At 45.9% G+C, this 57,671-nt stretch carries 57 protein-coding genes, 1 pseudogene, 1 riboswitch and 1 other annotated feature (1 of these 60 running past the window's edge); of the genes and pseudogenes, 17 read left to right on the top strand and 41 right to left on the bottom strand.

From position 1 onward, the window contains the following. Positions 1 to 19, top strand: the 3' end of a protein-coding gene (locus tag FE296_RS19520; protein WP_150366051.1) for an NAD(P)/FAD-dependent oxidoreductase. Its footprint begins 1,043 nt before the window's first position; only the last 19 of its 1,062 coding nucleotides appear in the window; its start codon lies beyond the left edge, outside the window; it ends in the stop codon at positions 17 to 19. On the opposite strand, the gene FE296_RS19515 is transcribed toward FE296_RS19520, so the two are convergent. Next, complete coding sequence (locus FE296_RS19515) at positions 16 to 270, bottom strand: YuzB family protein (protein WP_105601302.1); 255 nt, start codon at positions 268 to 270, stop codon at positions 16 to 18. The two genes, FE296_RS19520 and FE296_RS19515, sit on opposite strands and share 4 nt — an antisense overlap. Positions 271 to 350: 80 nt before the next feature. Here FE296_RS19515 and FE296_RS19510 point away from each other — a divergent pair, with 80 nt between their 5' ends. Continuing rightward, positions 351 to 596, top strand: a complete 246-nt coding sequence (locus FE296_RS19510) for a NifU family protein (RefSeq protein ID WP_053783253.1) — start codon at positions 351 to 353, stop codon at positions 594 to 596. A gap of 138 nt (positions 597 to 734) precedes the next feature. Here the strand turns inward: FE296_RS19510 and FE296_RS19505 are convergent, their stop codons facing one another. After that, positions 735 to 1,514 (bottom strand): SDR family oxidoreductase, encoded by a 780-nt coding sequence (locus FE296_RS19505; protein WP_076319815.1) that lies wholly within the window; start codon positions 1,512 to 1,514, stop codon positions 735 to 737. Positions 1,515 to 1,726: 212 nt separating this feature from the next. On the opposite strand from FE296_RS19505, the gene FE296_RS19500 reads away from it, so the two are divergent. Further along, a complete protein-coding gene (locus FE296_RS19500; RefSeq protein ID WP_190945374.1) occupies positions 1,727 to 2,686 on the top strand; it encodes a DUF2167 domain-containing protein in 960 nt (319 codons plus the stop codon). Positions 2,687 to 2,809: 123 nt separating this feature from the next. Here FE296_RS19500 and FE296_RS19495 read toward each other — a convergent pair whose 3' ends face one another. The 6 genes from FE296_RS19495 to FE296_RS19470 form a co-directional block, all read right to left on the bottom strand. Then, positions 2,810 to 3,649, bottom strand: a complete 840-nt coding sequence (locus tag FE296_RS19495) for a MetQ/NlpA family ABC transporter substrate-binding protein (protein ID WP_091037894.1) — start codon at positions 3,647 to 3,649, stop codon at positions 2,810 to 2,812. 75 nt (positions 3,650 to 3,724) lie between these two features. Next, complete coding sequence (locus FE296_RS19490; RefSeq protein ID WP_047841298.1) at positions 3,725 to 4,384, bottom strand: methionine ABC transporter permease; 660 nt, start codon at positions 4,382 to 4,384, stop codon at positions 3,725 to 3,727. Further along, a complete protein-coding gene (locus FE296_RS19485; protein ID WP_150366049.1) occupies positions 4,385 to 5,419 on the bottom strand; it encodes a methionine ABC transporter ATP-binding protein in 1,035 nt (344 codons plus the stop codon). It abuts the gene before it with no gap. Between the two features lie 125 nt (positions 5,420 to 5,544). Continuing rightward, positions 5,545 to 5,686, bottom strand: a riboswitch (SAM riboswitch). A gap of 129 nt (positions 5,687 to 5,815) precedes the next feature. Continuing rightward, a complete protein-coding gene (locus FE296_RS19480; RefSeq protein ID WP_150366048.1) occupies positions 5,816 to 6,532 on the bottom strand; it encodes a Cthe_2314 family HEPN domain-containing protein in 717 nt (238 codons plus the stop codon). A gap of 204 nt (positions 6,533 to 6,736) precedes the next feature. After that, positions 6,737 to 7,624: a COX15/CtaA family protein gene (locus FE296_RS19475; protein WP_411860591.1), complete on the bottom strand. Its 888-nt coding sequence runs from the start codon at positions 7,622 to 7,624 to the stop codon at positions 6,737 to 6,739. A 554-nt stretch (positions 7,625 to 8,178) separates the two neighbouring features. Continuing rightward, complete coding sequence (locus FE296_RS19470) at positions 8,179 to 8,523, bottom strand: thioredoxin family protein (RefSeq protein WP_124117471.1); 345 nt, start codon at positions 8,521 to 8,523, stop codon at positions 8,179 to 8,181. Positions 8,524 to 8,665: 142 nt separating this feature from the next. Here FE296_RS19470 and FE296_RS19465 point away from each other — a divergent pair, with 142 nt between their 5' ends. Next, positions 8,666 to 9,952 (top strand): DUF2515 family protein, encoded by a 1,287-nt coding sequence (locus tag FE296_RS19465; RefSeq protein ID WP_150366046.1) that lies wholly within the window; start codon positions 8,666 to 8,668, stop codon positions 9,950 to 9,952. Positions 9,953 to 10,167: 215 nt separating this feature from the next. On the opposite strand, the gene FE296_RS19460 is transcribed toward FE296_RS19465, so the two are convergent. From FE296_RS19460 to FE296_RS19445, 4 genes are all read right to left on the bottom strand, one after another. Next, positions 10,168 to 11,796, bottom strand: a complete 1,629-nt coding sequence (locus FE296_RS19460; protein ID WP_150366045.1) for a putative polysaccharide biosynthesis protein — start codon at positions 11,794 to 11,796, stop codon at positions 10,168 to 10,170. Positions 11,797 to 11,857: 61 nt separating this feature from the next. After that, positions 11,858 to 12,298, bottom strand: coding sequence for a DUF456 domain-containing protein (locus FE296_RS19455; protein ID WP_047841365.1), 441 nt, complete (start codon positions 12,296 to 12,298; stop codon positions 11,858 to 11,860). A 54-nt stretch (positions 12,299 to 12,352) separates the two neighbouring features. Next, positions 12,353 to 13,102, bottom strand: a complete 750-nt coding sequence (locus FE296_RS19450) for a Cof-type HAD-IIB family hydrolase (protein WP_091020802.1) — start codon at positions 13,100 to 13,102, stop codon at positions 12,353 to 12,355. Between the two features lie 722 nt (positions 13,103 to 13,824). Further along, on the bottom strand, positions 13,825 to 14,520 hold the full coding sequence (locus FE296_RS19445; RefSeq protein WP_190945372.1) for a TetR/AcrR family transcriptional regulator: 696 nt from the start codon (positions 14,518 to 14,520) through the stop codon (positions 13,825 to 13,827). A gap of 433 nt (positions 14,521 to 14,953) precedes the next feature. Between FE296_RS19445 and FE296_RS19440 the strand changes: the two genes are divergently transcribed. Next, positions 14,954 to 16,087, top strand: a complete 1,134-nt coding sequence (locus FE296_RS19440) for an SMP-30/gluconolactonase/LRE family protein (RefSeq protein ID WP_150366044.1) — start codon at positions 14,954 to 14,956, stop codon at positions 16,085 to 16,087. A gap of 148 nt (positions 16,088 to 16,235) precedes the next feature. Here the strand turns inward: FE296_RS19440 and FE296_RS19435 are convergent, their stop codons facing one another. From FE296_RS19435 to FE296_RS19400, 8 genes are all read right to left on the bottom strand, one after another. Beyond that, positions 16,236 to 17,108: a metal ABC transporter permease gene (locus tag FE296_RS19435; protein WP_036673312.1), complete on the bottom strand. Its 873-nt coding sequence runs from the start codon at positions 17,106 to 17,108 to the stop codon at positions 16,236 to 16,238. Next, positions 17,108 to 18,067 (bottom strand): metal ABC transporter permease, encoded by a 960-nt coding sequence (locus tag FE296_RS19430; protein ID WP_150366043.1) that lies wholly within the window; start codon positions 18,065 to 18,067, stop codon positions 17,108 to 17,110. The genes FE296_RS19435 and FE296_RS19430 overlap by 1 nt, the downstream gene beginning before the upstream one ends. 3 nt (positions 18,068 to 18,070) lie before the next feature. Next, positions 18,071 to 18,892, bottom strand: a complete 822-nt coding sequence (locus tag FE296_RS19425; RefSeq protein ID WP_223868953.1) for a metal ABC transporter ATP-binding protein — start codon at positions 18,890 to 18,892, stop codon at positions 18,071 to 18,073. A gap of 31 nt (positions 18,893 to 18,923) precedes the next feature. Then, positions 18,924 to 19,859 (bottom strand): metal ABC transporter solute-binding protein, Zn/Mn family, encoded by a 936-nt coding sequence (locus FE296_RS19420; RefSeq protein WP_124117463.1) that lies wholly within the window; start codon positions 19,857 to 19,859, stop codon positions 18,924 to 18,926. Positions 19,860 to 20,104: 245 nt separating this feature from the next. After that, positions 20,105 to 22,081, bottom strand: coding sequence for a peptidoglycan D,D-transpeptidase FtsI family protein (locus tag FE296_RS19415; protein WP_124117461.1), 1,977 nt, complete (start codon positions 22,079 to 22,081; stop codon positions 20,105 to 20,107). A gap of 368 nt (positions 22,082 to 22,449) precedes the next feature. Further along, on the bottom strand, positions 22,450 to 24,486 hold the full coding sequence (locus FE296_RS19410; protein WP_124117459.1) for a peptidoglycan D,D-transpeptidase FtsI family protein: 2,037 nt from the start codon (positions 24,484 to 24,486) through the stop codon (positions 22,450 to 22,452). Positions 24,487 to 24,591: 105 nt separating this feature from the next. Then, on the bottom strand, positions 24,592 to 25,737 hold the full coding sequence (locus FE296_RS19405; protein WP_150366042.1) for a transglutaminase domain-containing protein: 1,146 nt from the start codon (positions 25,735 to 25,737) through the stop codon (positions 24,592 to 24,594). Between the two features lie 18 nt (positions 25,738 to 25,755). After that, positions 25,756 to 26,238: an ATPase gene (locus tag FE296_RS19400; RefSeq protein WP_174806458.1), complete on the bottom strand. Its 483-nt coding sequence runs from the start codon at positions 26,236 to 26,238 to the stop codon at positions 25,756 to 25,758. 190 nt (positions 26,239 to 26,428) lie between these two features. On the opposite strand from FE296_RS19400, the gene FE296_RS19395 reads away from it, so the two are divergent. Together FE296_RS19395 and FE296_RS19390 are read left to right on the top strand one after the other, a co-directional pair. Beyond that, entirely contained in the window at positions 26,429 to 27,604 is a 1,176-nt protein-coding gene (locus FE296_RS19395; protein ID WP_124117455.1) for an MFS transporter, read from the top strand. A 527-nt stretch (positions 27,605 to 28,131) separates the two neighbouring features. Further along, positions 28,132 to 28,479, top strand: coding sequence for a toprim domain-containing protein (locus FE296_RS19390; protein WP_091020792.1), 348 nt, complete (start codon positions 28,132 to 28,134; stop codon positions 28,477 to 28,479). Positions 28,480 to 28,554: 75 nt separating this feature from the next. Here the strand turns inward: FE296_RS19390 and FE296_RS19385 are convergent, their stop codons facing one another. Beyond that, complete coding sequence (locus tag FE296_RS19385; RefSeq protein WP_124117453.1) at positions 28,555 to 29,166, bottom strand: SCO family protein; 612 nt, start codon at positions 29,164 to 29,166, stop codon at positions 28,555 to 28,557. A 436-nt stretch (positions 29,167 to 29,602) separates the two neighbouring features. Between FE296_RS19385 and FE296_RS19380 the strand changes: the two genes are divergently transcribed. Continuing rightward, positions 29,603 to 30,583 (top strand): metal-dependent hydrolase, encoded by a 981-nt coding sequence (locus tag FE296_RS19380; protein WP_124117451.1) that lies wholly within the window; start codon positions 29,603 to 29,605, stop codon positions 30,581 to 30,583. Between the two features lie 114 nt (positions 30,584 to 30,697). Here FE296_RS19380 and FE296_RS19375 read toward each other — a convergent pair whose 3' ends face one another. After that, complete coding sequence (locus FE296_RS19375; RefSeq protein ID WP_024634589.1) at positions 30,698 to 30,916, bottom strand: alpha/beta-type small acid-soluble spore protein; 219 nt, start codon at positions 30,914 to 30,916, stop codon at positions 30,698 to 30,700. Between the two features lie 120 nt (positions 30,917 to 31,036). On the opposite strand from FE296_RS19375, the gene FE296_RS19370 reads away from it, so the two are divergent. Then, entirely contained in the window at positions 31,037 to 31,237 is a 201-nt protein-coding gene (locus FE296_RS19370) for a hypothetical protein (RefSeq protein WP_124117449.1), read from the top strand. A gap of 116 nt (positions 31,238 to 31,353) precedes the next feature. On the opposite strand, the gene trpS is transcribed toward FE296_RS19370, so the two are convergent. Then, positions 31,354 to 32,346, bottom strand: coding sequence for a tryptophan--tRNA ligase (trpS, locus tag FE296_RS19365; protein WP_124117447.1), 993 nt, complete (start codon positions 32,344 to 32,346; stop codon positions 31,354 to 31,356). Between the two features lie 76 nt (positions 32,347 to 32,422). Then, positions 32,423 to 32,690: a binding site (T-box leader), on the bottom strand. Between the two features lie 245 nt (positions 32,691 to 32,935). Here trpS and FE296_RS19360 point away from each other — a divergent pair. Together FE296_RS19360 and FE296_RS19355 are read left to right on the top strand one after the other, a co-directional pair. Further along, positions 32,936 to 33,910 (top strand): aldose 1-epimerase, encoded by a 975-nt coding sequence (locus FE296_RS19360; protein ID WP_150366041.1) that lies wholly within the window; start codon positions 32,936 to 32,938, stop codon positions 33,908 to 33,910. 202 nt (positions 33,911 to 34,112) lie between these two features. After that, positions 34,113 to 34,346 (top strand): alpha/beta-type small acid-soluble spore protein, encoded by a 234-nt coding sequence (locus FE296_RS19355; protein WP_105601328.1) that lies wholly within the window; start codon positions 34,113 to 34,115, stop codon positions 34,344 to 34,346. Between the two features lie 78 nt (positions 34,347 to 34,424). On the opposite strand, the gene FE296_RS19350 is transcribed toward FE296_RS19355, so the two are convergent. Together FE296_RS19350 and FE296_RS19345 are read right to left on the bottom strand one after the other, a co-directional pair. Further along, positions 34,425 to 34,835, bottom strand: a complete 411-nt coding sequence (locus FE296_RS19350) for a hypothetical protein (RefSeq protein ID WP_017692381.1) — start codon at positions 34,833 to 34,835, stop codon at positions 34,425 to 34,427. A 289-nt stretch (positions 34,836 to 35,124) separates the two neighbouring features. Beyond that, on the bottom strand, positions 35,125 to 36,924 hold the full coding sequence (locus FE296_RS19345) for a M3 family oligoendopeptidase (protein ID WP_150366040.1): 1,800 nt from the start codon (positions 36,922 to 36,924) through the stop codon (positions 35,125 to 35,127). A 339-nt stretch (positions 36,925 to 37,263) separates the two neighbouring features. On the opposite strand from FE296_RS19345, the gene FE296_RS19340 reads away from it, so the two are divergent. Both FE296_RS19340 and FE296_RS19335 read left to right on the top strand, forming a co-directional pair. After that, complete coding sequence (locus FE296_RS19340; RefSeq protein WP_017692379.1) at positions 37,264 to 37,434, top strand: YycC family protein; 171 nt, start codon at positions 37,264 to 37,266, stop codon at positions 37,432 to 37,434. Next, positions 37,431 to 37,664, top strand: a complete 234-nt coding sequence (locus tag FE296_RS19335; protein WP_017692378.1) for a hypothetical protein — start codon at positions 37,431 to 37,433, stop codon at positions 37,662 to 37,664. The genes FE296_RS19340 and FE296_RS19335 overlap by 4 nt, the downstream gene beginning before the upstream one ends. Before the next feature lie 12 nt (positions 37,665 to 37,676). Here FE296_RS19335 and FE296_RS19330 read toward each other — a convergent pair whose 3' ends face one another. The 3 genes from FE296_RS19330 to FE296_RS32885 form a co-directional block, all read right to left on the bottom strand. Next, entirely contained in the window at positions 37,677 to 38,408 is a 732-nt protein-coding gene (locus FE296_RS19330) for a DUF2225 domain-containing protein (protein ID WP_190945370.1), read from the bottom strand. A 43-nt stretch (positions 38,409 to 38,451) separates the two neighbouring features. Beyond that, positions 38,452 to 38,829, bottom strand: coding sequence for a globin domain-containing protein (locus FE296_RS19325; protein WP_036605723.1), 378 nt, complete (start codon positions 38,827 to 38,829; stop codon positions 38,452 to 38,454). 243 nt (positions 38,830 to 39,072) lie between these two features. Then, positions 39,073 to 39,237: a hypothetical protein gene (locus FE296_RS32885; protein WP_155984997.1), complete on the bottom strand. Its 165-nt coding sequence runs from the start codon at positions 39,235 to 39,237 to the stop codon at positions 39,073 to 39,075. Between the two features lie 151 nt (positions 39,238 to 39,388). Here FE296_RS32885 and ylbJ point away from each other — a divergent pair, with 151 nt between their 5' ends. After that, complete coding sequence (gene ylbJ, locus FE296_RS19320; protein WP_150366039.1) at positions 39,389 to 40,642, top strand: sporulation integral membrane protein YlbJ; 1,254 nt, start codon at positions 39,389 to 39,391, stop codon at positions 40,640 to 40,642. Between the two features lie 104 nt (positions 40,643 to 40,746). Continuing rightward, complete coding sequence (locus tag FE296_RS19315; RefSeq protein ID WP_036673293.1) at positions 40,747 to 41,550, top strand: NAD kinase; 804 nt, start codon at positions 40,747 to 40,749, stop codon at positions 41,548 to 41,550. A gap of 28 nt (positions 41,551 to 41,578) precedes the next feature. On the opposite strand, the gene FE296_RS19310 is transcribed toward FE296_RS19315, so the two are convergent. Further along, positions 41,579 to 41,998: a YutD family protein gene (locus tag FE296_RS19310; protein WP_223868952.1), complete on the bottom strand. Its 420-nt coding sequence runs from the start codon at positions 41,996 to 41,998 to the stop codon at positions 41,579 to 41,581. Positions 41,999 to 42,012: 14 nt separating this feature from the next. Then, a complete protein-coding gene (lipA, locus tag FE296_RS19305) occupies positions 42,013 to 42,912 on the bottom strand; it encodes a lipoyl synthase (protein ID WP_017692371.1) in 900 nt (299 codons plus the stop codon). Positions 42,913 to 43,152: 240 nt separating this feature from the next. Between lipA and FE296_RS19300 the strand changes: the two genes are divergently transcribed. Further along, a complete protein-coding gene (locus FE296_RS19300; RefSeq protein WP_124117437.1) occupies positions 43,153 to 44,223 on the top strand; it encodes a M23 family metallopeptidase in 1,071 nt (356 codons plus the stop codon). 88 nt (positions 44,224 to 44,311) lie between these two features. Here the strand turns inward: FE296_RS19300 and yunB are convergent, their stop codons facing one another. The 4 genes from yunB to zwf all read right to left on the bottom strand — a co-directional run bounded on the left by yunB (position 44,312) and on the right by zwf (position 49,034). Beyond that, the gene (gene yunB / locus FE296_RS19295; RefSeq protein WP_091020784.1) at positions 44,312 to 45,190 is read right to left on the bottom strand and encodes a sporulation protein YunB; all 879 of its coding nucleotides are present in this window, start codon (positions 45,188 to 45,190) and stop codon (positions 44,312 to 44,314) included. Between the two features lie 212 nt (positions 45,191 to 45,402). Continuing rightward, complete coding sequence (fsa, locus tag FE296_RS19290; RefSeq protein ID WP_036605718.1) at positions 45,403 to 46,047, bottom strand: fructose-6-phosphate aldolase; 645 nt, start codon at positions 46,045 to 46,047, stop codon at positions 45,403 to 45,405. Positions 46,048 to 46,133: 86 nt separating this feature from the next. Then, positions 46,134 to 47,027 carry a phosphogluconate dehydrogenase (NAD(+)-dependent, decarboxylating) gene (gene gnd, locus FE296_RS19285; protein ID WP_062838007.1) on the bottom strand — a complete coding sequence of 298 codons (894 nt, stop codon included), beginning with the start codon at positions 47,025 to 47,027 and terminating at the stop codon, positions 46,134 to 46,136. A gap of 552 nt (positions 47,028 to 47,579) precedes the next feature. Next, positions 47,580 to 49,034: a glucose-6-phosphate dehydrogenase gene (gene zwf / locus FE296_RS19280; RefSeq protein WP_124117433.1), complete on the bottom strand. Its 1,455-nt coding sequence runs from the start codon at positions 49,032 to 49,034 to the stop codon at positions 47,580 to 47,582. A 415-nt stretch (positions 49,035 to 49,449) separates the two neighbouring features. Between zwf and FE296_RS19275 the strand changes: the two genes are divergently transcribed. Then, complete coding sequence (locus FE296_RS19275; RefSeq protein ID WP_036605715.1) at positions 49,450 to 49,770, top strand: winged helix-turn-helix transcriptional regulator; 321 nt, start codon at positions 49,450 to 49,452, stop codon at positions 49,768 to 49,770. 480 nt (positions 49,771 to 50,250) lie between these two features. Here the strand turns inward: FE296_RS19275 and FE296_RS32880 are convergent, their stop codons facing one another. From FE296_RS32880 to FE296_RS19245, 7 genes and pseudogenes are all read right to left on the bottom strand, one after another. Further along, a complete protein-coding gene (locus tag FE296_RS32880; RefSeq protein WP_190945368.1) occupies positions 50,251 to 50,439 on the bottom strand; it encodes a hypothetical protein in 189 nt (62 codons plus the stop codon). Positions 50,440 to 50,575: 136 nt separating this feature from the next. Beyond that, a complete protein-coding gene (locus tag FE296_RS19270; RefSeq protein ID WP_017692363.1) occupies positions 50,576 to 50,851 on the bottom strand; it encodes a hypothetical protein in 276 nt (91 codons plus the stop codon). 31 nt (positions 50,852 to 50,882) lie between these two features. After that, a complete protein-coding gene (locus FE296_RS19265; protein WP_150366038.1) occupies positions 50,883 to 52,178 on the bottom strand; it encodes a Tle-like phospholipase domain-containing protein in 1,296 nt (431 codons plus the stop codon). Between the two features lie 32 nt (positions 52,179 to 52,210). Continuing rightward, a complete protein-coding gene (locus FE296_RS19260; protein ID WP_150366037.1) occupies positions 52,211 to 52,480 on the bottom strand; it encodes a hypothetical protein in 270 nt (89 codons plus the stop codon). Between the two features lie 169 nt (positions 52,481 to 52,649). Beyond that, positions 52,650 to 55,967 carry a DUF5704 domain-containing protein gene (locus FE296_RS19255; protein WP_223868951.1) on the bottom strand — a complete coding sequence of 1,106 codons (3,318 nt, stop codon included), beginning with the start codon at positions 55,965 to 55,967 and terminating at the stop codon, positions 52,650 to 52,652. A gap of 58 nt (positions 55,968 to 56,025) precedes the next feature. Continuing rightward, positions 56,026 to 57,342 carry an S-layer homology domain-containing protein gene (locus FE296_RS19250; RefSeq protein WP_190945366.1) on the bottom strand — a complete coding sequence of 439 codons (1,317 nt, stop codon included), beginning with the start codon at positions 57,340 to 57,342 and terminating at the stop codon, positions 56,026 to 56,028. Between the two features lie 93 nt (positions 57,343 to 57,435). Beyond that, positions 57,436 to 57,671 (bottom strand): annotated as a pseudogene (locus tag FE296_RS19245) (lipase family protein); the annotation flags it as partial.

Below are 57,671 nucleotides of genomic sequence, written 5' to 3'. Positions count from 1 at the left end.
CAAGCGCCATCTCGGTTAGTCGAGATCGAGATCGTCCCATGCATCGGCTTCGGCAACTTTGGCCAGAATGGCGTTATATAGGTCTTCCACTTTGTCCGTGATGACAACTTCGCCATTCACCAGTGCAAATGGAGTCATAGAACATTGGCCGCAGTTGGTGAGGCAGCCGTATTCAATCACGTCATAGTCTGGATTTTCTTCCAGTTGATCCATGACTTCATCTGTGCCAAAATGCATATTATTGGCACAAAATTCAATAATCGGTCTCATTTAAGTTCACCTGCTTTGTTTGACCATTTTAATTTGTGGCCATTTGTAATATAATATAGGAAGGAAAGGAGTTGAACAATATGAGCGAAAACGCACAAAGCACCATGTATGATGAGGTATCTGATGTGCTTGATAAACTTCGTCCGTTCCTGCAGCGCGATGGCGGTGACGTGGAACTGGTCGACGTGGAGGACGGCATCATTAAGCTGAAACTGGTCGGTGCCTGCGGCAGTTGCCCAAGCTCCACCATTACCTTAAAAGCCGGGATTGAACGTGCCCTTCTCGAAGAAGTTGAGGGTGTACAAGAAGTCGTACAAGTATTCTAATCAATCCTTCACGAAATAAACCTCAAGAGCCTTTCGCTTCGCATGAAGCGGAGGGCTCTTTTTTTGTGTGCATATGCAGAGAGTCCATGTTCACAGTCACCTTGACCCGTTTCCACGTACAATCCTTCAATTCACCTTTTAAGTATCCTCGCGCTGTATGGTTGGACGAATCGGATCAAGTCCTCCAGATACATCCATAATGTTACCTGTTATAAAATCGGAATGATCAAGGCACAGATACGTAATCACTCGTGCGATATCTTCACCGCTGCCTGGTCGCCCTCTTGGCGTTTCCTCGTCGGTGATGCCTGCCATTTCATCAATCGTTTTCTCTTTGTTCGCACCACGAATGTCACCTGGACATACCATGTTAACCGTAATTCCATACGGGGCTTCTTCAACCGCGAGTGTCTTTGTAAAAGATACCAGACCCACCTTGGCAGCCGCATATACGGCGCGATGAGGCCAAGATCTCGCTTCTCCAGCATGACTGAAGCCAAAATGGATAATGCGCCCCCATTGCTTGCGTCTCATCTCTGGCAATACACGCTGATCCAGTAACATCGGTCCCAACAGATTTCCCTGCACAAGCATCTGGACCTCAGCTTCAGAATAATCCGCAAATAATCGTCGTTCACGGACAAATGGACCTGCGTTATTCACCAAAATATCAATGCTGCCCAGGTTGCCTTCCACCTGCTCAACCAATGATGAGATATCTTCCACCTTGGATATATCAGCCTGGATGGCAATGCACCGCACACCCTTGGCTATAATCTGAGCCTTTAAAGCCTCAGCTTCTGTTCTGCTGTGTACATAGTTGAGGGCAATATGACACCCTTGATCTGCCAGACTGAGGGCCGTCATTTTACCAAGACCTTTGGCACTTCCCGTTATGAGGGCAACCTTTCCCTTCACGTTCATCCCCCTCTTCAAAGAGCAGTCACTATCCAGTATAAAAGATTTATCGTCCTCCTACAACTCGCTTATCCACAAGGGATTATCCACCTTAAATTCCAAATATATCTTGATTGAAATCAAACACCTATGGTACTGTCGAGGATATAACTCGAAAGGACTTCTACATGAATATGAAGAACAAAAGATGGATATCATTTCTTACGCTTTTAATGTTGAGTTTATTAACAGTTTCTAGTGCCTTACAGGTATCAGCGGCAAGTGAGAGCGAGCAAGCGCCTGATGAGTACGATTGGATTACTGGACCAGCATCTGTCTCTCTGGACGGTAAGGCCACCCTGGAAGTCCCTGAAAGCCATTCCTATCTGGATAAGGCCAATACCCAACGCTCGATACTTAACAGTGATGGGAAGCCTAACGGGAATGAAATCGGCAGCCTAACCAGCAATAGTGAATTCGGCTCGTGGTATGTTGTGTTTGAATACGTGAAAACAGGTCATATCCATGATGACGATCAAAATTTGAGTGCCGAAGAACTGTTAAGCAGTTATATCCGAGGCACAGAAGAAGATAACAGAGAACTTGATCCTGAATACAGAACGTACATAACGGGGTGGGAAATCGAACCGGCATATGACAGTACCAAACATCAGTTAGTCTACTCCCTTGGTTTTAAGAATGCTGATCAGCAAGCCATGGTCAATTACAATGTAAAACTCCTGACACGCGAAGGGTACATCACAGCCATTCTGGTTACAGATACGGCTAACTTTCAACAGAGCCGCCAGGCATTCGAGGAAACTGTCCTTAATCGACTTAGCATCAATGCAGGATATACCTACGAGGAGTACAATGCTTCGACTGACAAAACATCCACTATAGGGCTCAACAGTCTTCTGATGGGCGGGATCGGGTATACGGCTTCCCAGAAATTCAGTGCTCTTCTTTTGCTCAAAAAAGGATGGGCCTTGATCCTGATTGTCGTCCTTGGGTTAATCGGTTGGATCAGATACAAGATCAAAAGCTCACACGGAGAAGAAGAAACACTCTCTCCCTCCGAGAGAACGTACCTGCAAGAAGCAGATGAGCAGCAGTATGCTGATCAGAATGAATTATCATACTACCGCCAATCCGGGCATCCATCCAACGCGGAGAAACAAGATAAGCCCTAACCCTTCCCTTATTAATCCCCACGTCAGCACAGATTAAGAAACATAAAATAAGCCGTATATCTCTTCAGAAGAGATATACGGCTTATTCTTAATAGCTTCACATCATATCATACATATCGTGAATTATTCAGTTGCAGGTTCAACTGCACCTTTATAACGTTCTTTGATGAATGCTTTCACTTCTTCGGAGTGCAAGGCAGCAGCCAGTTTCTGAATTGCATCTGCATCCTTGTTGTCCTCACGGGAAACGAGGATGTTCGCGTATGGGTTACCTTGCAGATCTTCGATCAACAAAGCATCATTCGCTGGATTCAGGTTTGCTTCAAGCGCATAGTTAGCGTTGATGAATACCAGATCCGCTTCATCCAATTGACGAGGCATCATAGCTGCATCCAGCTCGATGATATCCAGGTTCTTCGGATTGGCTGTGATATCTTGAATCGTAGATGTAATATTTGTGTTGTCTTTCAGCGTAATGATACCTTCCTTCGCGAGCAACAACAGAGCACGTCCACCATTGGATGGGTCATTTGGAATTGCTACTTTTGCGCCGTCAGCCAATTCATCCAAAGACTTAATCTTTTTGGAGTATCCACCAAAAGGTTCAACATGAACAGGTGTTACAGAAACGAGGTTGAATCCACGTTCTTTATTCTCTGTGTCCAGATAAGGTTGGTGCTGGAAGAAGTTTGCATCCAATTTTTTATCAGCAAGTTGCTGGTTGGGTTGTACATAGTCATTGAACGTAACGACTTGCAAACGAATACCTTGTGCTTCCAGTTCAGGCTTGATGCTTTCCAGAATCTCTGCATGTGGTGTAGGTGAAGCTCCAACTTTCAATTCAACCGTACGTGGTGCACCTGCTGAATTATCTGCGCCGCTATCAGCGTCCTTATTGTTTCCGCAAGCTGCGAGAACCGCAATTAACATAAGACTAAGTAGAGCAAAAGACCATTTTTTCATGTGTAAAACCCCTTCTCTAATCATTTTTTTCATGTGGCGTCCGCATGAATGCATATCCATCATGTTATCTATGTGTTATTTCCTGGTGAAAAATGTAACCAAGCGATCTCCAGCCATCTGGAGAATTTGCACAAGAATGATCATCGACACTACGGATATAATCATGATTTCATTTTGATAACGATAATACCCATAGTTGATTGCCAGCGTTCCCAGACCTCCACCACCAACCATGCCCGCCATCGCCGTGTAAGAGACAAGCGTAACGATGGTAATGGTTATCCCAGCAACCAAACCAGGTAACGCTTCAGGCAGTAATACCCGTCTTACAATCTGTCCGGTCGAAGCGCCCATCGACTGTGCCGCTTCAATGACACCCCGATCAACTTCACGCAACGTCGTCTCCACCAATCGAGCAAAGTAAGGAGCTGCTGAAATAACTAAAGGTGGTATAACACCTAACACTCCTGTAGCTGTACCGACGAGTGAACGAGTGAATGGAATAAGAGCAACAATCAATATGATAAATGGGACTGAGCGCAAAATATTCACAATCAAGGACAATATAATGTACACCGTCCGTGATTTGATCGAAGCAGATCGGGCTGTCATGAACAGCAGAACTCCGAGCGGTAAACCAAAGATTACGGTGAACAAGCCTGATACACCCAAAATTTGCAGCGTCTCAATAGAGGCTTTACCAACCTCTTCCCAGCGAACTGTTGAAAAATCCATCTAACGAAGCACCTCCACATCAAGTCCCTCTGCGGTTAATTCTGATATCGTCCGATCAATCGCAATGGAATCACCCTCGAACCGAACGGTCAGCTGTCCATAAGGCACCTGTTTAATCGTAGAGATTGTACCCTGCAGGATGGCAAAATCCACACCCGTCTTACGTACCGTCCTCGACAAAATCGCTTCATACGTTTTGTTCCCCAGAAAGGATATCTTCACAAGTTTCGAAGCAACACCTGCCTGCAATTCAATGCCTGCATTCGCCAGAGCGGTCTCTTCCAGAGCCAGTCCAGCTTCATGGTCACGCATCATGAAGTCTCGTGTAATCGCATGCTGCGGCTTCAGGAACACCTCGGTTACAGGTCCCTGTTCCACAATACCACCTTGATGAATGACAGCCACCTTATCACAGATGTTTTGGATGACATGCATCTCATGTGTAATCAGCACAATGGTAAGGTTGTATTTTTCGTTAATGTCGAGCAATAACTTCAGGATTGAATTTGTCGTCTGTGGATCAAGTGCTGAAGTAGCCTCATCGCAGAGAAGTACATTCGGATCACTCGCAAGTGCTCTCGCAATCCCTACACGTTGTTTCTGTCCACCTGATAATTGAGCTGGATATTTGTTGCTATGGTTCTCCAGACCAACGAGATTGAGCATTTCCTTCACTTTGCGATCAATGGCATCCTTGGGTGTATTCACAAGCTTTAGTGGAAAAGCCACATTATCATATACCGTTGCAGAGGATAACAGATTAAAGTGTTGAAAAATCATCCCGATCTTGCGTCTCTGTTGCTGCAGTTCGGTTTTGCTCAGTTCAGTCAGGTTGATCCCATCAACCCATACTTCACCCTCCGTAGGCCGTTCCAGCAAATTAATGCAGCGAATCAATGTACTTTTGCCCGCTCCAGAATGGCCAATCACGCCGTAGATTTCGCCCTTTTGGATGCTCAAATTCAGCTCGGATAACGCTGTTGTAGATTTTGCCCCTTTGCCGTACGTTTTCGTTAAACCTTTTAATTCAATCAATCGCACTTGCCCCTTTCCAACCACCTACATGTATCTTTACCCGATCTAAAGGAAAACTCCCCTTAAAGTACAAAAAAGAGCCCTTTGCAGATACAAAGAGGGCTCTTCACGTGAAAGAATATACCTTCTCATCTGCCAAAATCGTGTCTTGCACCATTTTGTAGGAATTAGCACCTAACATCTATAACGAATGATACATGTATCATGTCGTTACAAATCGGTTGCCGGGCTTCATCGGGCCTGTCCCTCCGCCGCTCTCGATAAGAAATATGTTGTTGTAGGATTTTATAAGTTCATGTAGTTTATGCTTTATAATGTGAACGTAACTTCCGAAATATCAATTATATCCGCGTAACATTCGATTGAAATTCAGTATATTCCAAGTATTCCGATTTGTCAAAGGCAATTATTTCTTTTCCATATTTTGTTGATATAACGATAAGAGGCTGTTAATGTTTCACAGACCATATCCACGCCCTGACGCATTTCCTGCACATGCTGATTCAGATCCTCCAACTTTACTTTACCTTGCAAGGTCTGGTGTAACTGCCAAAGGTCATCGTGCATTTCTGAGTTCATGTAGTGAATTTCCATATTACGTCGTTTGCGCAGCTTGCTCATCGGCTCACGATAAGAGTCCTTGATCTGTATTAATTGCAACGCAAGATCATGATGCTCCCTTGCATAATCGAACTGCCTTAACACTGTAAAATAAGAAAAATGCGCTTTGGTATTTGAAGTATTCAACTGGAATATTTCGTTTAATACCGTGCCCACCTTATCCAGGATGGCAAAGCAACGGATAAAGCCATCTTTGTAGAAATACACATACCGTGCATACTCGGCTTTTTCAGTCGCCGTCATATCTTCCGTTGAGCCTGCAACGACCTTATTGCGAAAATGAGCAGCAGCGAAACAGCTTTGCTCCAGTTCATCCAGTGAGGAGATGAGTCCCTGAGTCCACACATACAGTTTCCGATAGTCATGCGTGGGATCATGGTCCACATGCATTTGTCGTTGAAATAACTCAAGCGTATGCGCCATTGCGTCCATCGCTGCCTTCAATTTACCTTCGTTTATACGTGGCTTTTCCCCCAACAACGTTCGCAGCATATCTAACCTCCTCTTTTCCAAATCAACAAGAATTCATCACCGTAAACGTAACACATCATCCATTCCGTGTAATTGCTGCTTGCCATAGGTTGCCCTGATCCCCCTGACATCAAACAAAGTCCACCTGTCCAATGATGTACATCAATGGATGGTGGACTTTCATATTTAGCCCAAGTACCTCTGGAAAAAGAATGGATCTATATCTTAGAAACGATTAGCCGGGCGATGCAGCTTGTACACCAGGAAACTCATATACGTTAAAACTCCGAATAATATGGCGATATCCAGCATATGAGCGAGAGCTACAAACATGTATACTTCCGGACGGTTCATTGTCACCATCATGAAAATACCAATGACTACTTGCATCAGAACAAGAACAACGGATACCACACCCAGAGTACGCATTTCCTTGTTGTCCGGATGATTACGGTACGCGAAGTGACCCAGGATCGCAATAACAATCACGAGCGACGCAGCAGCTGCACGGTGAGCAAAGGCAACTGCAACCCCACCCGAAAGCTCAGGAATAATCTGACCGTTACAAAGCGGAAATCCCGAACATCCGCCGGCAGAATCCGTGTGGCTCACAAATGCACCCGTGTATACCACGAGATATGTGTATATGGTGGAGAACCAGACCAAATTCCTGAATTTTTTGCTAACCCGAGGGTATTTATTCAGGCGCTCCAATCCGCCATCTTTGGCCTCCTGTCTTATGCCCAGCGCCATCATTAGGGAACTGGCAAAAGCAATCAGTGCAAAACCAAAATGCAGTGCCATGACTGCTGAAGATTGGGAGAAGACAACGGCAAAAGCCCCCATGATTCCCTGGACGATAACAAATACCAGAGTTAAGAAAGAAAACAATTGCAGGTCACGGCGTGACTTGCCGAACTGCAGAAAAGCAACAAACGAGGCAATGGACAACAGTCCAGCCAGTGCGCTTACAGCGCGATGGGAATATTCAATAAGTGAAGCCACAGTATGTGCCGGAACGAGTTTTCCGTTACATAAAGGCCATTCTGTTCCGCAGCCAAGGCCTGATTCCGTTTTGGTTACGATGCCTCCACCAAAAGTGGCCAGAAACATGACAAGACAGGTTAATACGGTTAACCATTTAAACAAAGTTAAGTGTTTCAATTTTTTCTCACCCGCTGTTGGTTTAAGATGGCGAAGAATATTCTCCGCTTGTTTCGGTACTTTGACACTTATTTCACAACTAAATTCATTATACCGGATAAAATGTTCATTGACGTCGCGCTTTGTGACAAAATGTTAACGTCTGGTGAAATAATGACCCACAGGTCATTGGGGTTATGTAATTGAGGGATATGCCAGTTGAATTGGGTCTTAAACAGAATCCTGAACACACAAACGCCATTTCCCTATTTCAAGAGAAATGGCGTTTCATCTAGTATACCCTTTAACAACATGAACCTGTCATACATTTATATAAGTTCAATGAAAAATTTACACAATAACGGAGAGGACAGAAATAGCCTGAAGAAGCGAAGCGTTCGCCTTTATCCCCGGATTTCCCCCTAATAAAAGGGATCAAAGAAATCTGGGGATAACAGCGATCAAAAGGTTATTCTGTCATCGGAGTGTCTGTGTGAATATTCATCATTTGAACTTGTATAACATCATTTATGGATCGTGTTGTACACTTCAACTGCGCGATCCAGGAACTGCTCAATCTCTTCTCTTGACTTGCGAAGCTTGTTCACATACCGTATGAGTTCGCGGCCATCTGAATACGCCACAAAGCTTGGAATGCCAAGAATATTCTGCTCTTCACTAACCGTTCCAACCTGATCCACGTCGACCTCAATCAAAGTCAGTTCACGTGCATATTTCTCTTCAACCTCAGGCATAAACGGATCGATGTATTTGCAGTCGCCACACCAGTCTGCCTTGAATACGGCAATCGTCAAACGTGGGGATTGGATAGCTACATCAAAAGCCGGTTTGGAAGTAATCTGTTCCATTCGGTTCATCTCCCTTTCTGTACCTTGTCTTACCCTAAGTGAAGCAAATTGGCGAGTGGAAGTCAAATAATCAGCGCATACTTAGAATAAACCACATGGTCTGTGAATTTAAACCCAGAACATCATGAAAGGATGTCACATCATGACTTCCACCAGAACCGATTCTTCCAGCGAACAGCATCACGGGTCCCTTCTGCAGATTGTCCGTTCCATTCCGGGTGCTGCCCGTGAAATCTGGCGTGGCAAACAAGCGGCATGGCAAGCTTCAGCACAGCTTCGTCACCCATTGCGTGACATCGAGTGGGATACCGATACGGCAGCTGCCTTACAGTCTGAAGTGGAGCGTTTGTTACCTGCCAGCGGCAAATCTTTTGCACGCACGGACCAGGTTCAAAGCGCACTCGTCTGCGAAGAAGATTGCATCATTCTGGAAGAGATTAAGACACTGACCCAGGAGCATAATCGGAGTAATATCACCCGCACGGCAGCCTATCTGGAATGTTATGAGCAATATCCCGAACTGCATTGGGCACTGCTGGCCCATATGGTCTCTCGCAACGGCGGATATCACATGACAGATCTTCAAAGTGACTTAATGCATAATCTACAGAATCAAAGCGATCGCGAGCATATGTATCGGCTGCTGGAGCGATGCAATGCACTCATTTTCCAAGATGCATATCCCCAGCTTTTGCTGTATATGAACAGTCGCCGGATCGGACGAAGCTGTTTCCATCTCTTGTCGCACTTTCACGTATCGGCGTTTATGACGCCGTTTTGGGAACGCTTTTGGCTGGAACGATGCAGTTCATTGCTAAGTGTGGCATTAATTATTAATGAGCAGAACTATATCGAGAGCCGGGTGGTGCAGCATCCTTATTTTCAAAAAGAAGTACTTTCCAAACCCGCATTCCATCTGCATAATCTGGCCGGTCTGAATCACATCGTCTTTCCTCTTGGACGGGGAGCAGGACTCGCAGGACGCGTTATTGAACATTTTGGCAAGTTGGATGAGCGAATCATGTTTGGCAAAGGCCTATATGCCTTGTTGTTTGGCGTGGAGCAAGTACACACACAAGTGTTAGAGTTCGCACGTTTGGTTCCCCATCGTGGCTCGCGCGCTGAATATTGGCCTGGCCTGTTTACCAATCATGAAGACGAGGCGAATGAACATACATTATACGCTCAGGCGTTACTGGATGAGGAATGGCTTCCAGAAGGGCAGCGATTATTTAGTCCGGAGCTGCTCTCCGTATGGGGAGACACCCCTTATGAACCGATCACCAGACACGACTGGCTTCAGACTCGGGATAGTCTCGGTTACCTGACGGCACCTCGCCGCCCATGGCTGTTTGAGATGAGTCACGAACACCGGTATGGCATGCTGAAAACAGCACTGGCTCATGATGCTAAAGCGATCACACACTAATGCTAAGGATCATATGGAGCAGTCAAAGACGGATGATGTGGATACCCTGATATACCGCTAATCCTTGCTTACGAGGCTAATCTCGAGCTCATTCAATCAGCTCGCTTTATCTATACAAAAAGCCCTGTCCGCTTAACAGCAGACAGAGCTTTTATCCATGAGCTTATATCCTATTTTCACAAAATATTTATGCTTGAATAATGCACTTTGTATTTTTAACCTCTTTGCCCAGCTCCACGTTGAAGACGCATAAGTGGACGAAGAATTTTTTGCAGAATACGGGGGTAACTGCCCAGCTCGTCCTTGCGCAGTACACGCAGCACAACCATGAGAACCAGATACACCACCACCACAAGCACACCAACCACAAGGCAGGTAAACAAGAAGGATACACGCGCTGGCAGGAACAGTCCAAAGATCGTATTCCCAATCCAGTTCGTTGCAAATCCTACACCTGCTGCAAGCAACACTGTAATGATAAACCCTTTCCAACGATCTCCCATGATGGAGAAATCAACGATTTTGCGAAGGACCCGCAGATTCAGGTACGTGATGACCAGGAAACAAAGGGCCGTTGCAATAATAATGCCGTAAATGCCAAAGATCGGCGCCAGAATCAGACTTGCGATCAGTTTGATCACAACACCTGCTGCGACACTGATCATTGTAATCCGTGGTTTCCCTACCCCGAGTAAAATGGAGTTGGTGGTCATCATCGTAATCTGGAAAATGGTACCGAATGTTAACAAGGCAATGATCGGCGTTCCATCCAGATTGGTAAACAGCAATCCGTTGACCGAATATGCTGCCGCACAAAGCGCAATGACAATCGGCATACCTGTCAGAATCGAAATGCGCAACGCAAGTGTAACCTGGCTCTTCAGATGCGCTTCATCCTTGCGGGCAAATGCTGCTGAAATGACAGGCACCAACGATTGACTCAAAGCGATAGCCAGAATCGGAGGAATACCCGCAATACTTTGGGCTTTCGCACCCAGGATCGCAAGTACACCTGTCGCTTCTTCGAGTCCAATCCGGCCACTAAGCAGTGGTACCACAAGGGATGAATCGATGAAGTTAATGGCTGGAACTGCAAGTGAGGACAACACAATAGGAATAGACAGCTTGAAGATATCACTGTAGATACCTCGCATCGGTAACTGCTCTGCACGCTCGTAATTCAATTGGGCCGCACGGTCGCTACGACGCAGCTTCAAGGTGAAGTACAGCATGACACCAAATGCACCCACACTTCCTAATACCCCGCCAAATGAGGCACCTGCAGCAATCGTTTGGTCATCATAATTCCATTGCAGCATGATATAAGCCACAATAATGGCTGTACCTACACGGGCGAACTGTTCAACAATCTGTGAAATACCACCCGCTGTCATGTTGCCGCGTCCCTGGAAATATCCACGCATCATCGCAATGGCCGGGAACAGCAGCAAGGCTGGAGCCAAGGCGCGAATGGGGCTGACCGACTCCGGTACTTTGGAGACATACGTGGCATAATAAGGTGCCGCGAACCATAATAAAGCAGACATGACTACCCCGGCAACAGCCGCAAAGATCAGGGCTGCACGGTAGATCTGTTGAGCTTCACCCGCGCGTCCGAGCGCATAGCGTTCCGATACCATTTTACTAAGTGTACTCGGTATGCCCGCCGTTGCTACAGTTAACAACATTAAATATACCGTATTGGAGATCGTAAACGATGCGTTACCGACATCTCCAAGGATATGCTCCAGCGGCACCCGTTGAACCAATCCGAGTACTCTTGCGATCAGCGCAGCTGCCGCCAGAATAAGCGTACCCCTAATGAATGTTTCTTTCTTAGACAAACGAATTCCCCTTCTTTCCTCCACACCGGACGTGCATCCCGTTGAAGCTAATCCTGAACGTTTAGGCGAATCTTACCACCCAGATAATAAAGAGAACAATCATGACGATTTGCAAAATAATTTTCATCACAGTACTCGTAAATAACCCCACGACCGAACCAAATCCAACTTTTGAGGCTTTGGAAGGTGAAGACCCTCCGATCAGTTCCCCGATAAAAGCACCGATAAATGGTCCCAATACCAGTCCGAATGCCGGAATGACAAATGGACCAATGATAACACCAATGGTACTCAGCGTGGTCGATAACTTGGAGCCACCGAACTTCTTCACACCCCATGCGCTGACAACATAATCAGCCACAAACAACACAACAACAATCAGAATCTGAATGATCCAGAACCACACACCAAACGGATCAAAGCTAAAGAACCAGCCGTAGACCAGAAACGCGAAGAAAATAGCTACAGCACCAGGCAGTATGGGATATACCGTTCCAGCCATCCCCACTGCAAACAGCAGCACAATTAAAATCCAGGCAATGGTTGCGAGCAAAGGTTACTCCCCCTTCAAAATATGTTCACGGATCACTTCGACGATGCCGTCTTCATTGTTACTCGCTACGATCAGATCAGCCGCTTCCTTCACCTGCTCCTGCGCATTACCCATTGCTACACCCAGACCCACGGCCTCAATGACAGCCAGATCATTCAGACTGTCTCCGACAGCAACAACTTCGGACATCTCGATACCCAGCAGTTTGCAGACTTCCGCTACACCACTAGCTTTGGATACGCCAGCAGGGTTGATCTCAATATTAACGGGTGAGGAATTTGTCATTTGCAGGCCACCCATTTGTTGCAGTTCCATCATGATCTGGTGACGCACTTCATCCACTTCGGTATTAAAGCCGAATTTCAACCATTCCAGACCTTCAATATTGTCCGTCCAGCGATCACGGTTGAACAGCTCTTCCACGGAGTATGCCCAGTACCAGCTGTTATATTTCTCACCGATCTCCTGCATTCTGCGAATCAATACCGGGTCCATCAGATGACGCATATGCAGATCATGCGGGGCTTTCCATACCTCACTGCCGTTAACGGTAACCATCGGTGTCTCCAGCCCAAGCTGCACCGCATAAGGCATCGCGTGGAATACGGCTCTTCCCGTGGATAGGCACACATGCACACCCCGACGAATGGCAATCTGAATCCACTTGGCGGTCTCCTGTGTAATTTCATGATTATCATTAAGCAATGTTCCATCCATGTCCAATGCAAGCAATTTGTATTTCAGTTCACTCATACAGTAGTTCCTCCTTGGTTGTCTCTCTCCAAGTTGAACTCATGGATATCCATCAGGGGCATTACGCGGGCAGAAAACCTTTCGAGTGGTAGTATCTTTGTTTCAGAATTACCTTTTTCTTTAGTGTATTGAGATTATACGAGGTAACCGTTACGTGTACGGATCATCTTCCGATCGCTGTTGTCTCCGAATTCTCTAGATTCTCTCTTCTTAAAGGTTAGAAATTCGGAGACAGCGTATGCTTTCGAAGCAGCTTTCTTGCAGAAAGCTTTCAGGCGAACGCTATCGCTTCTTCAGATCGATTCCGCCCCCTTCACTACATCACCTTTGTATCTAAAGCTCATAACACCTAACATCAAGAAGTAAATTCATAAACAAATATCCCTTCTCTAGGTCCTTTCTGCCCTCTCCGTACCCAATGTATCTCCAGTTCAACTTAAAGGTTCTCTTTATCTATTTTAAACATTCTTTCACAACAAGATCGCCCGGCATCCGTAAAACGGACGCTCCGGACGTCACAGCTAACGACATTTTACCACAGATCATCTGTATGCAACAAAATAACCCGCTCAGGATTACACTTCGAAGTTATTACATTTTATGTAATGTATAATTTCCTAAATAAAAAAACGATCCACCTCCTACAGGATGAACCGCTTTTAGCTTAACCTTTGTCACTCTGCCTGTTTTCCAGCCTAACCCGTAGCCAAGATTAAATACAATTATCCCCTGTCCGCTCCTCTGTCTGGTTTGGATACTGCAAACAAGGATTGGGACATCAAATTCATAGTTTGTTTATATACGTTATGGGCTGCCTTTACATCACCAAGGAACCCGCCCATATGCAGGTGGATTACACCGTGCAGCGATGCCCATATAGTACTGACAAGAGTTTCGGTCTCTTCCTGGTCCGAAATCTGTCCTTGCTTCTGGGCAGTGCTAATTAGAATCAGCAAGCGGTGTATGGCAGTCATCGTTCCCTGCATACTCTCTGCATCCGGCTTGAACTCGGCAAAAGCCCCTCCGAACATCAGCTTGTAGTAGCTGGTATAATTCTGCGCAAACTGCCAGAAGGCTTCCCCCAAATCCAGTAAATGCTGCAAGAAGTCAGAGGACGGCGGCACTTCTTCCAAACACTTGGCGAGCAATTTGCAGCCCTCCAGATACAACTGCTGGGCCAGACCCTCTTTATTAACAAACAAACTATAAATGATCTTGGTAGAGCAGCCCATCTTTTGCGATACTCTGCGTACAGTAACAGCCTCCGGCCCTTCTTCCTGCAAAATGGCTGCTGCCGCATCAACCACAAGCTTACGGAGATTTTCCGTGTTTTGCAGGCGAGCTTGCTGATATGTTTTTAATGCCCGCCCCTTGGATGGTGAGAGCTTGTCTTCGTTACTGATAAGGATCACCTTCATTTAGTTATCACGTTTCTGACCGGAAACAAAGTTTCCGACTTCTAACAGGCATTCTAACCATTTGCAGAAAAGTTGTCAATGAAGTCATCCTGCTAAAAAAATAATTTGACACAATAGTTTCCTTTTGGTTACTATGATTCTTATAAGAAACAGTGTTACCAAAAATGGTCTCATGCTCATTTTTTTTTGGAGTTAAGATAACATTGTTTCTTTAAAAAAACAACGTATCATTTAATGCTCTTTGGGTGGAAAAATCGTAACCGTGGCGTGCAATTTCTATTTCTGTGCCAGGCTCGACGGAGATAACTCTCTCAACGTGAGTGGTACAGGGGGAGAACGTCTCTGTCGATGCGAAGGACACGCCGGAACATGTAGTGGCAGTTAACTGCACGCTATGACAAAGGACAAGAGAAACACTATTAGGAGGATTAATATGTCAACAGAACAAAAACAACGCAAACGATCCACTGGTCAACAAATTCGTAGATGGAGCCTGACCCTGTTAGGGGTAATTGTGCTGGGAATCATTGTATTCCTGCTAATACCCGCCCCGGTAGAACCCGCTCTTTGGTCTGCACCTACTGCTCCTTCTTTTGAGAAGGAGGGTCCCTGGAAAGAGAACAACAAACTTAGCTCCGCTGAATTGGTTACAGACCGCGCGAAGTTCCCTGAATTTATCACTTTTGATAAAGAAGGGCGACTGTATGCGGGTGACTCCGACGGCAAAATCTACAGAGTAACCTTTGACGCCGAGGACAAGGCACAGCCAGCAGAGGTATTCGCTGATACCCACGGAACACCTAACGGCCTGAAATTTGATGCTGCCGGAAATTTGATTGTGGCGGATATTCAGAAAGGGCTCCTGTCCATTGACCCGAACGGAAACATCGAAGTACTAACCACTGAAGTAGATGGGGGGCCAATCTACCTGGCGAACGAACTGGACATCGCGCAAGACGGATCGATTTATTTCTCCGATACCTCTAACTATGGCAAAGTCATGTTCAAAGAAATTGCCGAGAATAAACCGCATGGACGATTGTTGAAATATGATCCACTGACCAAGCAGACGACCGTTCTGCTTAAGGATTTATATTTTGCCAATGGGGTCGTACTGTCTGCCGAGGAAGACTTCGTGCTAGTCGCAGAATCGTATCATTATCAGTTGACCCGGTACTGGTTAAAAGGCCCTAAACAAGGCACCTCTGATATTTTTGCGGAGAATCTGGCTGGGTTTCCGGACAATATAACCCGTGACGCACAGGGACACTTCTGGGTAGGGGTATTCACAACCCGTCTGTCTTTTGCCGATTACATGCATAGTCACCCTTGGTTAGCAGCGACGATGTCCAAAGTTCCACAGTCCTTGTTAAATGGAGCCAGTGCCCCGGTGAAACACGGTCTTGTTGCAGAATATGGACCAGAAGGAGAGCTTATTAGTAGTTGGCATGATCCGGAAGGAACATTGTATGGCATCACCACGGCCGTAAGCCAAGGGAAATATTTATATCTCGGAACCGCACCGGGAGGAAGCCAAGGGGTTCATCGGGTGCCTTTGAAACCGTAAGGATTGTTATATTCTTCTACCTCATTCCAACTTTAGGCATCCCAATAGCAGCTCACTCCAGCAGGAGGGGCTGCTATTGAATTTTTCTTCGTTTACAGTCCAATCAAAAAAACCGCCTGTAAAGCAGGCGGCTAACAATCTCTATGAATTAACGTGCCGCGAATTTGCGACGAGCGTATCGGAATATGATGCCGTGTTTCGGTGACAGCAGCAGTGCAAGAACAAATAAAATTCCAGCAACAGCTACCATGCAGCCCGCGATGGAAGCATCCAGGGCGTATGCCATGATGTAACCTCCAACCGAGGATGCTGCTCCGATCAAGACGGCATACAGAATCATTTTGCCCAGACGATCTGTGAGCAGGTAAGCCGTTGCCGCAGGTACAATCAGCATACCCACCACGAGAATCGAACCAACACTTTCAAATGAAGCTACGGACGTCATCGATACGAGTCCCATGAGCAGATAGTGGAACAGCACTACTGGAATGCCGCAAGCCGCAGCCAGCGCCGGATCAAAGGCACACAGCTTGAACTGTTTGTAAAACAGCCCAATGACGACGAGGATGACCAGCAAAGTGATACCCAGCATCCAGACTGCTCTCGGTCCAACATCCGTCCCCCCAAGGGTCAGCGTATCCCACTGCACATAAGCGATCTCCCCGAACAAGACACAGTCCAGATCCAGATCGATGTGCTGAGCGTTTAGACTAATCAGAATGACGCCTACTGCGAAGAGTGCAGTAAACACAATTCCGATTGAGGCATCAGACGAGAGTCCTCCCGCCTGCAAACTCTGTATGAAGAACACCGTCAGTAGTCCAAACACCGTTGCACCAAGTAGCATCCACAATGAATCCCTGGAACCACTCCACAGGAAAGCAATCGCAATACCGGGGAGAACCGCATGGCTAATCGCATCACCGACCAGAGCCATTCGCCGCAGAATCAGAAAACAACCGAGGATGGCGCAGGCAGAAGAAACCAGTACGGCCGTCAAGATAATCCAAAACGTTGCCATTACATCTCCCCCCGTTCCTGCTGATTTCGCTGTGTGGCGAGGGTCTGAAGTGTGGCTCGCTCTTCACGCATATATGCTGACTTCGCCTGAATACTGCGCAACCGCCTGGCTAATAATCCACGACGTGGAGCCAGCAAGGCTGATCCGGCAAACAATACCGTAGCCGCAAGAACGGTTACAGGACCTGTTGGCAGATTAGGTACAAGTGTGCTGAAGATGGTTCCTGTTGCTCCACTCAATGCACCAAATATGCCTGCCAACACCACCATCAGTGCGAGTGAGTCGGTCCAGCAACGTGCCGCTGCTGCCGGAGTTACCAGCAAGGCTGCAACAAGCACCACACCAACGGCCTGAATCCCGGCCACCACCGCGATTACCGTCAAGAGCAGAATAAGCTGCTCCAACATGGCAACTGGCAGTCCCATACCTCGTGCAAATCCCGGGTCAAAACTCACCAGTTTGAATTCCTTGAACCAAGCCAGACAGGCGATCAGTAGTACGAGACATACGCCCCCCATGATATACACATCCGTCATGACCATGGATGCCGCCTGCCCAAACAAATATTTATCGAGTCCGCTTTGACTTCCGCTCGCCCCATGCTGGATGCGCGTCAGCATCACTACACCAATCCCGAAAAATACGGTCAGCACAATTCCCATCGCCGCATCCTGCTTGATCCGGGAGTAGCGTGTAATCCATGAGATTCCGAAGGTAGCGACAATGCCAGCCACCAGAGCACCGAACAGGAATAATCCGACCGACTTCGTTTCCGTCAACATAAATGCAATACAGATCCCAGGCAGAGCAGCATGAGCAAGGGTGTCCCCCATCAGACTCTGCTTACGAAGGAAGGTGAAGGAGCCAATAATTCCACTACTGAATCCAAGTAACAGACAGCCAAGCAATATCCAACGTGTATTGGGGTCGGACAAGATGGCAACGATCCAGTTCCACATGTACTACACCTTGCCTTTCTCCGTCCGGCTTCCGATCATGGCAATCCGGCCTCCGTACGTCTCTTGCAGTGTATCTGGTACAAATACTTCGCTCGTCGGACCACCTGCCACCAGTCGTCCATTGAGCAAAAGCACATGGTCGAAGTATTCCTCGACTGTCGCCAGATCATGGTGAACAACCAGTACTGTCTTGCCTTGTTTCTTCAACTGTTCCAAAAGCGAAATGATCGCTTTCTCTGTTGTGGCATCGACACCTGCAAATGGCTCATCCATGAAATACAGATCTGCGTCTTGCACGAGTGCCCGCGCCAGAAAGACACGTTGCTGCTGTCCACCGGACAGCTGACTGATCTGGCGGTACATGTAATCGCCCATGCCGACTTGCTCCAGGCAGTGTGCCGCCAGGTCCCTCTCCTTTTTCCCCGGACGACGGAACCAGCCCAGATGACCATAACGTCCCATCATGACCACATCGAGTGCATGCGTAGGGAAATCCCAGTCCACCGATTCACGTTGGGGTACATATCCAATACGACGACGTTGTTCCCGGTACGATTTTCCGAAGATCCGTACCTCACCATGCATCTTCGGTACCAGTCCCAGAACAGCTTTGATCAGGGTTGATTTCCCGGCGCCATTCGGTCCGAGAATTCCGATAAGCTGCCCTTCAGGGATATCGAAGGATACACTGCTAAGCACCGGCTTTTTGTGATACGCAACAGCCAGATCCCTCACACTAAGAGGAGCCGATGTTGGCTGCGTTCCCTGCAAGTGACTATTGTTCAGTTTCGTAGGAGTCTGTTCCAATAAAGTTGTATCTTCCATAATCCTGTAACTCCTCTCTTCATGTGATTCATTATTTCAGAGCTTCTACAATCGTCTCAACATTGTGGCGAATCATACCGATGTATGTGCCTTCTTCCGTTCCCTCAGCCCCCATGGCATCCGAGAACAGTTCTCCACCAATGCTGACCGTATGTCCTTTTTGAGCGGCTCCGGCAATGATGGCTTCCATTGCTTTTGCAGGCACACTCGATTCAACAAATACGGCTTTGATATGGTTATCTACGAGATAATCCCGCAGTTCGCTAACATCTTTTGCACCATATTCAGCTGCTGTACTGATGCCCTGAAGCCCCATCACTTTCATGCCATAAGCCTGACCGAAATATCCAAATGCATCATGCGCCGTAACCAATACCCGGCTTGCTTCCGGAATCTCCAGAATCTTCTCACGGACCTCGGCATCCAGTGCTTCGAGCTTCGCCAGATACGCCTCTGCCTGAGCTTTGTATTCTTCCGCATGGTCCGGGTCCGCCTCCACGAGCGTATCGCGTACGGCTTCTGCCGCATGCATCCAGTGGCTGACGTTAAACCAGACGTGTGGGTCATATTCCGTGCCGCCTGTATCTTTGCCTGAGTGTAATTCCTCGACTGGAATGCTCTCTGTAACGGCTGTAACCAGCTTGCTTGAGGACATTTTCTCCAAAATGTCTGTCATTTTGCCTTCGAGATGTAGTCCATTATAGAAAATGACTTTTGCTTGTTCCAGCTTGCGAATATCACCTTGGGATGCCTTGTACAAGTGGGGGTCAACGCCCGGGCCCATGAGCCCGGTAACATCAACATATGCTCCGCCTACCTCACGTGCTACGTCAGCGATCATGCCTGTTGTAGCGGTTACTTGTAGCTTGCCGCCGCTGCCAGTCTCTGCATCACTTGAACATGCCGCAAGAACAACAACCAGAGCCAGAGTTGCTAGTGTTATGAACCCCCTCTGAATGCTCCTCATCTTCACCTTTAACAATTCAATCGTCCCCTTTCCCTCTCCTAAAAGTATTGTCCACATCTAATTTTTTTGTACAAGGTATTAAGTTTTAATCAAGACTAATAATGTTTCCCTTGTGCAAATTTTATCCGAAGCCAAAAAAAAAGGCAAGGGATTATTTCCCCTGCCTGTCCAAATATATTTAATTCACTTCATAAACCTTTCGGTCACGATGTTAAAAGAGCTAACTTCCGAGACGTTCTTTTGCATTACTCTTTGTCTTTCCCTTCGTCTTTCTTACCTTTCGGCGTTCCATCGAGACCATACACTTCATCATATGCATCGAAAATTTTCCGTGCTATTGGTGAAGCACTGACTGACCCGAATCCACCTTCTGGTACAACAACAGCGACAGCAAGCTTCGGATTATCTCGTGGTGCAAAGGCAATAAACACACCATTCTCTTTTTTGTTCGGTCCGGTCCCCTGCTCTGATGTTCCTGTTTTCCGAGCATAATCGTAAGGGAAACCGTCAAATGAACTTACTTTGGTAACCATTCCTTTGTGCACTTCATTCCAGTGCGCATCGGCAAAATCAACTTCATTGAGCACTTTAGGTTTGATCTCTTTCACCACATTGCCGTCCGCATCACGGATTTCCTTCACCAGATGTGGTTCCATCCGCTTGCCCTTATTGGCAAGCATGGTCGTGTATTGGGCGAGTTGCATGGTGGTGTACTTGGCTTGTTGTCCAAATGAGGCAAACGCCAAACGTGTTAGAGCTGATTCGTCTTTATTTTTATATTCTAGCCTACCCAGAAATTCATTAGGCAGATCTACACCAGTGGAAACACCCAAGCCAAATTCCTGCATGTGTTTGTGCCAGACATCGATGCCTTTCTCTGAGCCATAATTACGTAACAAACGTTTACCCACCATATCAATCATGAAGGCATTGGAGGATTTCTCAATCGCTCTTCTCGCCGTAATAGAACCATTATAAGCAGAATGCGAGTTCTTCACTTGTCGTCCGTCTTTCCCCAAAACCGCATATCCCTGATCGTGATAGGTCTCTCCTGGTGTAAATAATCCCTCTTTTAATCCAATAAGCACACTTAGCGGCTTGATTACTGATCCAAGAAGTACAACGGATTCCGCCCGACTAGGCTTGTCATCATTCGGTGGGAACGACTCGGTGGTTCCATTCCGGAACACATATTTGATTTTGTCATAATCCCAATCGTTCGGATCATAATCCGGCATACTCGCCATAGCCACCACATTCCCCGTATCCACTTCCATAGCTACTGCGTATCCGGTAATTGCCTTAGGGAGTCTTCGCAATTCGTCCGTTATTGCTTCTTGTGTGGCCATCTGAATTTCCTTGTTAATGGTAGAAACCAGACTGTAGCCTTTCTCCGGTGGTGTTTGTAACATCGTTCCATCTGGCAGATTACGTGCGTCAATATCAATGGACTGATATCCGCTTCGTCCACGGAGTTCTTCCTGGTATTGCAGCTCAAGCCCATCGAACCCAACCTTCTCTTCTTCATGATAGACAAGCCCTGGATCACGCTGGGTACTTGCCCCTTCACGGATGGCCTTATATTTGGCAATGGAATCTGGTGCACGTTTGAACTCTCTGGTGTAACCCACAACCTGAACCGCTACGCCATCCGGGTCATATTTTCTTATGTTTTCTTCCAGCACCATAACGCCCGGATAATCCGCTTTTTTCTCCATGAAAAAGGCAATTTCTTTGGTCGATAGATCCGACTTCACCAGCCGCGGCACATATCCAAATGTTTTCTGGTAATCCAGATCCAATCGTTTGATGATCTCTTCCGCATCCGGCTGCTCTTTGTCCCCTGGATTAAACTGCTTAAACACAGCCGCCAGATCATGAGCCAGTTCCTCTGCTTCCTGTCTACGTTCATCATTCCGATAATCCTCATATAACAGCACATAGAGGGACTGTACAGGTTCGGAATAAGCCAGCGCGACTTCCCCTGTCGCATCATAGATGGGACCACGAACAGGTGCGAGTGGAATGTCTTTGGTATTACGACTCGTTTCCATATACGTCAGTTCAGGACCCTCCACAAATTGCACAAAGGCTAATCTGAAAATAAGGATACTGAATATGACAAATGCCGCGAAAAAAAACAGATTCAGCCTTGCGGTGGAAGGCTTGTTGACGGGTGTATCGTCCTCAGTCATGGGTTTCTTCCTCAATCGGTTAAACATGTTTTAAGCCTCTCCCGTTCCTCTATAAAAATAAAATATTTAATCCGTCTTGTGAACGTGTTCAATCCAAAAATTTAATCCTTTCTCATACAAGTCTACCAAAGGTTAGCTGTCACGTCTTTCAATATTTGGTTACATTTTCGTAAACAGAAACGTTGCACTACCCCATCTACCGATTTCAATGTAAACACTGACATATCAACGTTATCCCGTTCTCCGGATCGCGTTTACCCTTCCCTTATATAAACGTGATACAGCTCATATGGTTACATATTAATGCAACTAATTAGTTCACTCTTACGATCATTTTCCACGTAAAACAAAAAAGAGGACCCACGAAGGGTCCCCTCTGTAACCAATGCCTCACATTACTGTGTGCCTGCTTCCGAATCTGAATCTTTATTTTTGTCTTTCTTCGGTACACCGTCGAGACCAAATTCCTCGTCATAGGCATCGAAGATCGCACGTGCAACCGGAGCCGCACTGCTCGATCCAAAGCCCCCTTCGGGGATAACCACAGCGACAGCAAGCTTTGGATTATTACGTGGTGCATAGGCGATAAATACACCATTATCCACCAGTTTACCGCCTACTACCTGTGTCGATGTCCCTGTTTTTCTGGCAAAGTCATAAGGGAATCCGCTAAAAGCAGATACCTCGGTTGCCATGCCTCGTTGTACTTCATTCCAGTAGGCATCGTTAAACTCTACCGTGCTGAGTACTTTCGGTTTTACTTTCTCGACTACGTTGCCTTCCGAATCCCGGAACTCTCTAACCAGTTGTGGCTCCATCCGCTTTCCTTTGTTCGCCAGCATTGTCGTGTACTGTGCTAACTGCATGGTTGTGTATTTTCCCTGCTGTCCAAAGGAACCATACACGAGACGAGTCAACGAGCTTTCCGTTTCGTTCATGTAATCCCGTATACCCAGGAATTCATTCGGCAGATCAACCCCTGTAGATACCCCAAGGCCGAACTGCTTCATGTATTCATCCCATTTGTCAATTCCGGTCGCACCGTATTTTGAGTACATCTTCTTGCCAATCTCATCAATCATGAATACGTTCGAGGAATGACGAATCGCATCATGCGGGCGCATCGCACCGTACACATGCCCTGATGAATTCTGGACTCTGCGGTTGTCCCCACCAAAGGTCGTTGAACCTCTATCCGAATATACGGTATTTGTAGTGAAGAAACCTTCTTTCAAACCGATCAAGACACTAAGCGGTTTGATGGTGGAGCCAAGTAGCACGATCGATTCAGCTCGCTTTTTAGAGTCATCCGGAGGGAATGAACGAATCGTACCATTTTGATACACATATTTGATATCATCATATTGATCATTTGTGATACTGCCTGTTCTCCAGATGTTGGTATCATAATCAGGCATACTGGCAGCAGATACAATTTTCCCGGTATCCACTTCCATCGCAACCGCAAATCCGGTCTTGGCATTTGGATGTAATCGACCGGATACCTGATTCCGATGAAGCCAACTCAACTGATCCAGAATGGCCTGTTCCGTTTTTACCTGAACGTTCTTGTTAATGCTGGATATCAGGTCGTAACCTTTCTTCGGCGGGGTAGAACCAGCCACACCTTCAGGCAAGTTACGCAAATCAACATCAACGGATGTATATCCGCTTTTGCCGCGGAGAGCATCCTGATATTGCAGTTCCAGTCCATCAAAGCCTACAAATTCATTCTCCGTATACACCAGGCCCGGATCCGTTTGCGTTTTATTGGCCTCGTCCACCTCTTTGTATTTGTCCAAGGACTTCGAACTTCTGAACTTCTTCAGATAACCGATGGTCTGAACCGCTACCGTATCCGGATCGTAGAATCGTACACTCTCCTCGACGATCTGAATACCTTTGAACTCGTCCTTATGTTGCAGGAAATAAGCGACTTCTTCCTCGGACAGATCACTCTTGATCAGACGCGGCATAAAACCGTTCGCTTTGCGGGAGTTCAAGTCCATCTCTTCAATAATTTTCTCCACTGTAAGTGACTCTGAATCCTTCAGCTTGTACTGTTCAAATACATCATGCAACCGGGTTGCAATATCCTGCACTTCCCCTATGTTAGGATTTGGTTTCCCATCAACATCCCCATAGTTTTTATACAGCGTCAAGTATAGCGACTGAATGGGCTTGGAATAAGCCAGCTTCACTTCACCTGTGGAATCATAGATCGTGCCTCTTACAGGAGGAAGCGGCACATCCTTGGTAATGTTACTGGCTTCTTCCTGACTAAGCTCCGGCCCTTCCACGAATTGCAAAAAGGCCAAGCGTACAATAATAACGCTAAAAATAACAAAGGAAGCGAAGAAAAATACGTTCATTCGGTAACTGAAGCGCCGTTTGTCCGTAAGTTCATCCTTCTCATTGGAATGCTTTTTCATCCATCCTACCTCTTTCATGACTTGATGCATACCGCTCAAACTGATTCTTCGCGGCATGATAACCTGGCAACGTCGTCATATTCCGGACCCTTGTCCGTTGTATTTCTAAGCTGATTGATCCTTTAGATGGGTGTCGGCAAAATTCGGAGGATTAAACCAGTCTCCACTGATCGCCCATGTCGGGTCAAGCGGAACCCAGCTCTCGGAATCACTCAAATACACCTCATTCCACGCATGCGGACCGTACCCTCCCTGGCCGTTATAACCAAGCCCTGTAACAACTTTGACTTCAAGTCCTTGTGAACGGGCCATCACCGCATAGAGACGGGCATAATCAATACATACGCCTTTGCGTGTATCAAATGTATTCTGTGGATTCTGTTCATGCCATATGCCCTTTTGCTCATAGTCATCCACTTTACCATAGTCATACTGAATACGTGAACCTACCCAGTCGTATAGCGCTCTTGCTTTGGCTTCATCTGTCGATTGGCCTTTGACAATCTCACTCGCGGCTGATTCAATATCTATCGGAATATTATGGTCAATGACTTCATATTTGCGTTGCAGGATGCCGCCGAGTTCCTTCTGCACAGCCTGCGTAAATACGGGTAGCTTGTCCTTGATAAACGTGCCAGACAACGGTTCGATAACCGATTTGGCCCCTTGCATATAGATCGGAGATGCTTCCACATACCGGCTGAACATGCTCCCGGGGTAAAGACTGACAATCATGAACAAGACCGCAATGACAATCATTCCGCGGACGGAGCCTATGATCGTGCCAATGAATGCACCCGTCAACCGACTAAACATACCTTTAGGCGCACTTTCCTCGGCTGACCCCTGCCTGCTGCTAAAAATAAATGAAGAGAGAAACCCGAGAATCAGTCGGATGAGTCCATAGCTTAATACAAATAATACAGCGAACCGCATTAGTGGAAAATCTGCAATCGCCGTAACCAACGTATAATACATCTGTTCCCACCGGTTCAACTCACGATTAGGCATGGCAGAAGCATACTCAGACAGCCACTGCTGTACATATGGTGCAAGCCACAATGTTAAACCGATCGACAACAGAATACCAATGACCGCCATAATGCCATCCATCAGGAACCCAAAGAGTCTGCCTGCTGAACGCGAAGCCCCTCTGGACCAACCCTGCAATAATGAAGCAGCCACAATCAGCAACAGCATAATCGTGATGCCATTCAATTCCTTCAGGCTGTCCAGCCAATTCTGCAGCACGTACCGATTCCCCCTTTACTACGATGCTGGTGCTGTTTTGTTCTCCTGTGCCTGTTCGACAAACGTACGTATAGTTTCATTGTCGAGTTTCCATTCGCCAAGTGAAATTCCGCGGAAGGTCACATCAACTTTATCCGATTGAGTTCTGCCCTTAATCTCCACATTGGGACTTGTGATGGTGAACGCTCCATCCTGTCCTTTGACGTATTTCGCTTTGGAAGCCTCTTTAAGCATCATGCTGGTTGCTTCCTTCTTCAATGTGTCCATCGTGCTGGATTGTACGTCTGTCACTGTCTGTTTGATCTGATCAATGGAGATGCCGCTGTATATCAGTAGAGCCGCAATAATGATGATGGCAATCGCCCATTTCAATACGGTTTTGACCACATTCAGAACAAAGAACAATATGATCAATGCAACCACGATCACCAGCCAGTTCTGCATCACAAACTCTTTGATTACTTCTATGTTCATGACTACACCTTCCGTATTAGAATTCATTTGTAACACTCCCGAATATTATACATGATTTCCGAAGCTGCTGTCAGCTAAGCCCTCTCCCTTAAAAATAAACGGTCTAAGTTCGTCCCGCCGGGCGTACAAGTAGTACCATGAGGTTCTGCCGGGCGAACGGGGAACACGTTCAAGACCTGTAGTTTGAACATGCATCGCTTAACAAGGAGGGGCTTATGTGAAAACGGCCATCTGGCTATACCTGTTTTTGTTCCTTGCTGTATTTGATCTGCACGCCCAGTATCCCATTCTGACCCCTTTTGCCATCTCGCTGGGAGCCGCCCCTACCTTCATTGGCTGGATGATGGGCATCTATTCCTTAACACACCTTCCTGGCAATCTGATTGCTGGAACACAAATCGATAAACATGGCAGTCGCCGCTACATTGTATTCAGTCTGCTCGGTGCAGGATTCATCCTGCTCCTGCAAGCCTATGTCCAGACACCATGGCAACTGCTGGCGCTGCGTTCCATCAGCGGTTTTGTACTGGCCTTCCTGTCTCCTGCATGTCTCGCCCTGCTTGCACAGTTATCCAGCGATCCGGTGAAACAGGGGAAGTATATGTCAGGTCACGGGGTAGTGCATACCCTCGCATCTGTGGTATCGCCAGCAGCCGGTGCGATCATTGTGGGTTCCATGGGATTCTCTGCTACATTTTCAGGCTTGGGCTATCTGCTTATCCTCACAGGTGTCATTGCTTTCATGACGATGCCCCGCGGTATCGTCAAACAGCATGAGAAAGTAACGGAACCTGCCAAACCTGACGTTTCACCAGCAGATGCCACAAGTGCATTCCTGCCGGTGTCCTGGCGATACTTTGCCTTGCCTCTGGTGATTGCCTGTGCCCAAGGGATTCTCTTCTTCGAATTACCCCTGCGGGGCGGAGGACAATCGTCCATCATGTCTACCGGACTGCTGTTCTCTATAATCAGTATTGGGGCACTCTTCACCCTCAGCATGTTATTCCTCAACCGGTATTCCCCCAAGCTGCGTCTGGTTGCGGGCGTACTGTTAATGTCCTTGTGTTTTTTTGTGATGGCAGCCATTCCGCAGGTTCCGTTGTCCACCGTATTATTTGTACTTGGGATGTCCAAAGGCATCATCTTTCCAGCTATGGCAACCCTATTTATCCGTCTGAGCGGAGGAAGCAAGTTGGGCCGCATTTTCTCGCTGCAATCCATTGCCACCTCCATCGGCTCTTTCATCGGCCCCATCACAGCCGGGCAACTTCGTGTCGGGTTATCACCCTATTTCATCGCGTTTCTTTTGTTAATGATCGGTATGCTACTGCTTCCATACTATACATCCAGACGCGAAGCATCCCTGTCCGACCCGAAAAGTATAATGAATTAAATTCCTATCAGACTCTGTCTCCTTACCATTATGGCATCAATTAGGCGAGTATTTTCATTAGCTTTGCATCATTCCCCCATTTACAGCTAAACTATATAAAATGGACTAACGTTTTACACGTTGATAAAAGCTAACTGGGAGATCTATTTCACAATCACCGAAGGTTTTATCTTATTGAAGAGCATCATTAAGGTTGAACAATGAGCCAAAAGTAGTGAAGGGGACGGAATCGATTCTGAAGAAGCGATAGCGTTCGCCTTTGTCTCCAAATATTACCTTTATAAAAGCAAATCAGAAATATATGGAGACAACAGCGATCGGAAGAACGATCCGTAACCGGAACGGCCACTGCAAGCTATTACTTCCCTAATGATGCACTTATGAAATAAGACCTCAAACTTGATGGGTTGTTCTATCCAGTTAGCAGTCGTGTAAAGAAAGGAGTCCATTTTATATAATCAGTCGATTTTCGCTGCAACATTTCCCGGGGAATGTCGACATAAGCTCTCGAACAAGAGGTGAATATCATGCCTATTCATGTCATTGTGGAAGGTAAGAATGATCGAAGCAAACTGAAACGTCTGGTTGGACCCGAAATCAACATTTTATGCACGTTTGGAACGCTTAATTCACTTAAGCTGGAGACATTGCGCAAACAAGTCGGATATGATGAAGTTTATTTATTTATGGATAATGACAGTTCCGGCAAAAAAATTAGAGGTGTACTTCGGGATGCTTTCCCGGATGCAGTACAGATGTATACAAGACGAGGATATGCGGGTGTGGAAGGAACACCTGATGAGTATATCATTGCCCAGCTGGAAAAGGCCGGGTTAGAGACATACATCCAATACCCTGAACATCCTTCCTATTAAAATGAAATACCAAAAGGCTGCCTTTGGGTTGGTATCCAACCTGAAGGCAGCCTTTACAGTATGATGATCAGATGATTATTCCTTGATCAGATTACGAATATCCTCGGCAATGACAGCTGGCACAACGTCCTCTGTATTAAATGCGTTATATACCTTGCGCAGCTGGTTGTTCTCATCCACCAACCCGATCATGTTCATATGGGCAAAATCGTCCTTATTCTCCCCTTCGATCAGGATCTGGAATGAATCCCTGGCCAACTGTTTGGTTTTGTCCATATCCCCTCGCAAGAAGTACCATCCGGAATAATCCGCGTGGAAGCGGTCCGCAAACGTCTTAATCTTCTCTCTTGTATCGACTTTCGGGTCGAATGAAATGGATACAAATGAGACATCTTTACCGAAGGTGTCGTCCTCTTTCAACAGATCCTGCACCTGAGATAACGTAAACGTTGTAATCGGGCAGACATCCGGACAACTGGTGAAATAAAAGTAGAACAATCGGACTTTCCCTTGAGTATCCTCCAGTGATACCGTACTGCCATCTACATTTTCCATGGAAAAGGATTGTATTTCACGAATCTCGGGTAATTTTTCCTTACTGGCAAATACGGTGCCCCACATCAGATACACAGCCATTATCAGTGCGAGCCCGAGCAGCATCCATGTCCATTTGTACTTTTTCAGCATCTTCCTCGTCCCTTCTGTATCTTCTCTTATGAATACGCATACATATGTGAACCCAAAATCACGTTTGTTTCGCTTCATCCATCTACTGTGACATATGTATTCAAAGAAACCTACTTATTATGAGATTCTATATTATTGTAACGGTTAAAAGGAACAATGCCCATAAATTATTTTAGCGTTATATATCATTCGAATAGTATCGTACGTTCTCTGGCGCTTTTTCTCACTGTATCCGATATAAAGTTTATCATAGGAACTTCCAAAATAGTTTGACAAACTACGTACATTTATTGGGTATGTCACAGGAAATTGTCATAACTTTGAAATTGGGGATGTTTTGCATCCTGACAGACGGATATTATACACTATATATGGGTATCACCTAGATAGAGAAGTAATATGCCTTAGAACGATACACCACACAAAGGAGACGTTTATGGATACCTCTACACATTTTGTCATGGGGATTGGTTTAGCCGGTCTGGCTTATGTCGACCCTGTTGTCGCGGCTAGTCCCATGCTTGCAGCTGCGGTAATGGTTGGCACGATCGCCGGTTCCCAGGCCCCTGACATCGATACTGCGTTACGTCTCAAAAGCAATTCGCTTTACATTCGGAATCATCGGGGCTTGTCACACTCTCTGCCATTTCTCCTGTTATGGGTTATGCTCATCACCGGCGTCATTGCACTGATATTCCCTGGTGTCCCTATTGGACACGTTGCCACCTGGACCGCTGTGGCCGTAGGCTTTCACGTATTCACCGATCTGTTCAACACCTATGGAACCCAAGCCGCCCGGCCTTTTACGGAACGCTGGATCGCCTGGAACATCATTCATATTTTTGATCCGTTTCTATTCACTACACATGTCATAGCTATCCTGTTATGGGCCTTTGATCTGATCGCCCCTGCACCACTCTTCGTTACGTTGTATAGTTTGACCGGTTTGTATTATATATGGCGAACGATTGCTCGTGCACAAGCAGTCAGAAAAGTTAGACGTCTCGACAACAGCCCAGAGCAGGCAAGATACATCGTCATTCCAACGATATCCTGGAACCGCTGGCATGTGGTTAAACGAGTTGAGGACGGCAGTTATGTGATCGGTAAAATGGATGGTTCTAATCTGGTATGGAGTCTGCACGCCTCGTCTTCTACTCATGCCGCCGTTGCTGCTTCACGCAAATCACCGGAAGTCAGCGCCTTCCTCTATTTCACCTCCTATGCGGTGGCAGAGGTTGAAGAACTGCCTGCCGGTTACAAGGTCCGCTGGGCAGATGTACGTTATCGACACCGAAAACAATATCCATTTGTCGCTGTAATTGTGATGGATCGGAATTTTGAGACGATTGATACGTATGTAGGCTGGTTAAGCGATGAGAAAATGGATAAAAAACTTTTATCCGCACGCCCTTGACGAAGTGAGCATGGCAAGGCACAATCAGACATAGGAACTGACGCGAGAAAGCCCGGAGCGTTTCCGCTCCGGGCTTTCTGTTTATCCTGTTTTGTTGCTGTTGGTTAAAATAAATTATTTGCCAGACCCAGCCAGAGACTGCTCAGCGATTTGTACCAGACGTTTGGTGATATATCCACCCAAAGATCCTGTTTCACGGGAAGTGTAGTTACCATAGTAACCGTCTTGTGGGATAGTTACACCCAGTTCCTGTGCAGCCTCCATTTTCAATTGTTGCAATGCAGAATTTGCCTGAGGTACCACCAAGTTGTTAGAACGAGATCCTTGAGCCATATTTATAATCTCCCTTCAATCTGTGTCTGTAATGTAATTGCAAGCTTGCAAGATTATTATGGCTCGTAGGCTACAGGTTATACGGAGTTTTACTAAATTTGTAGATGGAGGTTTTTCCCAATGAGTAAAGGCTTATCCTTATGGTTCGCATTCTCTTCGATTATTTTGTTAACGGTTTCAGCAATTATGATCTCCTACTCTGGTTGGTTTGCTGCACTGATATTTGTCCTGTCCATTGCCAACATTGGCTGGGGATTCGTGATTCGCGCCAAAAAAGAACGTCAGGAAGTTCGCTCGGCTGCTTCAGAGCCCACTTCTTGAGCAGGTCATTTGATGGTTCAATAATGAACGCACAAATAAAGAGGAGTCCTTCAATAGGGCTCCTCTTTATTCATGTTAACTATTCAATGCGTGAAATATGAGGATCTTGTTCAGCCCTACTGTTTACGTTTCGGAACAAATCCCATACGTTCTTTCACTGCATCCAACGTTTGAGCTGCAACTTCTTCTGCACGGCGGGCTGACGTATCCAGAACATCCGCCAATTCGCCAGATTCACGAATCTCATTATATCGTTGTTGCAGCGGTTCAATCACAGATACAACCACTTCAGCCAGTTCCTTTTTGAACGGACCGTACATCTTGCCTTCATAACGCTCAGCTACTTCTTTAAGCGTCATACCTGCACATTCAGCGTAGATACTCATCAGATTGCTAACTTCCGGTTTGTTTGCCGGATCATATACGACTTCACGTCCCGAATCTGTAGTGGCACGGCTGATTTTTTTGCGAATCACATCCGGCGGATCCAGCAGGGCAATATAGCTGCCAGCGTTAGGGTTACTTTTACTCATTTTCGAAGAGGCATCGTCAAGTGACATTACCCGTGCACCCACCTGTGGGATATACGGATCTGGAATGGTGAAGTACTCCCCATAACGGTGGTTAAAACGCCCTGCTAGATCACGTGTCAGCTCCAAATGCTGCTTCTGGTCCTCACCTACTGGCACAAGGTCAGCATTGTATAACAAAATATCAGCCGCCATTAATGATGGATACACAAACAGTCCGGCACCAACGGAATCTTTACCGGATGATTTATCCTTAAACTGAGTCATACGCTCAAGCTCACCCATGGAGGTCAGCGTTGTCATCAACCAGCCCAGTTCCGCGTGCTGCGGTACATGGGATTGCAGAAATACGTTAGATTTCGACGGATCAATGCCTGCTGCAATAAACAGCGCAGCTACAGCTTCCGACTGTTCACGCAATGCTGCCGGCTCCTGAGCCACGGTGATGGCATGAAGATCAACCACCATGAAATGACACTGATAGTCATGCTGAAGTTTCACAAAATTTTTGATTGCACCAATATAGTTTCCCAATGTGAGCTTGCCGCTCGGTTGAATACCTGAAAGTACTGTTTTCATTGCACATAACGCCTCCCTGATTGTATATAAAAAAAACTCCTGCCATTCTCTGCGAACGCAAAAAGGCCCCACATCCGCAAGGGACGTGAGACCGTGGTGCCACCCTTATTCGCTTTTCTTCCATTGCTCCTGACCCTGAATCAAGTCAAGTCGAAGAAATGCCTTCATTGTTCCGTAACGTGGATTAAACGGCAGACTCTAGTGGGGCAAGCCCATCTCTGGCTTAACCTGTTCAAACCTACACTCAAGGGTCCATTCGGTACAGAGCTCACACCGGTTCACATCAACCACCGGCTTTCTGAAGAGGATTCTCTTGGCCTACTTATCCCTGTCATCGATTTCATGTCATTCAATTCTAATAAATGCTTTCAGAGTTCCATCTTAATGCGCACAGGCGCGAATGTCAAAATGAGTTGAACTTTTTTACCCGAGACATCAAAATCTGTTATGATGGAATTGCTTATCCTGCTGCCTTCTTCATACGAAACAGCGCAGGAAATAGCTGGCATGTACACAACGACACGCCTGCAGCAGTATCTTCATCACAACTGCTTGCAGACAGATTTCAAGTGGGAAAAGGAGCATCGATATGAAACAAGTGACCAAAGGCCAATGGAATGGTTACGACACGTATATCCTACATAGCCGTGAATTGGAAATCACCCTGCTGCCGCGTCTTGGAAATAATATTATTTCTATTCGCGATTTAGTGCAGGACAGAGATGTCGTCCGCCGTCCGGATGAAGACGATCTTGCCTTTTATCTGCAGAAGCCGTACCATTTTGGCGTTCCTCTCCTGATTCCACCAGGGCGCATTCATCGTGGACAATTCGAATATGAAGGTGTTCGTTACCAGTTCGATCAGAACACGGCGAATGACAACCATATTCACGGTCTCCACCGTACCCAATCCTGGTGTGTCAGTGACATTGAGGAAGATGAAGACGGCTGTGCAATTACGACTGAATTACTGACCGAAAATGAAGAGCATTGGATGGCTCAATTCCCGATTCCCCTGAAACTTGAGATGACGTTCAGTCTGCAAAACGCTGTATTTAGCCAGCGTCTGCGAGTCACCAATCTGAGCTCAACACCTGCTCCTTTTGGGATGGGATATCATACATGGTTTTTGTTAGACGGCAAACCTGCCGACTGGACACTGCAACTGCCTGTTTCCGGAATATACGGACAGAATGAAGAACAAATACCGACAGGTGAACTGGAATCCCTGGGTGAATGGTCTGCTCTGAACGAAGGCATCAACTTGCAGGGACGTAACTGGGATACCCTGTTGAAAGCTACCGAAGGGGAACCGGCTACGGCTTACTTACGCAGGCAAGATGGATATACCCTGAAATATTCAGCAGATGAAGCATTTTTCAAACACTGGGTTCTCTTTACCAAAGGTGAATCCGATCAGTTCCTGTGCATTGAACCGTACACTTGGCTCCCGGATGCACCTAATTTGGCTTTATCGGATGAACAGACGGGGTTGATTCGCCTGGAACCGGAACAGCCTGTTGAGCTATTTACACGTATTGAGGTTATACCTCCTACAGACTAAGCAAGCTGATCACTCTCTATGCTTTTAAGCATATCACCAACTATTTTGATATCCTTATACAACTTGCCGACCCGCATTGGGTCGGCTTTTTTATGTGATCTGTGCACCGATAATTACCCATATATTCCCTTACGCCATATCATGTATATTTCCTTATTCTCTAACCATACTAACATCACCAACCCATAAGGAGGTGACACATATGTACGGAGGTCAAAACCAAGGTAGCGGTAGCCGCTCCAACAACCTGGTCGTTCCCCAAGCAACTGCAGCATTGCAACAATTGAAAATGGAAGCTGCACAAGAGCTGGGTGTAACTATTCCACAAGATGGTTACTACGGTAACTATACTTCCCGTGAGACAGGTTCTCTGGGTGGATACATCACTAAGCGTCTGGTGCAAATCGCTGAGCAGCAATTATCGGGTCGTTCGTAAGCTCGTAATTATTGCTTGAGCTAAGCAGAATGCAAAAGCGGCCTTCTTCGGAAGTGCCGCTTTCTCTTGTGCAACGAATTATGAGGTCGACTCCATATCTGAATCCTTGTATGTATTGGTTCTAGGGTAACGAATCATCAGGCTCGCCATATTGTAATTAGACTCCATCGTTGCATCTACCAGAATCATACCTTGTCTTACTGTGAAGTCGTACGATATTTCACCATGTGTCCAATTGCGTTTGAATTTCAAAGTCTCCAGTGCCATTGCCCGGAAAGATGTTCTCTGGGTTTCGTTTAGCCCCCCTTCCTCCACATCCATCTGTCCATCTCGTCCAGCTATCGGATTATGTCGAATACCGAATTTCCCAATTACGTTGTTTCGTATTTGCACAAAAACTACCCCTGAATCTAACCCTGATAACTCATTATCAAGTTCTTTGAACACCAGATCCAACTGCCTCGCTAATGAAAGCTCATCAATTTTCATATTAACACTCTCCTTATATGCTTATAGTCCTATATATCAAGGACTTACGACTCATTATATGACATCATATGTGCTCATTCAACAAAGAAAGGCAAAGTTGGGTATTTCTAACTATGATTTGCACAATTAATTGCCATCCCACTCCCTTAAACTGAGCTTTTTCTTTCATTTGCGACAAAATATTTAAACCTTAAAAATTAGGATCGCGAACAAAAAAAGGCTGCAATCCCGTGTCTGTTAACAGGGGATTGCAGCCTCTTTCATATATATTCAACCTATTATATTCAACCTATTTTTCGGTCGCCGTCATCTGTAGAAACTGCTCAATATCGGCAATAACCAAGTCCGCAGCATTTTGCCAGAATTCCGGTTGTGTCAGGTCCGTACCCAGATGTTTCTGGGCAAGTTCTTCGACCGTCATACGCCCTGTATCCCGCAGCAAATCATCATATTTATCTGCAAAAGCTGTACCTTCCTGCTGCGCTCTTGCATAGATTCCCGCACTGAACATATACCCAAACGTGTATGGGAAATTATAGAATGGCACACCAGTCAGATAGAAATGCAGTTTGGATGCCCAGAAATGAGGATGATCTGATGCAAGTACACCGCAGAACGCTTCCTGTTGCGCCTCTACCATTAATTTGGATAATTCATCCGGGTTGACCAACCCTTTTTTGCGTTGTTCATAGAAACGATTCTCAAACAGGAACCGGGCATGGATGTTCATAAAGAAAGCTACACTTCTCTGTATCTTGTCTTCCAGCAAAGCCAGCTTCTCTTGCTCATCTGTTGCCGCCTGCACCAGGGCATCTGCTACAATCAGTTCAGCAAACGTGGACGCTGTCTCAGCCACATTCATGGCATAACGTTGATTCAAGGCAGGCAACTCTTCCATAATGTGTTGATGATACCCATGACCAAGTTCATGCGCAAGAGTCGACACGTTAGACGGTGTCCCTGAGAATGTCATGAAAATTCGGGTTGCTTTGCTAAGTGGCAGAGACGTACAGAATCCTCCTGGGCGCTTGCCAGGTCGATCTTCTGCTTCGATCCAGCGCTTCTCAAAAGCCATCTCTGCAAACGAGGAAAGTTTAGGACTGAACTTGGCAAACTGTTCAACAATATTGATGGCTGCCTCATCGTAAGTGATTTTTCCGCTTGATTGACCTACTGGTGCATCTACGTCGCTCCAGCTGAGCTTGTCTACCCCGAGCAGTTCTGCCTTGCGCTCCAGATATTGAACAAGCACAGGTTTGGCCCCGTTAATCACATCCCACATCGTATCCAGTGTCTGACGTGACATCCGGTTGATGGCCAGAGGTTCTTTGAGGATATCATCCCAGCCACGTTTCTCATATAACTTCAGACGGAATCCTGCGAGATGGTTCAGCGTGTCTGCGCAGAAATCTTCGACATCGGTCCAAGCCTGTTCCCAGTTTGCGAATACCGTCTCGCGTACATTCCGATCACTATCGCTCAGCTTGTTGGCAGCCTGTCCTGCGGACAGCATCACCGTTTCCCCATCTTGCTCGAATGGAATGTTTACCTTGCTGACAATCGTGTTGTAGAATTTGCCCCAACCATGGTAACCATCCACACCCAGATCCAGAGCAAGGCCTTCCAGTTCAGGCGACAACTTCTCACGAGCCAGCGTGCGGCTCTCGTTTAATACAAATGCCAACGGCTGAATATCTTCCCGAGCAATCCAAGCGTCCCACACCGAATCTGATGTCTGACTGAGTGTATTGTCGAACTTCGATTTGCTGCCGTTCAGCATCGCAGCAATAGAACTGATGGCTCCCTGAAGCTGCGTTGCCTTCTTGTCCTTCTGGTTTTGTGAGGAGAGGCAGGATACAAACGCAGAACCTTCCGATATGCGGACATAACAGCTTTGCAGCAGTTCCAAAATGGGATCAAATGCTGCCGTCTCTTCTATTGAAGTCGGTGCAGGTGTTTCGTTCAACAGATGTTGCAGTTTACGTACATCCTCTTCCAGTTCAATCAGATACGCAGCAAATGTCTCGGAGGAAGAACCTCCACTAAAAATGGACTCCAGATCCCATACGGGGTGTAGTGGCGTTTTCATTTAATAAGGCACCTCTCTCTATAAATTGGATGGTTAGGATTGAATTAAAAACTGGTTTTCTGTGTGCTGTATCTCTATACTAGAGAAATAGCTACAGAGGTTGTTCAAAAAGTCCACTTTTGATTACGAATCATGCCTACCGGCATCATCAGCATCGAATATGAAATTCAGCCGAAATAAGCGGATGCTTCCGAAGGTTGTTTCCTTTGGAAACAATGTAGTTGCTCACGTAGTTTGCCTACGCTCCGCTACTCCATTTCTAGCTTCATTCCATCTTCTCGGTACTGAAAACCAGACTTTTTGAACATGTATTTATAGCAACTTTCAGGAGGTAAACGTATGAAACCTTTACAAGTATCGGCTGATACAGCCGTCAAATTAGCAGAATCCTTGGGCGTACCTTTGGAGCACCTGATGCACATGCCCCAACATATCCTGATGCAGAAGATTGCGGAACTCGCCAAACAAGAAGCCTCCAAACCTTCTGCACCAGAAGGCGAACAAGAATGATTCCGTTTGAGAACAGCTGGCCTTACGATATTGTGATGGGAGACATCTATGTACAGCAATGTCCCTACTGTCATGCAAGCAACGTGCTGCTCCCCCTCAAACCAAAAGAGCTTGTGCTCATTCGCGAAGGCAAAAAGAAATTACTGGTCTTTCCCTGTTGTAATACAAGCATGACCGTGATCGACAACGACAGTGACTATTTGTTATCCAGCCGTCCAGTCCGTAACTAATGTAAAATCAACTTAGAGGGGGCTGCGCTTCGCAGCCTCTTTGTCTGTTTCCAGCATCTCTTCAGGGAGTTCCAATTTACTTGAAATCATCTGCTCACGCAGCACGGCCCACTGTTCCCTTGAAGCACGAATCATGGCCGCATCTGTGATCCGCTTGTCATGAATGACCTTGCTGAACCATTGCACCGCTTCATTAAACCGTCCTACCCTGCGGTTCAATTCCCCGAGCAAATACAACAGTTTAGCTTCATTGCCACCCGTTCCTTCACGTTCGAACACCTTCACATAGGCTTCAAGGCTAAATTCAAGAAAACGATGTTCCTGTGCATGGTCCTCCATATAACGATACAACCAAGCTATGTGATGCAACAGACCAGCGACGACACGATCTTTCTCCTGGATAACCTGTGCGCACAGCAAGGCAAGCTTGTACGTAGCCAGCGCCTGTTCCAGTGTTCGTGCTCCGCTATAATCACGTTTAACCCAGCGGTTACCGATCTGTTCCTTAAAAGCCTTGCGCTGAGCATCATTCAAATGCTCCGTTGCGTTCTCGGTGGAGGCAAACCCGCACTGCGGACAGATGCGAACCACATAAAAGTCTGGATTCTCCAGTTTGTAGTACGCACAAAAATCCGAATCCGTCCGGTAGGGCCTTTTCAAACTCGGTCTTACCCGTGAGGTCTCATACTCGGTTTCGCAATAATGGCAGGACACTTTCACCTTATACAGCGGCTCTAATTCCAATCTCTTCCATCCCTCTCCCATACGCTTATAATCATATTCGGAACTACGGTGTATTCACAAAGTGATGTGCAGGCCCGGATAAACGCTGCAGGATAAACGAATGCAAGGGCTCCTCCACACCAATCTGTGTTAAGGCTTGATCCATACATGCAAGCCAAGCCTCAGCCCGTTCAACAGTCACTTCAAAATGCATATGACGGGCACGCATCATTGGATGTCCAAACGCCTCGGAAAACAGCCCTGGTCCTCCAAAAAACTGAGACAAAAACATATACTGCTTGTCGATGACCGGCTGAATATCTTCCGGGAAAAGCGGAGCCAGCTGCTCATTCTGCTGAACGATCGGATAGAAAGCCTCGACCAGTGCGCGAACACCTTTCTCACCACCAAGATTGTCATAAATACTCAAACTGGGATTCATTCATCTGATTCCCCTTTCTGATGTCGAATTTTGCCATATATTACACGTTCCATGAACATTGTGAAAACAGTAACAATATCCAGGCCCCAAAAGCCTTTATCTTCATTCTATCAAAAAAAACCAAAAAGTCCTATATAACATGAAATCATCAGGACATGTAACCTGCCATCTATATATAGGACTTCTTCAAAACACAACACAAAAAAAGCGCCAACCGCATAGGTTGGCGCACTAGATATTCCATTAATAACTCCGCCAGTCCTCTTCCTCAGAGCGTACCAGCGAGGCACGTATCACATATACAAAAGCACAGACCAGGATTCCGGTGACAAGACTCATGATCATCACTCCATCCGAATTGAATTCCACCTTGGAGACAATTAGGTGACGTTCAGGCGTTTTTCTCATTTTAGCACACATCACTCAAAAACACAGCCACTTTTGCAAGCGCTTTCTACGTATAATTTTGTACTGTTTGTCCACTTTTTTTCATATATTGATGGCAATAACATCACAGACTTCCGCACATCGACCATTCCAAAATAAAGGAGAAGAATTCATGGCTGCTTCACAACGACTCACCCATGTCCTGGTCACACTCGCTCTCCTGATCCTTTGTGTATTAATGGTCTTGTATCCAGCGGAAACCTGGCATGCAGGTGTACGCGGACTGTCCATCTGGTGGGACGTATTGTTTCCCTCCCTTTTTCCTTTTTTGGTGCTGTCCGAGCTGCTGCTCGGCTTTGGCATTGTTCATTTCCTAGGCACATTGCTGAATCCACTGATGCGTCCATTGTTTCGTGTTCCCGGAAGCGGTGGTTTTGTATTTGCCGTGAGCTGTGCATCCGGTTATCCTACAGGGGCGAAACTGACCGCCCAGTTATGGGAACAAAAGCTGGTTACCCGGGAAGAAGGAGAACGGCTCGTTGCCTTCACTACATCATCCGATCCGATCTTCATGATTGGAGCCGTATCGGTTGGGTTCTTCCATAATGTCGCCATTGCTCCAGTATTGGTTGCGAGCCATTACGCTGCAGCTTTTCTGGTGGGTATGCTCATGCGTTTTCACGGGGGTACAGCAAAAGGCTCACAGCCAGACATCTCTTCTGGATCTCCATCGGAGGAAATACCTAAAAACAGACTGGTCCGGGCCATCTATGCGATGCATGAAGCAAGAAAGGCTGACGGACGGGCATTTGGTGAACTGCTGCGCCAGGCAGTCTCCTCATCCCTTCGCCTTATTATTATCGTAGGAGGGCTGGTTGTATTCTTCTCGGTCATGATGGAGCTGCTTGTACAGACCGGTTGGCTTGGCGGATTATACGGGATAACCGAGCAATTGTTACGACATAGCGGACTGCCTCCATCTTTATCTCCTAGCTTGGTCGGTGGGCTGTTTGAAGTAACGCTGGGGAACAAAGAGGCTGGGAGTGCCGGGGCATCCATCCCACTCGTCTATAAAGTAGCAGCAGCAGCCTTTGTTCTCTCCTGGGGCGGATTATCCGTCCATGCACAGATTATGAGTGTTCTTAGCAACACACCCATGAGATACGGTCCATTTCTATTTGCCAGAGCAATTCATGCCCTAATCGCACCTGTGCTGGTCCTGCTGTTATGGACACCCATGATGAGCCGTTCCTCTTCACCCGTTCTCATGGAGCCCGGTTTCATCCCATCGTTATCAACATATACACCGGACTGGGGACTGATTTTCTTGTCAGGAATGATTGTTTTTGTAAGCCTCATCGTGTTGTTGTTATTCCTAGCGATATTAAGTTCCATTCTCAAACCAAGACGACATGCCAAAAAATAAGTCAACGATTCATCTATATTTAACGGAATATGCGCCCAGACGTTGTGTTCTTCCGCGGAATTGATTATCATCGGTAGTATAATGACCACAAAGGAGCTTTCATCTTGAGATATTATGTTCAAGACCGCGGAGACCAGTTATCGATTGATCTTAGTCAGCAGTTTCATGCGCTGGCGAAGGAAGAAGGGTTCAAGCTGGATGCAGAATCGCCGGAGATTGTTATCTCCATCGGGGGCGATGGTACGATGCTGCAGGCATTTCACAATTTCATCGACCGTATTCCGGATATTGCTTTTGTTGGGGTTCATACAGGCCATCTCGGCTTTTACGCCGATTGGAAGAAGGAAGAATTACGGGAGTTAGTCAGGCTGATGAGTGGCAAAGGAGATCCGGAGCGTCTCAAACCACGCATTGTACAATACCCGCTATTGGAGCTTGAGATCCGGAAAAAGTCGGGGAATTCCTCTTACATCGCCCTTAATGAATTTACGTTAAAAGGTGTAGACGGTACCGTCGTGGCCCAGGTCGATATTAACGATGTGACATTTGAGATGTTCCGTGGGGATGGAATCTGTGTATCCACGCCTTCAGGCAGCACGGCATACAACAAGGCCCTTGGCGGTGCCATGGTTCATCCAACCATTGAGGCCATTCAGATTGCGGAGATTGCTTCAATTAATAACCGTGTCTATCGTACACTCGGTTCACCGGTTATTTTGCCCAAGCATCATCATTGTGATATTTTCTCCCGCAAGGATCAGCGGTTACTGATGACCATTGATCATGTGAATGTGATGGTGGAGGATCTGATCTCCGTCCGTTGTCAGGTATCCAGTCACAAGGTCAGTTTCGCACGTTTCCGCCCTTATCCATTCTGGAACCGGGTTCGCACGGCATTTCTTGACTAAAATAAACACACCAAAAAAGCGGTCCTTCTCAGGAACCGCTTTTTGCTTTGGCTTGAGGTTGATCTTTGCTCTTCTGAAGCACAAAGTACGCACAGCCAAAGTTACAATATTCATTGATATAATCCACCATACTGGCGATCGTGGAATCCTTCGTCGCTTTTGGATGGTTGTCACGGTAAAAACCTTTTAACCTTAACTGGCTATAACCCCAGTCTCCGATAATATAATCATAACGCTCCAGCACTTCACTGTAACGATCACGGAAAACCTCTGGATTCCAGCCTTCTTTGTGGTTCTGGACGATTTCATAATTTTTGCCACCGATCTGTACAATGACCGGTTCTTTGGGCTTTTCTTCACCTGACTCAACAACCGATTCCTGAGCCGGCTCCTGGATTTGTTCCTGAAGTTGGTCCTGAATCTGTTCTGTGTTTTTTTCTTCTTCCAATCCGGTATCCTCCATCACGCGTGTGTTGCCGCCTGTTCAGCATGTTTGGTAGCCGATTTCACCTGTTCATGCGCATGGTAGGAGCTGCGTACCATCGGGCCAGATTCGACGTGGCTGAATCCACGTTTTAATCCTTCCTGTTTCAATGCAGCAAACTCCTCTGGCGGATAATACTTTTCAACATACAGATGTTTCTCCGATGGCTGCAAATATTGACCAATCGTCATAATATCACAGTTCACCGCACGAAGATCATCCATTGTTGATAAAATTTCATTATATTCCTCACCTACACCAAGCATAATGCTTGATTTCGTAGGGATGTTAGGTTGCATTTCTTTGGCACGAGCAAGCAATTCCAGTGAACGTTTATATTTGGCCTTGGCACGCACTTTGTCTGACAACCGCTCAACCGTCTCAATATTGTGATTCAGGATGTCCGGTTTGGCATCCATTACAATCTGCAAAGATTCCCGATCACCCAGAAAATCTGGAATGAGTACTTCAACGCTGCACAATGGCAACCGTCGCCGTACGGCCTTCACCGTCTCTGCAAAGATCGTAGCTCCCCCGTCTTTCAGATCGTCACGGGCTACACTTGTAATTACGCAGTGTTGCAGATTCATCTGCTCTGCTGCTTCCGCCACACGTTCTGGTTCCTGCAAATCAAGCTCCGTTGGCAAGCCTGTATTCACCGCGCAAAAACGGCATGCCCTTGTGCAAATATCGCCCAAAATCATAAAAGTGGCCGTTCGATTGGCCCAGCATTCATAAATATTCGGACACCGTGCTTCCTCACATACCGTATGCAGCGTTTTGGAACGCATCATCGTTTTCATTTCCTGATAGTTATCGCCGGTTGTCAATTTGATCCGAATCCAATCCGGCTTCGGTTCTTTAACACGTTTAGCCAATGCATAAACCTTCTTTCTACTGAAGTTAGGCTGTTGCTCGGAACATATTATACCATGAAAGCGCTGGAAAAACCCCCATTTGTCACATCTTGTGCATTCATGCCCGATATGGACAATTTGTATAATTCGATTCCCCCCAAGAGCTTACATGGATAAAATGAGAACTTTTGAAGAACGCTAACCTTTAGCTTGGTTCATCGGGTACCTTGTATCATTCTAATGGAAAGGGGCTGCTTCCCAGTGCAACAACGCTTGACCTTCAGGCACACGTACCGCTTTTGGATCAAAACATTACTTGCAGGTACTCTGCTTCTCCCATTCTTGCCTGTTGAAGTTTACAGTGAACCCGCCCAGGCCGCTCCCAAACCACAGGCTGCCGAGTTAAAACCCGCAGAAATTTTCGCTGCACGTCGCCATTTATATGAAACCATCGGTCAGATGACCCAGATTCCCTGGTACAGGCTTGCTGCCATTGATCAGTATGAACGAACGATTACTCGTGCACATCCAAAGGATCGCAAGCATCCGGAGCGGCTTACGGGTATCTTCATGACCCCTCCGGCCTGGAGAGGATGGCTAAATCCCGATGAGACGGATCAACATCCGGAATCCATTCTTTTTTTCAAAGGATATGGACGTGATGGTTCAGGAGACGGTATAGCGGATGCCAACAATGATCAGGATGTGCTGTACAGCATGGCTTCTGTTATTCAAGGTTACGGGAACAAGCAAGAGGACTTCAACATTGCCTTGTGGGAATATTATCACAACTCCCGTGCTGTGCAACGGATACAGCAATTCGCGAAGTTATATGAGCATTTTGACAATCTGGATCTATTCGGACATGCCTTTCCGGTCCCACTCGGAACCAACTACTCCTATCGCAGTACCTGGGGGACAAAAAGAAGCTGGGGCGGTTATCGCATTCATGAGGGAACGGATATCTTCGCTCCGCATGGCCTGCCTGTGCGCAGTACCTGTTACGGGGTCGTGGAAATCAAAGGCTGGAATCCGTTTGGCGGCTGGCGCATCGGAATTCGGGATTTGAACAACCATTATCATTATTACGCCCACCTCTCGGGTTTTGACAAAAGTGCACGCATCGGTGAAGTTGTGATCCCCGGTCAGGTCGTAGGTTGGGTTGGCAGTTCGGGTTACGGGAAACCTGGGACACAGGGCAAATTCCCTCCACATCTGCACTATGGGATCTACCGGGACAGCGGACTCCACGAATGGTCGTTCGATCCTTATCCACAGCTGAAACATTGGGAACAGGATGAACGCAAACAAAAGAGCAAGAAAAGCAAGTAAGACGAGGATATGCACGATCAGCAAAGCGAAAAAGGGACCTCTTTAATAGAGGCCCCTTTCTTTGCTTTACAATTCTAATTTGTGTGTATCATGGGTGCGCGTCCTTATTGAGCTGCAATCCCCCATTCACATCAGGCAGATCATCCGGCTCAATTTCAAGTTCATTCCCTTGCAAAGGGTCCGACGGCGTCTGTTGCTGGTTCTGGCTAGGGGGATTCGTAGTTACTCCATTACCGCTTGATACACCCGTATGACCTGATGGCAGCGCAATAGCCGGGGCATTGCTGCCGTTACTGCCTACTGGCTTGCCCTGGTTATCGTAATAATACATTGGCACATCCCCGACAACCAGAAGGTAGGAAATCGGGATCTCCGTATCGACCGTTTCGGGCTCCATGTCGAAGGGTACCACGACCGCGACCTCAGCAATGATGTGAATGTACACTTCCACCAAAATCATGTTAATACCCGCATTCTGCTGACGGGTGTTCAGGTCCACTTTGACAGCGCCTTGTGGCTCAATACGAACCGGTATACTCGGGCCAAATGAAGCCAACACCGGACTGCCAAGTGCCTGCCCCAGCGGGATTTTTTCTTTTAACATGTGTACATTTTGCAGCGTGGATTGCACAATATTCATCGTACTTGCGGTGATTCTCATATGCTCATTGTAGTTCAGCATGAAACCGGACACTTTCCCGGCGGTATCCGTCTTCCAATCAATCAGCCCTTCGTTGGTTTTGCCATCTGCAACCTGTGCTGTAATCGCCTTGTTGATCGCTTCGGTCGCAATCTGCTTCACTCTGATCTTGGCCAAGTGCATGATGGGGGGCTTCATCTTTTTATCCACATAAGCAAAGCCCTGCATCAAACAAAACGCGGTGACCAATAAAATGATCAACCACATTTTGCGCTTGCCGCTTGGCGGCTTACGGCGTCTCCGGCTTCGCCATTTTCTTCTCATCATCGAAGTGTCCCTCCCCTACGGGATGAGCTATAGGCTATATGTTAACCTTATGCACCGTTGTCCCAAAAAAGAAGGAAAGTACGTGTACACTCTATAGAAAGCAACAACAACATAATAAACAGAGATAAAAAAAACCTTTCGCCCGCAGATTACTCTGCAAGACGAAAGGCTTTATGTTCAGACCACCCAAAGATTCAGGCATGTCTATCCTTTTATTTCGGAACAGATTCCCAGTCTTTCAGGAAACGTTCAATCCCGCTGTCTGTCAGTGGGTGCTTCCAAAGTGTCGGCAGAAGCGAACCTGGAATGGTGGCAATGTGCGCACCGGAAAGGGCTGCATCTTCGACGTGTTTGATATTGCGAATGCTTGCTGCGATAATCTCGGAAGGCAGATCATACATGTCCAGAATAAGACGCAGATCACGAATCAGTTTCATACCATCCACCGCAATATCATCCAGACGCCCAACGAATGGACTGATGTAGGTTGCACCAGCTTTCGCTGCCATCAGACCCTGTGCTGCGGAGAAGATCAGCGTTACATTGGTTTTAATCCCTTTTTGCGTTAACTCATGACAAGCATACAGCCCATCTTCGGTCATCGGCAGTTTAATAACTACATTCGGTGCCCATTCTGCAATTTCATAAGCTTCCTTCAACATATCCTCGGCTTTCAGACCGATAACTTCAGCACTGACCGGGCCTTTAACAACGCCACAGATCTCCTGAATGACTTCTTTAAATACGCGACCTTCTTTGGCAATCAAAGACGGGTTAGTCGTGACTCCATCCACCAGACCCAGACGTTCGATCCGTTTGATTTCTTCCACATTCCCTGTATCCAAGAAAAATTTCATGATATGTTCCCTCCACTTGATGAATTCGTAAACACGATATAAGTTATTACCCGATGTCCATCATATGTTAACAGTTATATATAAAATTAATTTTTCTCTACCGCGTGACCGCCAAATTCATTACGCAATGCCGCTACCACTTTACCTGTAAATGTGTCTGTCTCCAGGGAACGATAACGCATCAGCAAGGACAAAGCGATAACCGGTGTAGCGGTTTGAAGGTCAAATGCCGTTTCTACCGTCCAACGTCCTTCACCGGAAGAATGCATTACACCTTTAATTTCATCAAGGTTCGCATCTTTGGAGAAGGCACGTTCTGTCAGCTCCATCAACCAAGAGCGGATAACGGAACCGTTGTTCCATACGCGAGCCACTTGTTCGAAGTCGAAATCAAATCCACTTTTCTCCAATACGTCAAAACCTTCACCGATGGATGCCATCATACCGTACTCGATACCATTGTGAACCATTTTGAGGAAGTGACCGCTGCCCGCTTTACCAGCATACAGGTAGCCATTCTCTACGGAAGTATCTTTGAATGCCGGTTCAACGATTGCCCAAGCTTCCGGGTCTCCACCGATCATATAACATGCTCCATTACGAGCGCCTTCCATACCGCCAGACGTACCTGCATCCATGTAGTGAATGCCTTTAGTTTTCATCTCTTCGTAGCGACGGATGGATTCTTTGTAGTGGGAGTTACCCGCCTCAATAATGATGTCGCCTTTGGACAACAATGGGCTAACTTCAGCCAATACAGCGTCTACTACATTGTGGGGAACCATGATCCACAATACACGTGGGGATTCGAGCGAAGCTACCATCTCTGCGTAAGAAGACACGCCTTCAGCGCCGTATTCTTTCATTTCATTTACTGCTTCAGCGTTCAGGTCAAAAGCAACCACTTCGTGTTTGTGATCAATCAGGTTTCTACCCAAGTTCAATCCCATTTTTCCTAATCCGACTAGTCCAAGTTTCATTTTAAAATCCTCCTGTTATGAACAATGTTTAAATTTCATTTGCGCTCAAATATTAATTAAGGTTTGCGTTATGCAGCAACCGTTCCGGTGATGGATCGTTCTTATGATCGCTGTTGTATCCAAATTTTTTTGAACTATTTTTCTTATAGTTAAAATTCGGATACAAAGGCGAACGCTTCGCTTCTTCAGAATCGATTCCATCCCCTACACTACGGCACTACACCAAAAGTTAATTAATTTGAACACCTCTATATTAAAAATTTTTCACTGCCCTCCGGTAAACATAACCGGAAGGGCTTATGCAAAATTGGAACGGTATAATTCATAAAAAATGAGATCTGTATACATCATAAAAGCTACTTCATCTATATCAGCATTTTGCATCATTTCGATCAACTCGCTTCCGAATACAAGTTCTAGAAGACGAAAAGAACCATTTTGTTTCATATCCTGTTTACTTGAAAGACGGTCTTTGGACTTGTGCAAAATGTTCATTGGTAAACACAATGGATTGCACTGTTGTGTTCTCAGATGATTACTCTGTTGTTACACTTACCACCAACGGTAGCCATCTGCAGCTGTCAGGCGATCTGCTGACTCTGGTCCATGCGAACCTGCACTGTACGTATCCAGTGGCACGCTGCCTGCTTCGAATGCTTCCTGAATCGGTTGCACCCATTGCCATGCCAGCTCAACTTCGTTCCAGTGAGCAAAGAAGGTGGAATCTCCACGCATTGCATCAAAGATCAGATTCTCGTAGGCTTCAGGGATGTTACGTTTACCCGAGTTGAAGGTCATGTGCATTGGTTCCACTTCACCATGGTTCAATGGATTCTTCGCATTTAATTGAAGCGAGATGCTTTCTCCCGGACCAATTTCAATCGTCAGCAGGTTAGGTTCTGTTGTATTTTCGGATTCATGACCGGTCTTCAGTGGAGCCTTGAACTCAACAACGATTCGAGTGGATTTCTCAGCCAGACGTTTACCTGTACGGATATAAAATGGAACCTCACTCCAGAATGGATCATCGATCCAAAGTCTTGCGGCAACATAGGTCTCGTTCTGAGATCCGGCTGGAATGCCAGGCTCGTCCAAATATCCAACAACCGAGGAACCTTGCAATTCACCTGCTGCATATTGCGCACGAACAACTTCAGAAGCGATATTTCCTTTTGTCAACGGACGAAGTGCTTCAGCAATTTTTTGCTTTTTGAATTGAATTTCTTCGGGTGTGCAACGCTTTGGTAAATGCAAACCAATCATCATCAGCAACTGAAGCATATGGTTTTGGAACATGTCACGAAGGGCACCACTTTGGTCGTAATACGCGGCACGTTCTTCAACACCTACCGTCTCACTTGCCGTAATCTGTACATTGGCAATATAACGGTTGGACCACAACGCCTGAATCACCGGATTTGCATAGGTGAGCGTCTCAATATTTTGTACCATTGGTTTGCCGAGGAAATGGTCAATGCGATAGATCTCTTCTTCCGCAAAGGTATTGCTCAGTTTTTCGTTCAGATCACGAGCCGATTGCAGGTCGTGTCCGAATGGTTTTTCGATAATCAGTTTTTTCCAGCCTTTAGTGTTACCCAAGCCACTTTCTTGAATGTTTAATGCGATTGGCTCAAAGAATTCCGGTGCCACCGACATGTAGAACATGCGGTTTTCGGGAATGTTGAGCTCTTGTTCACGTTGTTGAACCAATTCCAACAGTTTGGTGTAATCTTCAAGCTTCGTATTATTTAAAGAACAATAACGGAAAGCGCCAATGAAATCACGAACCTGAGATGCTTCTTCCGGGGTCTGACGGGAGAATTCATGAAGTGACTTTTCCACATTCGCCTGAAAGTCCGCATCCGACAATTCACGTCGTCCCAATCCGATAACGGAGAAGGATTTCGGCATTTTCTGATCCATGTACAAGTTATATAATGCAGGGTAAATCTTGCGTTTGGCTAAATCGCCTGTTGCCCCGAACAGGACAAATGTCATTGCGTCCATTGGATTGCCTCCTGTGATCTGTGCAGTATAGTATATGATGTTGCAAAATGTTCAAATCCAAGCATGACAAAAGACGGAATAAGTGGGTGCAGTCCCCGCCTTGCCTCCGTTTATATAACACGCCTGAATTTAACCATGGAACATTCCTTCTCTCCACAACCTGTATTTAGGTTATAAATTGTAACCATTTGAATTAACGTTACCCATATTACACCTGTCGTCACAATTCGTCAATAATCGTGTCGAAACTGTGAACTCCAGTGTTTATAGGCTTTTTATTTGATGATAACGCTTTATGTGGTAAGATTAAGAACAATTGGTATGTGACATTTTACACATATGGCCTGTGGACAAGTAGGTTACAATAAGTATACTAATGATATTACAAGCAATACTAAACCGAAGGAGTACAATCATGAGCGATGATGAGAATGCCAAGCAAATATGCACAAAAGTGGAACAATCTTATCAGATCATTGGTCGAAAATGGGTAGCCCTTATTATTCATGCATTGATGGAGGAGCCCAAACGCTTCAGTGAGATTCACGCTTATATCCCTGACTTGAGCAAACGTGTGTTAAATGAGCGAATGAAGGAATTGGAGGAAGAAGGACTTGTGGTTCGCCATGTGGTCACGGAACGTCCAGTTCGAACTGAATATATGTTGTCACGAAAAGGAACGGAACTGGGGAGAGCGCTAAGCGCAGTGGAACGTTGGGCTGATAAGTGGTTGTAACAGCTTGAGGAATCCTTAATATTTATTTAGCTTGAAGGTTACCGATGTGCATCCCGGAGGTGGAGTATCGCATTTAGCAACTGGCTAGTGCAATTCCGCATCCGGGATTTTTTTAATTCAAACAGTGAATACTAATTATATATAGGTACGTAATAACGCTGTTTTTTGAGAACCAATTTATATTAACTGCTCCGTTCAAATTGTTTCCTATACTGTAGTTAGGTCGTCTAACGATTTGCGAAATAACTAGAAATACGATCCACTCGAAAATCTGGCACATTTGCCAATCTCCTCCTCCGAGAATGTTGTTGTCTTAAGGAGCAAGAGGGCTTGCTTCATCTTTCCAGCTCTAACGTAATCCATAAAGCTGCTACCCGTCTATTTATGAAAAATGCGGGAAGAATACAACAACAATTTGGAAAGGTAAACATCTGCCACCATCTGATCCAATCACATCTCATATTCGCAATACTCTTCAATTCAAAACATCTCTTCTTCGATTTTCTCAGATGACGTAAAACCGATACCTGTAAAAGCATTAACTACTCCATCTTTCTGCTGATCATCGCCAAAAGGATATCCATTAACTGGAAGTGATGTCGAAGTTAATTTGGTTGAAGCAACGGGCCTATTGTTTACTGGTAGTTGTAGAGTAAACAAACTTACCACAAAAAGATGCCACCTTACTATTACATAAGGTGGCATCTTTAGATATTCATAATTATTACATATCTTTGGAGCGAATCTTCATTTCAAATTTAAACAAATTTTTATGTAAAATCAAAAATAAAATCTCAATATACAGTCAATAACTTCCATCCGCATCCTTTATTCTCTTGATCGCATCTAACATTTCTTGTTTTTGTTTGAGGAGTAACTGTGTCCGAGTATCCAACTGATAGAAAAACACTTCCACCTTGATTCGAAGTTTATCGGCTGATTGTCCCTTCCATGTGTTCAATTTCCCATACAATACACGTGCTTCTCTCTCGTTTTCTCTCAATTCGCTAAGGATAAGATCCAACTCTTGTTCTGCCTGTAATAACTGATCCAAATCCATGGCTATACTGCTTCCACTCATATACATCTTCCTGCCTTTCTATATGCGTTCGTTAAGCTACTGTTCCACTATCGGCCTGGATAAATAGATCCGCCTTGTTCTGGATATAATCTACAAGATCCGATGTATGTTCCAGATGCCATTCATCTAACTGCTTAATACTCATCTGAAGATCCCATACAATTGGCACAAGCCGCTGACTATGACTGCTCTCGGTGTACTCAAAAAAGTTCCGTTGAATTCGCTCAAAGGTACGGCTCATATCCTGTGCTTGGCGACTCCATTTCCCTGCGATCTCCTTCAGTTCCTCTGGCGTTAACTCGATGGTTCCTGCCGAGTAGCCACCTACAACGTTAACCACAGACTTGAAACCTTTGGATAGGGTATCCCATGCTTCACGTGCATGATCCAGGATGTTATGATCCGAAGGTTTTCGCGGAGAGTAACTCACTCGTTCTCCTGTAATTTCCTCATACAATATATTATCGATATACCCTTCGTCATCGAAACTGTAATGTTTCATATCGTGATATCCAGGACCAGTCAGTGTATCCTTTATTTTATCCACAGCACCGTAACTTGCATTAAAATCGTCATAATTTTTATTAATCAAGAGGGTTGAGCCCACATGCCTCTCATATCCTCCAAGCATACCACTTGCAATGAAATCCCCAGGATGAATGAAGTTGGTCACCTGACCATCGAAAGCCCCTTCTTCTGCTTTCCTACGCATTTCTGGTGTTAATGATGCCACGACGGTAGGCGCACTAAACGTGACTGCATCTAATCCCGTATACACTGCTGCATATTGTGCATTTGCCCCGCCTAATGAATGCCCGGTAAGTGTAAAGTCTGCATCGGGATACTTACTTTGCATCTCTTTCACATAATCTTCTGCTTCGTACAACTGATTATCAGGTCCGAACTCTTTATCTATACTTTTGCCCGTATCCCCAAACAAGTTATTGAGCCAGGTGATCCCTAAGGCATCTTCGGTAGCTTGAACACCCCCTCTCCAAGATTCAGGCCACGGATAGTATTCTCTAGCAACCGTAGCTCCCACTTCAGGAAGACCTATATTTAGAACATCCGCTTTTAAATCAGGAGCTTTTCTATCCCAAGTGCTGGATCCTTCCGTTCCTCGGAAAGCAACGACGGCTTGTTTCGTATCAGGATTATAAAAGGTCACTGCATCCATACCGGATGAATTATGTTTCTGGTCTAGTACTTCCCAGCCCGTTAAACCTTCAATTTCAATTCCTTTCTCAAAATCGTTATAAGCTGCATCGGACATTCGTTGATAAACCTGATCGGTTATATTTCTATTGTTTAGATCATCCTTACTCATTTAATCTCCCTACCTCACATTTAACTTTAATATCAAAGATTATATCCTTTTACTAATAATGCCTTCTTGAATTCAGGACTATACGCAAACATCTCTTGTAAACCAGTCTCATAATTAATCGATATTATGAATGTTTGATCTTCGTTTCCCGTTATATAACCATATATTGATACACGTGACATTGCCATCTTAGGCTGCATTTGCCTCCTTGTGATGGTCACGTCTAAATCATAAGTTTCTTTTAGATAATCAATGGCAATGGTCTCCGAACGCTCTATAATTTCCTGATCCTTTTTGTCCACTCCAGAACATCCTCCTATTACTCCAACGATCATTATGGTAAATGTAATTATCCTTATTATCCGGGACACAACCATCCCTCACTTTATCGATGTAGTGTAAAACAGAAGAAATCCTCTAGTACAAGGATTTCTTCTATCCAATAATTGATGCAATACTTACATTCATTTCTTAATGCGGTACCTGCGCACTGAAATCATCGCGACTGGAGCGATCGGCATGGTAAAAGACCACGTCTCCGTCCCGCAAGGTGAAACTGTTCCCATAGCTATCCTCTACCTTACGTTGGAATCCTTCTAGCAACCATTGATTCATCAGCGGGGCATGAATATATTGCAGATGCGGTGCCGCCAGATTTCCCTCCCGAATGGACTCGAAGTTGAAGTTCACCACGATATACCCATCCTTCAAGAAGATTGGCGATTTAGCATCTAACCCGCCATGCGTACGTCCATACTCCGCCAAGTTCGTTCCCGCTTGCACCACATAGGGTTCGGCGGGTAGACTGTATTCCCCGTACCATTGTTGAATGGCTGCATTCGCACGGAGGACATCGGCGCTGGCGGTCGTTGGAATATTCGTTTTCGGACCGATAAACGTTCGCAATTGCTCTGGCATAAGCAGTAGGCTGTATCCGCCTACGGGTGTCTTCATTTTCGTGAATTTGTCTCGGTAATACTCCTGGTACGCTCGTTCACTCATCATCCCCGGGTGGATTTCACCATATCGGTTGTATTTGTACGTCGCTGTATCTCGTAGTTGTTCGGACGGAACTTGACGTAGCCGTTCATTCAAAATCACGAACCGCTTCACTTGATCTTCTGTGGAACCGATGCGAATAAAGTTGCGCTGATTGGTCGAGTAATATAGATCAACAGGCACACGCGTACGGCCATCCTTACTCACAAAATCAAAGGTTGGCGTGAGACGAATGCCGTCTCGCGGGCCGAACATGTTGCCTTTCGTTTTAAAATCAAACTTGAAGTGGTATCCCGTTTTCACCGCCACATTCTGGTACCCTTGCAGGGGGTGACTGCCCGGGCGAATCGGGACGGTAAACTGGGCTTTGTTCCCCCGCTTGTCCCCATCGATATCCTGCGTTCCGGTCCAGTAACTGATCCAGGTCGGCGCAAGGCTATTTTTGAAACGGCGGAAGACGAGCTCCCAGTTATAGTCCGCGATATCGGTAATCTCAAAGTCATATAGTCGCCCAATGACCTCTACGGAGACTTCGTCCGAAGCGGCGTGGTAGTACAGGTCTGTGTTGGCATCGGGCTGGGCGTCGATCTCCGGCTCGGTATTAAAATGCGACGGAGCATTTTCAGCGATATTCCGGAATTCCACCTGGTAGTCTCCTTCATCTACCCACACCGGTAGATAGAAGGTCGTATCCAGTACCGGTACCTGAACATCAATCCACGTGTTTCGCGGATAAAATTGCGCTCGGTCGGCACTGTACACGTCAAAAGGAAACCGCACTTGTTTAATCCGATAATATTTAGCGTAATCCCGATCTCCATATCCCGGGTAGGACCCTGCATCCAGATGCTGTCCGCTGGTCGGGATGCGAACCGTGAATGGTCGCTCCAAAATGAGCGCGGACCGGTTCATGTTCGGCACCGTTTTCTGATTATGTGGCTGATCATCCGAAACGAGCGAGTAGTTCACAACCGGGGTATGGACGGTGACCATGTTAATGGAATTGATCGGAAAAGTCATTCCTTCGCTGCCTCCCAAGGTTGTAGGATGAAGCGTATACTCAATCTCCCCCGTCGACTCTGTATTCGCCCTGTTCAAGCGGTCCTGGGGGATTAACAGCTGATCTGCGTACAGCACCTGCTCTCCGGTGTTTTTATACGAACCGATCTTGGTCGGCGCTGGGATTTGTGTCGGATCCGGTCCATTTTCAACGACAGTGCTGTCATCCATTACCTTCGTAGTTGAACCTTCCCACGTAAAGTCAAGTGCATCATTCTTCACATCAGGCGGGCCTGTTTGACCCTCAGCTATACCTTTAAGCAGTTCGGTATCATCCGGTATATCGGGCGGTTCATATCCGTCACCCTTAACCACCTCGGGAACAAAACTAATCTCTCCTGTTTCCTTCGGCATGACGTGAATCTCCACGTCTTCGTCGTGTTCCATCTCGAGCTCCGGCGGAGTATATCCCTGAGGATACAGCGTAATTCGCCCGCCGTCAGGAAGAGCATAATTCTCCATCTCCGCCTGGTCAATGGAATACAGTGCCACGTTATTGATCTTCCAATAGCTGTAATTCCTCTCAAAGCTGAACTTGTACTGGTGTGGATATTCATCGGAACCTTGAGTATCTGGTTGCGGAATCGTTGTGCCATTAGGTCCCGATAGGGCTGGTTGTTTAACCTTCCAAGTACGGGCATAGATAATGTCGGCGGTACAATCATAAGTAATCGTCCCTTGCTGTTTGCCAAAGGTATGCTGGAACAGATAATTCATCGCCCACGTATTGGCATACAGGTGCTCTGAAGTCGGTATCCCCCGCGTGGCATCAAAATGAATGCCGTTGGTTGGGTCATCCTCCAAAATATGTCCTTGGGCTCCCGGTTCCATATATTCAACTTCAGGTGAAGCTATCTCGTTTGGTGGATTAATGGTAGGTTTGCAAGCTGCCCTCCCGTCTGGGATAGGATCATCAGGAATCGTCGTTACTTTACGATATACACCTACTACATTCGTACCTCCAAGATAATTTGTAAAATTTCTTTCTGATAACTTTGCATTTATCTCTGGATCACCCGTTTGTACAAAATTCTGTTCATTTAACTTCCGTTTAGACTGAACATACGACTTCACTAGCTTATAGGTATCACCTTGAAACGGATAGGTCTTATCTAACATTACTTTACCTACTGGCTTACCTACCGGCCAATTTTTATCTACATCGTCAATGTCGCTCTCTACTTTTGCAGAATACATCTGTGTACCTTCACTAGTTCGATATATCTTGGTAACTGGATAGTATGCATTCATTACAATGGGAATATCATAATATTGCCTAAATCTGCTTGGATCTGCCCAACCTTCAGCATTTTTAATGTTCTGTAGAGTAACGAAATCGGTATTAGGCCTAGATCCATTAATAACATGAAAAATAGAGCTGAACCAAATCTGACCTCCATTCGAGATCTTTTCAAGTCCAGCGTCTTCCAATGCATTATTCACCATATCAACAGGAACTTCAAAAAAAGTGGTAACTGTACCATCTCTATTATCAATCTCATCCACTTGAGTAACTCTGACTACACCATAAGGCCCCCCCTGTTGAGGAGCACAATTGGTTGACGTACATCTTGCATTACGTGCAACCGTGAAACCCACGGTTTTGTATCGGATAGATGTAGATGCTTTAGTCGAAGTTGTTCTGAATTTAATAGAGCCTGATTTATCAAATTCAATATTATCTGCCGCAAAGGCGATTCCTGTTGGTACAAATAAAACTAATAATTCCATCACCAGTGACATCATTAAAAAACATGCTACAATCTTTTTAAAAGTCATCACGACGTCCTTATTTCACTTCACGGACAATAGAATTTCTGCTAAATAATGTAGCATCTCCACTGACTTTTAGATCATCTGTATTTGAATTCGTGGACAGCGGAATATCTGAGTAACCCTCATACCGTTTCCCTTTTTTGAAGGGACCGACTTTCATAAAACGTTCATCAAACATAATGTTTTCATATTTAGCGTAGGATTTCATTTCAAAACTAAATTTAGTTCGAATAAAGTATCCTGCTAGTCTATCAGCGTCAGTCAACATAGAAGGCTCGGCAACTAAAGAACCCTTGATGATAATTTTATTTTCCTTAACCCATTTCACATACCGTCTCATATCCGCAAGCACTACCCTGAATCCTTGATTGTGATATGAGAATAATTCATTAGCCCACTCTTCATCAATCGTTCTGTAATCTACATTAAGCATTAAATTATAATAGTTTTCCGTCGTTTGTTTCCACTGATCCATCATACCTTTGTTATTAAAATATTCATCTGACTTGGCTAGTTGAGCAGAAGTCGTATCCACAATAATATTGGGCTTCATCTCATACATTTCATTCGGATAGTCCTCCAAAATATACGGAAAGTCTTTTGCATTTTTAGGCAAATTGGTTGTTCGAATGACACGCCCCCACGGGTCCCGCTCTGCATTCTTCGCTTTTTCTGCATTCTTTAAAGCTACTGTATCTACTTTCAGTGTCTGTCCACTCCGCACTTTACCAATTCGGTCTACAACGGTTAACGCTTGAGCACGAGTGGTTGTACCCTCGGGATCAAGCTTTCCGTTTCCCGTACCCGAAAGTAACCCATTTTTTACAGCAAGATATAGAAAATCATAATCATCTGTACCAATCTGCCCAATGGCGCGTGCTGCGACGTGTACCATTTCCATGCGCGTCATGGGTTTAGACCAATCTGAAGATGAAAAATCAGATTCAACATACAAATTATTGACTTTGGCAGATGTGACATATGCATCGTACCACTTCGCATTGGACTTTGTAGGCTCTGCCTCATGGCCCAGTGAACTAACGATGAGCTTTAGAAACTCTGCACGCGTTACTTTATTTTCCGGATAAAACATGCCATTAGGATAACCACTAACAATCCCTTTATCCAGCGCCGCCTGAATACTAGATATTGCCCAATGCCCTTGAATATCCTTGAATGATATTTTTTGTCCCGCGTCACGATCTGTATTTGGATTCATTTGCTTACTATTTAAACTATTATCCAAAGAAACAGTTGGTTCTGCATGAACCTGAACTGTCGCTGCTAAAAGGGCAATTATCGTACTCATGACGATTACTTTCTTTTTCATCTGTGTTGGCCTCATTTCAATAAGAATAGTTAATTTCTTTGCTATGTAAATTCTTGCTGTTATATGTGTATAAATGATCAAACTTTAGAACTACTAAATTCCCACACCACGATCGGCCTGGATAAACAAGTCGGCCATGTTCTGGATATAATCTACAAGATCTGATGTATGTTCCAAATGCCATTCATCTAGCTGCTTAATACTCATCTGAAGATCCCATACAATCGGCACAAGCCGCTGACTGTGACTGCTCTCAGTGTACTCAAAAAAGTTCCGTTGGATTCGCTCAAAGGTACGGCTCATATCCTGTGCTTGGCGACTCCATTTCC

The organism is Paenibacillus sp. UASWS1643 (assembly GCF_008693195.1).
GTDB classification, from domain to species: Bacteria; Bacillota; Bacilli; order Paenibacillales; family Paenibacillaceae; genus Paenibacillus; species Paenibacillus amylolyticus_B.
Note: the sequence above shows the minus strand (reverse complement) of the source record. Positions and strands in the feature narration are given on the sequence as shown.

Coding starts and splice junctions, on each gene's coding strand:
- FE296_RS19515 (WP_105601302.1), bottom strand. CDS start 270: ATGAGACCGATTATTGAATTTTGTGCCAATAATATGCATTTTGGCACA.
- FE296_RS19510 (WP_053783253.1), top strand. CDS start 351: ATGAGCGAAAACGCACAAAGCACCATGTATGATGAGGTATCTGATGTG.
- FE296_RS19500 (WP_190945374.1), top strand. CDS start 1,727: ATGTTGAGTTTATTAACAGTTTCTAGTGCCTTACAGGTATCAGCGGCA.
- FE296_RS19495 (WP_091037894.1), bottom strand. CDS start 3,649: ATGAAAAAATGGTCTTTTGCTCTACTTAGTCTTATGTTAATTGCGGTT.
- FE296_RS19490 (WP_047841298.1), bottom strand. CDS start 4,384: ATGGATTTTTCAACAGTTCGCTGGGAAGAGGTTGGTAAAGCCTCTATT.
- FE296_RS19480 (WP_150366048.1), bottom strand. CDS start 6,532: ATGCTGCGAACGTTGTTGGGGGAAAAGCCACGTATAAACGAAGGTAAA.
- FE296_RS19475 (WP_411860591.1), bottom strand. CDS start 7,624: ATGTTTCTGGCCACTTTTGGTGGAGGCATCGTAACCAAAACGGAATCA.
- FE296_RS19470 (WP_124117471.1), bottom strand. CDS start 8,523: ATGGAACAGATTACTTCCAAACCGGCTTTTGATGTAGCTATCCAATCC.
- FE296_RS19465 (WP_150366046.1), top strand. CDS start 8,666: ATGACTTCCACCAGAACCGATTCTTCCAGCGAACAGCATCACGGGTCC.
- FE296_RS19455 (WP_047841365.1), bottom strand. CDS start 12,298: ATGGCTGGAACGGTATATCCCATACTGCCTGGTGCTGTAGCTATTTTC.
- FE296_RS19450 (WP_091020802.1), bottom strand. CDS start 13,102: ATGAGTGAACTGAAATACAAATTGCTTGCATTGGACATGGATGGAACA.
- FE296_RS19445 (WP_190945372.1), bottom strand. CDS start 14,520: ATGAAGGTGATCCTTATCAGTAACGAAGACAAGCTCTCACCATCCAAG.
- FE296_RS19440 (WP_150366044.1), top strand. CDS start 14,954: ATGTCAACAGAACAAAAACAACGCAAACGATCCACTGGTCAACAAATT.
- FE296_RS19435 (WP_036673312.1), bottom strand. CDS start 17,108: ATGGCAACGTTTTGGATTATCTTGACGGCCGTACTGGTTTCTTCTGCC.
- FE296_RS19430 (WP_150366043.1), bottom strand. CDS start 18,067: ATGTGGAACTGGATCGTTGCCATCTTGTCCGACCCCAATACACGTTGG.
- FE296_RS19425 (WP_223868953.1), bottom strand. CDS start 18,892: ATGGAAGATACAACTTTATTGGAACAGACTCCTACGAAACTGAACAAT.
- FE296_RS19420 (WP_124117463.1), bottom strand. CDS start 19,859: ATGAGGAGCATTCAGAGGGGGTTCATAACACTAGCAACTCTGGCTCTG.
- FE296_RS19415 (WP_124117461.1), bottom strand. CDS start 22,081: ATGTTTAACCGATTGAGGAAGAAACCCATGACTGAGGACGATACACCC.
- FE296_RS19410 (WP_124117459.1), bottom strand. CDS start 24,486: ATGAAAAAGCATTCCAATGAGAAGGATGAACTTACGGACAAACGGCGC.
- FE296_RS19400 (WP_174806458.1), bottom strand. CDS start 26,238: ATGAATTCTAATACGGAAGGTGTAGTCATGAACATAGAAGTAATCAAA.
- FE296_RS19390 (WP_091020792.1), top strand. CDS start 28,132: ATGCCTATTCATGTCATTGTGGAAGGTAAGAATGATCGAAGCAAACTG.
- FE296_RS19385 (WP_124117453.1), bottom strand. CDS start 29,166: ATGCTGAAAAAGTACAAATGGACATGGATGCTGCTCGGGCTCGCACTG.
- FE296_RS19380 (WP_124117451.1), top strand. CDS start 29,603: ATGGATACCTCTACACATTTTGTCATGGGGATTGGTTTAGCCGGTCTG.
- FE296_RS19375 (WP_024634589.1), bottom strand. CDS start 30,916: ATGGCTCAAGGATCTCGTTCTAACAACTTGGTGGTACCTCAGGCAAAT.
- FE296_RS19370 (WP_124117449.1), top strand. CDS start 31,037: ATGAGTAAAGGCTTATCCTTATGGTTCGCATTCTCTTCGATTATTTTG.
- trpS (WP_124117447.1), bottom strand. CDS start 32,346: ATGAAAACAGTACTTTCAGGTATTCAACCGAGCGGCAAGCTCACATTG.
- FE296_RS19360 (WP_150366041.1), top strand. CDS start 32,936: ATGAAACAAGTGACCAAAGGCCAATGGAATGGTTACGACACGTATATC.
- FE296_RS19355 (WP_105601328.1), top strand. CDS start 34,113: ATGTACGGAGGTCAAAACCAAGGTAGCGGTAGCCGCTCCAACAACCTG.
- FE296_RS19350 (WP_017692381.1), bottom strand. CDS start 34,835: ATGAAAATTGATGAGCTTTCATTAGCGAGGCAGTTGGATCTGGTGTTC.
- FE296_RS19345 (WP_150366040.1), bottom strand. CDS start 36,924: ATGAAAACGCCACTACACCCCGTATGGGATCTGGAGTCCATTTTTAGT.
- FE296_RS19340 (WP_017692379.1), top strand. CDS start 37,264: ATGAAACCTTTACAAGTATCGGCTGATACAGCCGTCAAATTAGCAGAA.
- FE296_RS19335 (WP_017692378.1), top strand. CDS start 37,431: ATGATTCCGTTTGAGAACAGCTGGCCTTACGATATTGTGATGGGAGAC.
- FE296_RS19325 (WP_036605723.1), bottom strand. CDS start 38,829: ATGAATCCCAGTTTGAGTATTTATGACAATCTTGGTGGTGAGAAAGGT.
- FE296_RS32885 (WP_155984997.1), bottom strand. CDS start 39,237: ATGAGAAAAACGCCTGAACGTCACCTAATTGTCTCCAAGGTGGAATTC.
- ylbJ (WP_150366039.1), top strand. CDS start 39,389: ATGGCTGCTTCACAACGACTCACCCATGTCCTGGTCACACTCGCTCTC.
- yunB (WP_091020784.1), bottom strand. CDS start 45,190: ATGATGAGAAGAAAATGGCGAAGCCGGAGACGCCGTAAGCCGCCAAGC.
- fsa (WP_036605718.1), bottom strand. CDS start 46,047: ATGAAATTTTTCTTGGATACAGGGAATGTGGAAGAAATCAAACGGATC.
- gnd (WP_062838007.1), bottom strand. CDS start 47,027: ATGAAACTTGGACTAGTCGGATTAGGAAAAATGGGATTGAACTTGGGT.
- zwf (WP_124117433.1), bottom strand. CDS start 49,034: ATGGACGCAATGACATTTGTCCTGTTCGGGGCAACAGGCGATTTAGCC.
- FE296_RS19275 (WP_036605715.1), top strand. CDS start 49,450: ATGAGCGATGATGAGAATGCCAAGCAAATATGCACAAAAGTGGAACAA.
- FE296_RS19270 (WP_017692363.1), bottom strand. CDS start 50,851: ATGAGTGGAAGCAGTATAGCCATGGATTTGGATCAGTTATTACAGGCA.
- FE296_RS19265 (WP_150366038.1), bottom strand. CDS start 52,178: ATGAGTAAGGATGATCTAAACAATAGAAATATAACCGATCAGGTTTAT.
- FE296_RS19255 (WP_223868951.1), bottom strand. CDS start 55,967: ATGGAATTATTAGTTTTATTTGTACCAACAGGAATCGCCTTTGCGGCA.
- FE296_RS19250 (WP_190945366.1), bottom strand. CDS start 57,342: ATGAAAAAGAAAGTAATCGTCATGAGTACGATAATTGCCCTTTTAGCA.